This is a genomic window from Arthrobacter sp. TJ-270 (assembly GCF_058269075.1).
Window position 1 is genome coordinate 55,567 of sequence record NZ_JBZCNB010000008.1, and the last position, 57,671, is coordinate 113,237.

The window sequence follows — 57,671 nt, forward strand, 5'->3', positions numbered from 1 at the left end:
AGGTTGGTGCGGATTCCCGCCTCCGTGATGAGGCCCTGCGTGCCGGTGAGGTCGATGAGCGCGCGGGCATCGGGCACCACGTCGGTGCGCTGACGGTCCAGCTGGTTGGGCTGCTCGCCCAGTACGACGTCGAACACCGCCCGCGCAACCGGAACGAGGTCCGGATGGGCCACCCACGAGCCGTCGAAACCGTCACCGGCCTCCCGCGTCTTCTCCGTGTGGGCTCGTTCAAGTGCGACGGCGTTGACGGCCTCGTCGCGCCGGCTGGGGACGAAAGCGGCTGGGCCGCCGATGGCGTGTGCGCCGCGGCGGTGGCACGCACGTACCAGCTGCTCGGTGTAGGCGCGCATGAACGGTGCGGTCATGGTGACCATGGCGCGGTCAGGCAGGACGAACCGGGGGCCGCGCAGCCGGAAGTTCTTGATCATCGAGAAGATGTAGTCCCACCGGCCGGCGTTCAGGCCGGAGGAGTGCTCGCGGAGTTCGTAGAGGATTTCCTCCATTTCGAAGGCCGCGGTGATGGTCTCGATCAGCACGGTTGCGCGGATGGTCCCGCGCGGAATGCCGAGCAGTTGCTGGGCCCGGATGAACACGTCGTTCCACAGCCGGGCCTCAAGATGATTCTCGAGCTTGGGCAGGTAGAAGTAGGGTCCGCGGCCGGAGTCAATGAGCCGGTAGGCGTTGTGGAAGAGGTAGAGGCCGAAGTCGGCGATACCGCCCGAGATGGGTTCGCCGTCGATCAGAATGTGCTGCTCGGGCAGGTGCCACCCGCGGGGACGTACAACGACGGTCGGCAGCTTCTCCCCGAGGCGGTAGTCCTTGCCATCCTCGGTGGTGAAGTCGATCCGGCGCCGCAGGGCGTCGTGGAGGTTCAGCTGTCCGTTGATGACGTTGGACCAGGTGGGGGTCAGCGAGTCCTCGAGGTCTGCCAGCCACACGTTTGCGCCGGAGTTCAGGGCGTTGACCGTCATTTTGCGGTCCACGGGACCGGTGATTTCCACGCGGCGGTCCTCCAGGCCGGGAGCCGGGGGCGCGACCCGCCAGCCGTCGTCGTTCCTTATGTGTGCGGTGTGAGTAAGGAAGCGCGGGTCTTCGCCGCGGGCGATGCGGTTACGGGCTTCCCGCCGGCGCTGCAGCAGCTCCTGCCGGCGCGGCTCGGCGAACAAGTGGATTTCCCGGAGGAAGTCCAGCGCTTCGGAGGTGAGGATTTCGCTCTGCCGGGGAATCGGCAGGGCGGTGAGGGTGATGCCGTTGATGTTCATGGGAAAACTCCTTTAAGAGCTGCGTTGAGTTGGCAGGACACACCCCGAATGGGCGCCCATAAGGGGTGTGTCCTGCCGACTCACGGGAGAGAGCGAGGGGTTAGGAGAACTGCTGGGTCTCGGTGGAGCCAGCCAGGGCGAGTGTGCTGCCGGTCGGGTTGAGGGCACTGGCTACCTGGTCGAAGTAGCCGGTGCCGACCTCGCGCTGATGCCGGGTGGCGGTGTAGCCGCGGGATTCGGAGGCGAACTCTTTCTCCTGGAGCTCGACGTAGGCGCTCATGCCTTCCCGGGCGTAGCCGTGGGCGAGGTCGAACATCGAGTAGTGCAGGGCGTGGAACCCGGCCAGGGTGATGAACTGGAACGTGAAGCCCATGGCGCCGAGCTCTCGCTGGAACTTCGCGATAGTCGCGTCGTCGAGGTGCTTGCGCCAGTTGAACGACGGCGAGCAGTTATATGCGAGCATCTGGTCGGGGAACTCGTCCTTGACTGCTTCAGCGAAGCGCCGGGCCAGTTCGAGGTCGGGAGTGCCGGTCTCCATCCAGATCAGGTCCGCATAGGGGGCGTAGGCGTGAGCGCGGGCGATGCACGGCTCAATCCCGTTGCGTACCTCGTAGAACCCCTCGGGCGTGCGACCGCCGGTCAGGAAGGGCCGGTCCCGTTCGTCGACGTCGGAGGTAATCAGGGTGGCTGCCTCGGCGTCGGTCCGGGCCACGATCACCGATGGGACACCGGCGACGTCGGCCGCGAGCCTCGCCGCGTTCAGTGTCCGGACGTGCTGCTGCGTGGGGATGAGGACCTTGCCGCCGAGGTGTCCGCATTTCTTCTCGGACGCGAGCTGGTCCTCCCAATGAACCCCCGAGGCGCCGGCGGCAATCATCGACTTCATCAGTTCGAAGGCGTTCAGCGGCCCACCGAAACCAGCCTCCGCATCGGCGACGATGGGCACCAGCCAGTCTTCAACGGAACGCACGCCCTCAGCCCATTCGATCTGGTCCGCACGCCGCAATGCGTTGTTGATCCGCCGTACAACCTGTGGAACCGAGTTCGCCGGGTACAGCGACTGGTCGGGATAGGTCTGGCCGGACAGGTTGGCATCCGCGGCGACCTGCCAGCCGGACAGGTAGATGGCCTTCAGCCCGGCCTTCACCTGCTGCACGGCCTGGTTTCCGGTCAGGGCACCGAGGGCGTGCGTGTACTCACCGGACTGTGCCTGGGCGGTGAGCTGATTCCACAATTTCTCTGCTCCGCGACGGGCGAGCGTGTGCTCCTCCTGCACGCGGCCCCGAAGGCGAACGACGTCGGCGGCCGAGTAATCACGCTGGATCCCTTCCCAGCGCGGATCGGCTGACCACTCGAGCTCGAGCTCCCGAATGGCCTCGGCGCGTGCATCATTGTCGATCGGGTTGTGGGCGTCCTGCGTCATTGCTTTTCTCCTTCCGTGAGGCGACTTTGCCTCGGCGGTAAATGCTGATGAAATCAACAATTCGCCATCCTGCGCACTCGATCTAGAGCTAACCTCTGGAAAGAAACGCATTTCTTCGCGTATCGTCAAGAAATGACGACTTCGAGCTGGACTCGCACCCGGCCCCCGGAAGGTGAGCAAGCCCCCGAGGGTGAGGACGCCATCAGCCTGGGCCGCCGCCTGCGGCACCTGCGCAAGAGCCGGCGCATGACGCTGGAGGAGCTGGGCGCCGTCGTCGGGACCGCGCCGTCCCAGCTCTCGCTCATGGAGAACGGGAAGCGGGAGCCGCGGCTGGGCATGCTGCAATCGCTCGCAAAGGCGCTCGAGGTGAGCGTCGACCAGCTGCTGGGTGCTGAGCCGCCGAGCCGGCGCGCCGCGCTGGAGATTGCGCTGGAGCGGGCCCAACGCGGGCCGCTGTATGAATCACTGGGATTGCCGAAGGTCCGGACATCGGCGCGGCTGCCGATGGAGGCGCTCGAGGCCCTCGTCGGGCTGCAGGCGGAACTCGAGCGTCGGATGAATGAGCAGGTCGCCACCCCGGAGGAGGCCCGCCGCGCCAACGCCGAACTGCGCGGCATCATGCGCCGGCAGAACAACTACTTCCCCGATATCGAGGCCGAGGCGCAGAAGGTTCTGGAATCTGTCGGCCACACCAGCGGGCCACTCTCGCAGCATCTCATCGCCGACATCGCAGCCCATCTCGGATTCGCGCTGCACCACGTGAGCGACCTGCCGCACTCCACCCGCTCGGTGACGGACCTGAAGAACCGGCGCATCTACCTCACACAGTTCCAGCGCACCGACCATGACCCGCGGTCCGTGCTCCTCCAGGCATTGGGCCATTACGTTCTGAAACATGAGACCCCCGAGAACTACCGGGAGTTCCTCCGGCAACGCGTGGCAACCAACTACTTCGCGGCGGCGCTGCTGCTGCCCGAGAAGGCCACAGTGAAGTTCCTCCAGACGGCGAAAGCCGCCAAGGAAATAGCCGTCGAGGACATCCGGGACGCCTTCGCCGTCTCCTACGAAACCGCAGCCCACCGCTTCACCAACCTCGCAACCGAACACCTCGGCATCCCCACCCACTTCCAAAAGACCCACCAGAGCGGAATCATCTACAAGGCCTACGAGAACGACGGCGTAACGTTCCCGCAGGACCATACCGGCGCCATCGAGGGCCAGCCTTCGTGCCGGAAGTGGACCTCACGGGTGGTGTTCGACGTACCCGACAGGTTCTCGGCCTACAGCCAGTACACCGACACACCCAGCGGCACCTACTGGTGCACCGCTCGGACCGAGCGGGCAGCGGCCGGCGAGTTCTCCCTCAGCGTCGGGGTGCCCTACGCGCACGTGAAGTGGTTCAGGGGACGCGAAACCACCATCCGTGGTGAGTCCCGCTGCCCGGAGGAATCATGTTGCAAGCTGCCGCCGTCGTCGTTGGCGCAGGAATGGTACGGCTTTGCCTGGCCGAGCGCGCGGGCGCATTCGCATCTGCTGGCGGCCATGCCCCCGGGCGCCTTCCCCGGCGTGGACGAGACCGAGGTCTATTCCTTCCTCCAGACGCACTCGGGCTAGCGGTTGTACAGTGGAGCCACTCGAACAGGAGCCAGATGCTTTTTGCCAATGACACCGAAGAGGGATTGCGGAGCGCCGCCGCGCTCGTGAACACCGAGGACGGCGAACAGCTTTCCGACGTCGAAACCCTAGACCGCTTCGCCCGCGACTGGAACTGGACCGGCAACCTTACGCTTGATGATGCTGAGCTCGACGCCGTCCGCCGCCTTCGCCCGCGTCTGCGGGAGCTGTGGAGCGGGGATGAAGACTTCGTCGTGGAATCGGTGAACGCGCTGCTGCGTGAGTTCAACGCCCTGCCGCAGCTGGTCCGCCACGACTCCTGGGACTACCACATTCACGCGACCCCACGGGAGGCACCGCTGTCTGCCCGGATGGCGGTCGAGGCGGCAATGGCCTTCGTCGACCTGGTCCGCAGCAAGGAGTTGGGCCGGCTTCGGACCTGCGCATCGCCGGATTGCGAAAACGTGCTCGTGGACCTGTCGAAAAACCGGTCCCGTCGGTTCTGCGAATCGGGCTGCGGGAACCGGGCGGCCGTCGCGGCATACCGTGCGCGGCTGGCTGAGCGGGCGGAGTCGGCCTAGCATCATCCCCGCGAGTCGAACGCGAAGAAAGCCCCCGGTGTTTTGGACTGCACCGGGGGCTTCTGTCGTACTTACTTCACGAGAATGTTACGGAACCATCCAGGTGAATCCGCCCCAACCCTTGCCGATCTGGGCCTTGCCTGCGAAACCGCCGGTGCCGTTCCCCGAGTAGAGGAAGAGACGTCCTGCGGAGTCACGGGCCACCAGATCGGCGCTGCCGTCACCGTTGAAGTCGCCGGGGCCTACGAGAGTGAAGCCGTTCCACCCGGTACCGGCCTGGGTGCGAGTGCCGAAGCCACCCGTTCCGTTGCCAGGGTAAAGGAAGAGCTTCCCCGTGGAGTCGCGTCCGAGCAGGTCCCTGTTGCCGTCACCGTTGAAGTCGCCGGGGCCAACGATGGTGTAACCGTTCCACCCGGACCCGATCTGCGACCGCGTCTTGAAGCCACCGGTGCCGTTCCCCGGGTAGAGGTTCAGCGTTCCGTTACTGGCCCGGGCAATCAGGTCCACATTGCCGTCGCCGTCGAAGTCACCGGGTGTGACGATCCCGAGACCGCTCCAACCGTTACCGATCTGGGTGTCCCGCTGGAGGGCCCCGTTCCCGGTTCCCGCGTACAGCCAGAGCCGCCCCGCGCTGTCCCGAGCCACGACATCGGAAATGCTGTCGCCGTTGAAATCGCCGGGGATCAGGATCGCGTTCATGCTGTTCCAGCCCGTACCGATCACACGGCTGGCGAGGAAGCCGCCGGAACCGTTGCCGGGGTAGAGCAGCAGCTGTCCGGCGGAGTTGCGGACTACGACGTCAGGATTGCCGTCGCCGTCCATATCCTTGTTGACAGCGGACGCACCGACGACGGAGATCGGAACAATCTCGTCCTTCTCGCCCGTCGCGTTGTGGTGGTGGATGAAGAGCGCCGTCGCGTCGGTAACGTTCTCCTGACGGTTGACGTTGAGCGTTACTCCATCGGCCGAGACGAACGACGCGGATGCCGGCTCCCCACCCTCGAACCACAGGGCAGGTTCCGTGACGTTGAAGTTGATCCAGTCGGTGGTGTCCACGGGCCCGTTCGAGACACCATTCTCATCAACATTCAGCGCACTCGAGGTTGAGACGCGGTACTTGACTGGCGCCGAGGCACTCAGCGCCGCAGCGTCCATGCCCAGCTCGGCGACAGGAACCGGCAGGGTGATGACATTCGTGTCGAACGTGTTGGTGTCCACACTGCCGTCCACCCCGTTGGCGAAGTAGAGGTCGGTGTCGAAGACGGGGTTACCCGCATCGTCGATGGTCACCACTTCGAACAGGATCAGGTCCAGCGTCGGAGCCGCAGGCCCAAGGTCGCCGGCCCGCAGGGTCTGAACGATGTAGTCCACGGTGTCGTCGCCGTCGGTGTCGATATCAATCGATACACCGTTGTTGCCCCCGAGCTGCGCCCAGTTCTGCCACGTACTGATACCGAAGTTCAGGACGCCCACAGCCGGATCCCCGGCTGCATCGATAAGTGCCGGAACCGTTGAAGCGGCACCGACTGCACGCAGGTCGAACGAGTACAGGGACTCGAGCGCACGCTCGGCCGCCTTCGGGCTTTCAGCACCGAGAACGAGCGGAGAGATAATCGACTGGTAGGCAGATTCGCCCGGAACTCCCTGATCGAGTCCGCGACCGGACAGCGCGATGGTGCTCACCAGATCCGAGGGATCATCGAAGACAATCTCCGGACCGGCAGAGATGTCGGACGTGGGCTTCGGAGCCGAATAGACGGGAACACGGAGTTCCTGCCCGTCCGGACCAGCCAGCTGCACACGGCCGGAGACGTCAGCGAGGTACTGGCGCGGGATTCCGGCCTGGGTCGGTTCCGCAGCGGGATCGATGGTCTTGGCCAGCGCCGTCGGATCCTGGATGGTCAGGGTGACGTCCAGGACGGCGGGATTGTTGGCCGGAACCGTGATCACCGCGGGGGACACCGAGATGACAACGCCGGGCATGGTCGATGCCTCAAGGTAGCTGGTGTTGTAGGTGATTGGAGCATTCGACCTGTTCTGGACTGTGACCTGCTTGGTCACAGTCAGAGCTTCGGTCCCGAGCTCCAGCACGCCGAAGTTCACCGACGTGAGCGCGGGCTGCTCCGTCGCGTACGCCAGAACGGACGTATCCAGAGCCTGGATGGCGTCCACGCGGCCGGAACCAACACGGTTCGGTGCGTAGGGGATTCCGCCGTTGGTCAGCAGATCGTGCGTCGCGGTGTTCATGATGACGCTCTTGGCCTGGTACGGGTTGTACTCATTCCCGGAAAGGACCAGTGCGGCGATGCCGGCAACGTGCGGCGCTGCCATGGAGGTGCCGCTCTTCACGGAGGCACCGTCGCCGGACCCCACCTGGACCGAACCTATGGAGACTCCGGGAGCAGTGACGTCGGGCTTGACCACGCCGTTGGAGCCGTGGACACCCCGCGAGGAGAACCCGGCAAGGGTGTCCTGTGCGATCGAGGGGCCAGTGGCTGTTGCCTGGTAGGTGGCATCGAGACGGATCTGGAGAGTGCCCTGCTCCGCGGCAGGCTCAAGTGCCTCCGAGGACGCGCGGTTGAGCTGCACACCGGGGATGGTGCTGTTTCCGGCGATGCCCGACTCGAAGACATCGCGTGGTGAGCTCAGGACTACGCCTGCTCCACCTGCGGCCTCGACATTGTCGAACCTGGCGGTGGAACCGCAGGGGAAGGGAGCCTCGAGAATTTCCCACTCCAGCCAGACCCATTCCCCGTCGAAGGTGCCGGCCGGGAATGCCTCACAGCCGAAGGGGTCCAGGCCGGCCGGCGGCTTCACAACCGTTCCGGTCAACTGGGCTTCCGTCGCCTCGACGTAGTTGAAGTTCACGCTGTACTGACCAGCCGCGGTTCCCTCCTCGGGCGCCAGCACATCGACGCGGTCCAGAGTGACCTGGGAACCTACGCTGGCTGCAACGGTGAGTGCGGATTCGGCGCTGCCGGGGGAGCCGCCGATGTCGTAGACATCGCCGTCGTTACCGGAAGATACAACCGAGAGGACACCCTGCGCGGTCAGCGAATTGACGATGTCGTTTTCCGGGTCGTCGTACGCGGGGAAGGAGGATCCGAGCGACATGTTGACGATCTGCGCGCGATCGTCGAAGTTGCCGTCACGGTTGGGGTCGAGGACGTAGTCCAGTGCCTGCCCCACAACGAGGCTTGAACCTTCGCAACCGAAAACGCGGAGGGCAACGATGCCGGACTCGGGAGCAGATCCCGGGCCGATGCGCATCGCGTTGACGTCGTCCTCGCTCAACGTGCTGTAGTCACCTTCGAACGTGGTGCCGTCGGCGGTGACACCGTAACCGGAGGACGTGCCCGCAACGTGGGAACCGTGACCTTCGCAATCGAGGGGGTTCAGGTCCGGCTGGGGCGTTGAGCGCACCGGGTCGTCGGCGTTGTAGGCGTCTCCCACCAGGTCATAGCCGCCGCGGAACTTGGCCGGATCGTAGAGCGCAGGATCAGGTACGGTATCTGCCTTTGCCAGCTCGAACGCTTCGATGGTGCCCGGGCCGCCGAAGCCCGCATGGGTGTAGTCGAGCCCGGTATCCAACACGGCGATGGTGATTCCCTCACCGGTGTTTTCTCGGGCGTTCCACGCCTCCAGTGCGCGGGTGTCGATGACCGCGCCCTTGTTGCCGATGGTCTTCGGCACGATTCCGGTGATCTTGACGACATCCGGACGTGCAGCGAGTGCCCTGATTGCCTCAGCATCGCCCTGAATCGCGACGCCGGGGATAGTGTTCGTGGTGGTGTACAACTGCGAGGCAGAAGCTTGGGCCGCGACTTCAGCCGCCTTCGCCTGGATACCGGCGCGAATCTCCAAAACCCGCGCGGTCCTTTGGATCGGGGTGGTGAACCCATTACTGCGGACTGTGGCCGGCTGCGTCTGTTCGAAGGCTCCCTTGCCCGCGAACTGGACGAAGGCCGCCGTCGGGCCCGTTTTCTCGGCGATTTCCCGACTGACCTTGGCGTCGAATGCCGGTTGAAGTGCGATGCCTTCGGCAGTAGGGCTCCCGGAATCCGGCGCCTCCACTGCTGACGCTGGTGCCCACATGCTGGAGGCCAGGACGAGGCCGGTCAGCGACGCCAACACAGCCCTTCCTGATCCCCGGCGGTATGACTTGCTCATGCTTCTCCTTAAGAAGGAAGAGTCAAGGCCATACCGCTTGAGTCCATCGCTAGCCCCCCGCAGTACTGCTGGCTCGGCCTCAGACCGGTGTGAGTGAGATTCCCTGTGTAGCGACGGGTGGCCAGCAGCAATGTGAATCTCCCTTGAGCTTCACGGTTACAGCTTTATGCGTTCTATCTCACAAGTCAACGAATCCGGAGTAGTTAACGGAGCGGTTAATGCGGGCAAACAACTGAAACGAATGCAGCCGGGTGGTTCAAGGCCTCAAACCCCTGCTGCGCCGCCCTGCCAGACGGCGTCGAAGGGCGCGTTCGAGGAGACCCTGTTCCTGATCCCTTCGGTGACAAAAGCCTTCGCAGTCCGGGCCGCTTCGAGCGGTGCCGCACCCTTGGCCAGCTCCGCCGCGACCGCCGCTGCCAGCGTGCAACCCGCACCGCTGACCGCGACATCGCCCACCTTGGGCGCTCTGAGTACTTCCAGCGTCTCGCCGTCGTAGTAGACGTCGACGGCGTCGCTACCTTCCAGCCTCACGCCACCCTTTGCGAGCACGACGGCGCCACTTGCCTCATGGATGCGCCGGGCGGCGTCCTTGAGGTCCTCGACCGAACGAATCTCGATCCCCGAGAGTGACTCTGCCTCGAAATGATTCGGAGTGACGAACGTGGCCAGCGGGAGGATATTGGCCTTGAGCGCCTGGTCAGTGTCCAGCGCGGCGCCGGGCTCCTGGCCCTTGCAGATGAGGACCGGATCCAGCACCACGTTCAGCCACTTCTGGGACCCAAGTGCTCCCGCTACGGTGTCGATGGTCTGGGGCGTGCCGAGCATGCCGATCTTGACGGTGCCGATCGAGTAGCAGGACTGGATAGCCTCGAGCTGGTCCGCAATGACATTCGCGTCCACAGGGACGAACCGGTGGTTCCAGCTGTCCTTCGGATCGAACGAGACTATGCAGGTGAGCGCCGCGATGCCGTAGGTGCCCAGTTCCTGGAATGTCTTCAGATCCACCTGTGCACCGGCGCCGCCGGTAGCCTCGGATCCGGCGATGGTCAGGGTGATTTCTGGTGCTTCAGTAACCATTGCACCAGTGTGCCCGACGCCTCACGGCTTGCGCCAACGCCTGGCTGCCTACGCAAGCCGCGCGCCGTCGTCGTGCTGGAACTGCGGGGAGGGCCGATCCGCTGAAGCCGAGCGTGGGACAATTGATGGTCCCGGGACAGCCGGGTAACAGTGCTAATACAGCGAGCCTTCCGGGCTGCGCGAACCACTTCTATGAATGAGAACCATGACTCAACTGCAGGAACATGCCCGCGCCCGATACGCAACCCTGGGCAGCCCCATCTTTTCGATCATGCTGGCGGTGCTCGCCGTCGTCGTCATCCTCTCCAACATCGGTGCCTCGAAGGGAGTAGTCATCGGGCCGATCGTTGGCGATTTCAGTATCATCACCGACGGCGGATTCTTCCTCTTCCCACTCGCGTACATCCTTGGCGACGTAATCAGTGAGGTATACGGGTTCAAGGCTGCGCGGCTCGGGATTATTGTGACGTTTGTGCTCTCCGCCTTTGCGTCGCTGGCGTACGCCGTCATCATCGCGTTGCCCGGGTTCGACGACGAATTCGGCGTCGCAAAGCAGGAGGCACTGGAACTCGCGCTCGGCCCGGTTCCGCTGATCGTGTTCGCGTCACTGCTCGGGTTCCTAGTGGGCCAGCTGCTCAACTCGCTGGTTCTGGTGCGCATGAAGGCCCGGTTCGGGGAGCGGAGCATGGTGGCGCGTCTCGTTGCGTCGACTGGCGTGGGCCAGTTCGCTGACACGCTCATCTTTTGCGCCATCGCCGCGTCGGTCATCGGCATTACGGACTTCCCGACGTTCCTGAACTACCTCCTCTTTGGCTTCTTTTACAAGACGCTGGTGGAGGTACTCTTCCTGCCGATCACGACGGCGGCCATCCGCTGGGTGAAGCGCCGGGAGCCGAGCTACCGGGACGCGGCGTAGTAGCGCCCCAGCACCTCGGCCTTGAGATCGAAGTACGTCCCGTCCTCGATGGCGGCGCGGGCGTCGTCGACCATCCGGATCACGAAGCGTTCGTTGTGGATCGAGATGAGCGTCGCCGAAATCATCTCCTTCGCCTTGAATAGGTGGTGGATGTACGCCCGGGTGTAGTGGGTGCAGGTGTAGCAGTCGCAGCCCTCCATGAGCGGGGTGAAGTCACGCTTGAACCGGGCATTGGAGAGGTTCCACCGACCGTCCGGCGTGTAGAACGCAGAGTTTCGCGCAACGCGGGTGGGGGAGACACAGTCGAAGGTATCCGCCCCGTTCTCGATACCCGTGAACAGGTCGTCGGGTTCGGAGATACCAAGAAGATGGCGCGGCTTGTCCTCCGGCAGCTCATCGGCGCACCAGCCAAGGATGGTTCCGAGGTTCTCCTTCTCCAGCGCACCTCCCACACCAAACCCGTCAAAGTTCATCGCCCCGAGATCCTGCGAGGCCTTCCGTCGGAGGTCCTCGTATTGCGCGCCCTGAATTACGCCGAACAGCGCCTGATACGGCTTGTCGGCGCGCGAAATCGTCAGCCGCTCGTGCTCGGTGATGCATCGCTCGGCCCACAAACGGGTCCGCTCCAGTGACTCCTCCTGGTATCCGCGCGAATTCATCAGGGTGGTCAGCTCATCGAACGCGAACATGATGTCCGCCCCGAGCTGGTGCTGGACCTGCATCGAGATCTCCGGGGTGAACCGATGGCGGTCGCCGTTGAGGTGGGACACGAACCACACGCCGTCGTCGTCAATGTGGGCCAGGCGTTCCTTGCCCACCGCAACGCGGTCGTCGTCACCGGCGTGCTTGGACGCGGCAGCGGAGTCCATGGTGATGACCTTCTTGAACCCGGAACCCAGGCTCATCACCTGGAAGCCGCCGGAGTCAGTGAACGTGGGCCCGTCCCAGTTCATGAACTTCCCCAGGCCGCCGGCTTCGTCGAGGATGTCCGCCCCGGGCTGCAGGTAGAGGTGGTAGGCGTTCGCGAGGAGCGCCTGCGCGCCGGCGTCCTTCATGGACTCCGGCAGCACAGCCTTCACCGTGGCCTTGGTTCCGACGGCGATGAACGCCGGAGTCTGGATCTCGCCGTTGGGGGTGGTGATGGTCCCGGTCCGGCCGTGCAGGCCCTCGCCTGCCGTGGTGGTCTCGCTGAGGCGTTTACCAATGGAGAACGAAAAGTCTGATTGTGGCACCAGCCCATCTTCTCAGGAATCAGGCGCTGGCCCCTGCCTGGTACTCACGAACGCCGAGCAGGACCGGAGCTAGCCTTCGAGGCTCGAGGTCTCCAACGGCTTCGAGGAAGGATAATGCTGCCGGCGGAAGGCGTCCCAGCTGTCCCAGGCCGACCGTAACAGGTTCGCTCCCAGCTCGTAGGTGGTGATTATGGCGAGGCTGGACCGGTTCTGGAGCGACGGTTGATCGGCGACGATCACCAGTCCCTCACCGTGCTCTGCGTACTCGGACACTGTCAGGCCGAGCTGGTTTTCGGTGCGGAACCAGACAGTGCCGGTCAGTTCATGCCCGTTCGGGAGGCTGAGCGAGTAGGAGTCGCCGGGCTGCTGCAGCTGTTCGGCATGCAGTTTTTCGATGATGGACTCGCCATCGTCTGATTCACCCGAGAAGAACGCCGTGCGCCGGTTCGTTGAGGGGTGGCGTTCAAGGGCAAAGCGCAGCTGCTGGAGGAAGGTGATCCAGCCTTCGGTTATCTCGTCGGATTCGCCCTCCACCCGTTCAACCGTGACAACGCAGCCGTCGCTGACCGGTTCAATCTGGAAGGTGTCACCGCCGTCGACGGTCAGGAAGGTGTGGTCCGGCCCTTCAACCACCGACGGAGCGAAGTAGATGGAGCGGATTTCCTCGTCGAGGGTTTCGGCATCCCACCCGTGCCACTGCCGGATCAGCCGCGGTTCACGGAGCATGAGCCACAGCTGACGTGCGTCCGCGTTGATGTGAACGCGGAGCGGGTTTGGATCTGCAACCGGCACATCGCGGGCGGGGTGCTGTTCGGTGCTGGACTGTGTGAAGGGACCTGTCGAGTCACTCATGCGCGCCACTCTACTCCCGCCACTGCGAGCTAACCAGAGGTGGCTGTTCTTCCGTTGAGTGCCCGGATGGCGAGCAGTTCGTGGCCGATGCGCCGGTCAAGCGCTTCAGCACTCAGGGTCTCCGATCCGCCATGTGCCCGCAGATGCAGGAGTGCCGCCAGCCGTAACCCGCGCCAGTCCTTCTCTGCGGCAGGGTTATTGGTCGACCGCGCGATTTCCCGGTCATATAGGTTCGGCTCGTTGAGCTGGCGCTGGCGCACCGTTGCGGCCACCTTCGCCTTCAACGGGTCCGTTTCGGCCTCCTCGGCCGTTCGCAGAGCAGCGGAGTAGCCGGCGGCACGGGAGCCGTCGCCGTCGTTCTGGGTGAGGTGGACGGCCAGCGCCAGGCAGCCCTCGATGAGATTCCAGCGGCCGAAGTTCCCGTCGAACGGTTGGTCCGTGAGCAGATCACAAACCTTGAGCGCGCTCGCTGGGTCGGAGAGATCGACGTAGAGGGTCATCGCCAGGTCGCGAATGTCCTGCAGGCTGCTGCCGGACTTGAAGTTGACGCCGCGGATGAGTCGTTCGGCAAGCTCATGCACTCGCGGGCTTCCAGCGTGGATAGCAGCGACGTGGGCGATCAACGCTTCCGGCGATCCCTCGTCAGCGGCGATCTGGGCGAGTTCCTCAGGTACCTCGGCCTGAACCGTGGATCCGGTTGCAATACGCACCGTCTCACCGGATTCCAGCGTGGCCACGACAATGGCCGGGACACCGAAATCATCGTGTTCGACGACGGTGTCCACCACTTCGCTGGTGCGCTTGCCTCCCGGGAGGAGGAGCTTGCGGCCCGCGCTCACTGCCTCCGCGGCAAGCGGTTGTACCCGCGCGTCCACATCGCTGTCGATCATTGGAAAGTCCTGCCTCACTGCGTGTTGCCCCCGGGTCCGAAAACAAAACCGGTCTATAAGAACGGTAACGCCTCAGCGGCCCCAACCGGCGTAGGCGAGCGCCTGGCGCAGCAGACTGTCGCGGCCGCCGGAGAACTCAGAGCTGACTCCCGGGCTCAGGGCCTCTTCCGGCGTGAGCCAGGTCAACTCCAGTGCGTCCTGCCGCGGGTTGCATTCGCCGGTCACAGGAATGAGGTAGGCAAGTGCGACGGCGTGCTGCCGGTCGTCGGTCAGCCCGGTCTCCGAAGGAGAGGGGAAGTACTCGGCGATGGTGAACGGCACCGGGCACGGTGGCAACTGGGGGAGCGCGAAGGGACCGAGGTCCTTCTCAAGATGCCGCAGCAGGGCCGCACGGATGGTTTCGCGGTACATTACGCGTCCGGAGACGAAGGTGCGCACCATCTCGCCCTGGTCGCTGGCCTGCAGCAACAGCCCTACTTCGGTGACATACCCGAGCGAATCGCACCGGACCGGAATGGCCTCCACATAGACCATGGGCAATCGGCGGCGTGCCTCGTAGAGATCGTCCTCGTTGAGCCAGCCGGGGTTAGGGTCTGGGGTGCGCAGGTTCATACCCTCTGTTTTATAGCAGACGCAGGCCCGAGCAACTCTGACGCGCTGTACTTCGGCCATCGGCTGAATCGCCATCCGGCAGCAGTACCCTGAACGCATGGCCGTCGAACTGCCCGAGCTGCTGCTGCCCGATGCGCATCAATGGAGACTGTGGCTGGAGGAAAACCACGCGTCGTCCTCCGGGGTGTGGCTCGTCCTCCACAAGAAGGGCGGCACGGTGACAGCCCTGACCTACGCCGCGGCCCTGGACGAGGCGCTGTGCTTCGGCTGGATAGACGGCCAGGCCAAAAGGCGCGACGGCGAAAGCAGCTTCCAGCGCTTCACGCCTCGCGGCCAGCGCAGCATCTGGTCCCTTCGCAACGTCGGGCACATTGAGCGGCTGGAAGCGGAAGGCAGGATGCATGACGCAGGCCGCGCCGCCGTCGAGCAAGCGAGGGTGGATGGGCGGTGGGAGCGGGCCTACGCGGGGTCGGCGACAGCCGTCGTGCCTGAGGATCTTGCGGCCGCGATTGCAGCGAACCCGGACGCACAGGCAATGTTCGACGTGCTCACCGCACAGAACCGGTATGCGCTCATCTTCCGACTCAGCCAGTTGAAGACGCCGTCGGGACGGGAAAAGAGGATTGCCTCTTTCGCGGACATGCTCGCCCGTCATGAGGCGCCCTACCCGCAGAAGCGGAGGCCTTAACGGAAACAGGAGGTTCCGGGCGCAGGGCCTGGGACCTCCTGTTCTGGGGCTGTGTTTCAGGCGCGTCCCGTGTAACGGCCCTCCGTCTGCTCCGCGGGAACGTAGCCAAGGGAAACATACCGGCCGCCGATAACTCCGGCGGGCACAGTTCCGCTGCCCTCGGTGGTGACGTAGCTGCCGGCGGTTGCCGGGCGTGAATGCGTCGTGACGTAGGTGCCGCCCTGCGGTGCACGGTATTCGGCGGGTCGGCTTTCGGTTGTCTGGATAGGTCGGTTCGCGAGAAGTGTCATGTGATGTCCTTGTCGATATGGGTAGGTCTGTCTGGGCGCGTCAACCCAGGAAAAACTGTGAGTCGGGTGGCTGGACCCGGTAAGAAAGTCTTGCGGGGCAACGGCTAACTCAAGCCTGGAGGGCGACCGGTGTGGCGACGTTGCCGGCTGAAGGGGAGGAGCGCTGCGGTCCTGGATGACCGGGCGCCGCTGGAGGCGGCTGTGCGTCTCCCTGCGGGAAAATCGGATGCTGACTTTCCGGCCGTGTTCTCAACGCTAACAGTTATTTTGAGTCACTCATAATAACTGCCCAGTATCGTGGCGGAACTAACATGCGAAGCTGGTCGGGCTCAGGCCCGCCCGGTGCAGTGAACGCGCACAAAGCCCGCGCGAAAGACTGGTCGTTACGGTTGGGCAACCGCCCGACGGTCCAGAGACGCTGCCGGATGTGATCGCCTCCGGAGCCTGATCGCGACTGTGGCGATGACGATAATTGCCGCGGTAAGGCCGGCGAGAACCGCCGTCGTCGGTGATTCCGGTGCGCCGGCGGCGCGGCCCACTGCGATCCAGGCAAGGCCCCAACCGATGGCGGCTGCGACGGCAAGGCGGCCGTTGCCGGATAACGCGAGGAGTACGCCAATCGCCGCGACAATCATGAGCACGGTTCCCGTCCAAACTTCCGGGGCCAATCCGAAACCGCCAAAACTTCCCGCGACCAGTGCTGCCGCGATGTTTGCACAGACGGCCACACACACCCAGCCCAGGTAGAGGCCGAGCGTACCGTCGGTGACTATTCCGTCAACGGCGGAGGTGGGCTTTTCGGACGTGAAAATCGTGAAGCTGACGGCGAGCACTAGGAGCAGGGCGCAGATGACCGCCACGCTGCCCGTGAGTAAACCCGCTTGAACGGACAGGATCCAGGCCGCGTTCAACAGCATTGACGCGGCAACCCACCAGCCGAGGCGGCGCTGGCGGCGCGAGGACCGCTGCGACGGAAACCACTGATACACGGTGTAGGCCCCGAGGCCTGCGTAGAAGACACTCCAGATGCTGAATGCAGCGCCGGCCGGGGCCAGAAGTGTGGCGTCCGCGCTCAACGCTCCTCCGGCGGCTTCATCGATCGGAGTGCCGCCGAGGGCGCCCGAGCCGATAGCCGTGCCGATGATGCACAGGGCGAAGGCAACCGTCACGCCGATCTGCCGAAACCGGTCTGATTTCCATGTCATTATCTCCACGATAAAGACATAAGGGGGCTGGTGAAGTCCCCTACTTCCCACCTGAGGTGCTCGGTTCACCGATCAGATGGCGCGCACAAGCGTGAGACGCGAGTCCGACATCAGGCGGGACTGTTCGTTGCTCTCGCGCCGATCCAACTCCTCAGTGAGTTCTTCCCTGCGGAATTCAGTCTCCGGTTCTGGGGCTCCGCCCAAGTACTCCGCGTCCAGCTCACGATGTACTTTGCTGTTGAGCGCGTGCAGGGCGGAGTCATCCAGTTCGCTAAGATTCGCCGGGAACGACTCTGTGGGGTGGATTCTGCTGTTGTAACTCACGATTTTCAGTCCTTGTCTTTCGGCCTTGCGCCCTGTGCTCTTCGAGGCTGAGCATCGAGAAGAAGAAGGCATGAGGGTCGCGAGAACGCACCGGGTAATACCCGGAGAATTTTCAGGAGCCGGGCCAGCGAGGCGGATCAGGTTGGTGGGCAGCCACAGCTCGGCTGTGGCGCGCATGGCAACGGATCCTACTGGCTGAAGATTCGTTGAAGTACAGGGTCTAAGCGGACGGGAGGCCTTTGCGGTTGCTCATCGTGCGGTCAGACGGGACTTGTGAAGCGTTGATGCAAGAGGGGTAACTCGACTCCCCTCCTTCCACACGGTACAGCAAGAACTTGTACGTGGGTTCTGGGGGCGAGTCTCAGGACCGCACCGGGAGTACACACAGCTCGTTGCCCGACGGGTCGGTGTAGATGCGCCATGGCAGATCACCCCAGTCCGGCCGCAGCTCGCGGCCACCGCGCTCGGCGATGCCCGCCGCGACTTCATCGGGATCGTCTCCCTCCTCAAGACGGAGGTCGAGGTGCAGTCGGTTCTTCGCAGTGCCCTTTGGGGCCGGCTCAGGGCACAACTCAAGAAGGGGGCCTCGCAATGATGGATGGCGAAGAGTCGGGGTGGCCCCTGCCACATGCGTCCAGCCGGTCAACCATGACCAGAACTTCGCGTCGTGATCGGGGTCGGCTGAGTCGAGCGGAAGCGCGGCGATCGGTCCGGTGTCAACGTAAGCGGCCCGGTCCTCCATCACGCAGCACGGATTGCCCTCCGGATCGGCAAGTACCACCCAGGGGGTGTCACCCTGACCGATGTCGAGGTGTCGTGCGCCCAAGCCGAGCAGCCGGTCGACCTCTTCGGCCTGACGGGCGCCGCCCTGGAGATCGAGGTGCAACCGGGGCGCGGAGGATGGCGGCTCGGGGACACGCTGGAAGCATAGGTCGAGCACCGGTCCGCCCTCGATGGTGAGCCGGGTTTCGAAGCCATCAACGTCGTCTGTGAGCCGCTCACCTCCAATCACAGCCTCCCAAAACCGACCCAGCCGTTGCGGCTCGAGGGCGTCAAAGACGAGGTTCTCCAGGTACATGGACCACACCGTAGGCCGGTAGGTGTCGGCGTCTCAAGCCCTGACGACACCTACCTGCAGCGGCCTTACGGCATCAGGCGCCGTCGGGACCCGAGCAAGGCAGTACCTCAGGCGGGGGAAGATGACGGTGCTGCCTCGTGGCTTGACAGTGCCGGGTCGGGGAGAACGGGTGCTGTGATCAATTCACGGTCGTAGGTGACAAGCGCGTTGTTCTCGATGATTTGTTCCCGTGAGGTGACAAGGCCGCTGCGCTTGTCTCTGGTCAGACGGATGATTCTGTTGCGCCGGTACACACGCCCGTCGATCTCCTGAAAGTGGGCGCCCTCTTCGCGGATATGAAACTTCACCGACGGGACTCGTTCAGCGCGGAGTTCCCCACAGAGGTGCTCATCGGTGGTGCTCACCATAACCTGGTAGGCCTGGTCTGTATCGTTACGGACGCGGTAGTCGAGGTAGTTGTAGATGATCGATGTGCCCGTTCCGAAGGGGATCTGGCGGTTGAAGTCCGGGAACAGATCCACTTCGCCGTGATGGTGGTGTTCTACTATCGTCAGTTCGCTGTGCAGGACCATCCAGTGCAGCAGGTTGGTGAACTGGCACAGGCCTCCGCCGATGCCTGAGTCGGCTTTGCCATTGCTGATCACGAGGCCCTCGCGGTAACCCTTGGCCTCAGTGCATCTGCCCACCAGGTTCCAGAATGAGAAGGTTTCCCCCGGTTGGATGATGATGCCATTCACCAGCGGTGCGGCGATCCCCAGGCTGACAGCCTTGTTTTCCTGTAGATGGAGGTCTACGTTTCCCAACTTGCGGCGTATCAGCGAGTTATGGCGGTACACCACAGCCGGCAGAGGATTTTCCGACCGCTGCAACGCGAAGGTGGTCGGCGAAAGAAAGTCCCGCCACTTTCGGGTAAGAATCATCCGCTGAACGGAGATGCGGTAGGCCAGAGGCGAGAGCTCGCAGAGCAGTTTTCGTTTCATTTTTCCCCCAGTGAGTCGGCGTGATGAGGCCTGAAACGACGCGTGGCCGTCGTCACAGACATTGTTCCAAGCGCTCTGCAGGAAATGAAAATCTTCCTACCGCGAGAGCCGGCTCCGGAACAGCAGATACACGAAGTACGGTGCGCCGAGCAGGGCGGTCAGCAGGCCTGCCGGCAGTTGCGCCGGCGCGATCATCGTCCGGCCGATCAGGTCGCCCACACAGACCAGCAACGCACCGAGCAGCATGGCGGTGGGGATCGCGAGCCTGTGCCGCGCCCCCACCAGGGCCCGCGCGGCATGTGGCGCTACGAGCCCCACGAAACCGATGACACCGATCCCGGCCACAGAAGATCCGGTCAGCACCACCGCACAGACCAGCAGGATCAGACGCGTTCGCGGTACCGCAATGCCCAGCAGCTTCGGAGTGTCCTCATCGAGCGCCAGTAGATCCTGGGTTCGGTGCAGCGCTCCGATAATCGGCACCGTCAGCAGTAGTGCAACGGTCATCGGGATCAGGTGATCCATGGACCGCCCGTAGGTGGAGCCGGACAGCCAGGTCAGCGCCTTGGCTTCATTCCACGGGTCGGTCAGCACGATGAGCAGGGTGATTGCGGCCATCGCCGCCGCCGAGACTCCGATTCCCACGAGCACAAAGCGGTCGGTCTGCAACCCGCCACGAAACGCCAGACCGAAGACGACGGCGGCAGCCACCGCCGCGCCGATGCCCGCCGCTCCGGCAATGACCCAGAACCCGGCCAGCGGAACGAAGGTGATGACCGCGACTGCACCGATTCCCGCACCACCGGACACACCAATGATCGAGGGCTCGGCCAGCGGGTTGCGGCTCACCGCCTGGATTGCCGTTCCGGCCAGGGCCAGTGAGGCGCCGGCAAGCAGCGCCGCGGCAACACGCGGGAAGCGTGCGTCCATCACGCTGGACACCACCGGCCCGGCCTGACCGGATAGCCAGTTCGCCACGTCGCCGAGCAGCAGCTTCGTGTCGCCGAGAAGCAGTCCTGCAACCATTGCGGCGAGCAGCAGCACCGCAAGAACTCCAACGACGACGGCGCCGGCTCCGGGGCGTGTTCCCCGCAGGGACACTGAACGCGCCTCCCGCGTGGGACCTGAGGTCCGCATCCGGTGCGCGAGGATCACCAGGAAGACTGCGCCGAACATGGTGGTCACAACACCGGTCGGGACCTCTACCGCGCTTTGTGCCCCGACCAGGGCGCGCAGCAGGACGTCCGCTCCCAGTACGAGGAAGATGCCGGTCAGGGCGGACGCGAGGATCAGCGCGATGTGCCGGTGCAGCCCGGGAATCCTGGCTGCGGCCAATCGAACGACGGCGGGAGCGGCGAGACCGACGAAACCGATCGGCCCGGAGATGGTCACCGCCGCGGCCGACAGCAGGACGGCAAGCACAATGGCCAGCACCTGCGTGCCGCGGACGTTGATGCCCAGCACGCGGGCCTGATCGTCCCCGAGGGTGAGCATGTCCAGCGAGCGGGATTTCAACAGCAGGACGATCAGCACGAGCCCGATCAGCGGGGCAAGCACAACAAACTTGTCCATCCCGCTCTGCCCCAGGGAGCCGGCGCCCCAGGCGAACAACCCGCGGGTCTCCTGCGCGAAGAGGATGATGAGGGTCTGGGTCAGGGCGGCGAACGCCAGCGCGATCGCTGACCCCGCAAGAACAAGCCGCACGCTCCCGGACTGACCCGTTCCCGCCAGCGCGAGAACCAGGGCCGCGGCGCCTATCCCTCCGAGGAATGAAACTCCGACGGCGCCGAGCAGCGGAACCTGCAGCCCGAGCGCCGCAACCGCGACGATGGCCAAATGGGCGCCGGCGTTGACCGCGAGGGTGTCGGGGGAGGCCAGCGCGTTACGCGAGACGGACTGCATGATCACGCCCGCAACACCGAGTGCCACACCCACCAGTACCCCGGCTACCAGCCGCGGAACCCGGCTGGCGCCGACAATGGCTGCCGTCTCAGCGTCGTCGTTCCCCAGCAGCAGGCCAACAATGTCCGCCGCGTCGACCGCAGATGTGCCCTGGGTGATGTGCATCAGGGCGAGGAGAGCGGTGGCCGTGCCAAGGAGAAGGCCGAACACCGCGAGCCGGAACCCTGGCCTCGCGTCAGCTCCCTGTGCTGAGGCGGCGGCGCGAGTCAGGGTTTCCGGCGTCATGTTGCGTTCTACTTCTCAGTTACCGGGGCAACAGCGGAGACTGCGCTGTCTATGATTTGCTCCATCGAGGTGGGACCGCCGAACATCCAGATGGAGTCCGGGAAACGCTGGACATTATTGGCCTCGACGAACGGCAGCGACTTCCAGATGGCGTTGTCAGCGAGCTCGTCCTGGTAGGGGTCGCCGAAGCTGTCATTGGCGATGTACCAGAAGCGGGTGTCTTCAGGGAGCGCGGTGAGGCCTTCAACGTCGGTCTGCGCGAGGCCGTAGACGGGATCACCTTCCATCTCCCAGGCGTTCTCGAAGCCGAGTTCCGTGAGCACATCGGACACCAGTGACCCGGTAGCGAAAGGACGGACGGAGACGCTGCCGGCGTCGACGTAGGCGTCGGAGAAGGCAACCGGCGTTCCGGCGGCTCCCGCTTCCTCGATGGCCGCGCGTCCCTCTTCGACCTTGGCCTCGAAGTTTGTCTTCAGTTCGGCTGCCTTGTCTTCGGTTCCAGTGGCCTTGGCGATCAGGTCGAGGTTCTCGAACATCTGCCCGATGTTGTCGGACGAATCACCGCCCGGAACCACGATCACGGGGGCGGTCTTCTCGATCTGCTCGATGGCACCCTCAACCAGTTGGTCGGTGACGAGGACGAGGTCCGGTTCGAGGGAGACGAGGGTGTCGATGCTCGGTTCACCGCGGAGGCCGATATCGGTCACGCTGTCATCGAGCGGTGCTGAGCTCACCCAGGTGTTATAGCCCTCAATATCCGCAACGCCCACCGGCATGATGCCCAGCGACACAACGTTTTCGACGACGTTCCACTCGGTCCCGGCGATCCGTTCGGCAGGTCCGTCGAGCACAACCTCTTTGCCCCGGGCGTCCGTGATGGTGATGGACTCGCCGGTTGCGCCGGCCGTTTCTTCCGCGGTGCCTGCCGCTTCCTCGGTAGTGCCGCAGGCCGACAGCGTGAGCAGGGCTGCCACCGCGAGGGCAGCAAAAATCTTCGGTTGTTTCATCAGGGTCATTTCTGTGAGGGCGCGGGCGCGCAACTGGGGGAAAGGTGAATCAGGAAGCTTGAAGAACCGTTTCGGTGGAGTTACCGACGGCGTTGTGCCGCCCGACGGCACGGGTGTGGACGGTGCCTCCGGAGACCGTGACATCGACGCGCACTCCGTACGCGGCCGAAAGGTGTTCGGCGGTCAGCACCTCAACGGGAGAACCCTGCGCGCGGACAGCGCCGTCTTCGAGCAGCACCACGTGGTCGGCGATGGCCGCTGCCTGGTCCAAATCATGCAGCACGACGCCGACAGTCACCCCGTGATGGCTCGCCAGGTCGCGCACGACGTCGAGAATTTCCACCTGATACCGGAGGTCCAGATAGGTGGTGGGCTCATCGAGCAGCAGGACACCCGTGTCCTGCGCAAGGCAGCTCGCGAGCCAGACGCGCTGCAGTTGTCCACCGGACAGGGCCGCGACCGGGCGGTCCGAAAGTTCAGCCGTGCGTGTCAACTCCATCGCATGCGCCACGACGGCGGCCCCGTGCGCATCACTGCCGGTCCAGCGGCTGCGGTGCGGGTGACGGCCGAAGTCGACAACCTCACGCACGGTGATCCCGGCCGGCACCGGTCGGCTCTGGGCGAGGAGGGTAACCTTGCGGGCGAATTCCTTTGGGGAGAGCGCTAAGACGTCGGTGCCGTCGGAGGTAGTGACGCTTCCAGTGTCGGCCGTGTGCAGGCGGGCAATGGTCCTGAGCAGTGTCGACTTTCCGCTGCCGTTCGGGCCGATCAGTGCAGTGACGGTTCCGGGTTTGAGCAGGAAGGACACATCCCGAACCGCCGGCTGGCGCCCGTAGGAGATGCTGATGTCGGCAACGTCGAGCCCTACAGGTGAGGTGCAGGGCGCTGTGCGGAACACGGGTTCGGCGAGGGTCACTCCACTAAGGTAAGGCGAGCCTTAGTGAGTTGTAAAACATTACGCAAGAGAAGTGTGCCGTAAATCGAAAATGAAGGGGTCAGCGGGTGACCGCGTACCAGATCAGCAGCATAGTCACGAAGAATCCGGTCATGTAGTTCAGCCACAGGAACCGTCCCCAGCCGCGGTGGGCGAGTTCGGCGTCGTCGTCCTCCAGGGATGCGAACGGAACGATATTGATGACGTACGGCAGGACGAGGAACGATGCCAGCGGTCCCGGCCACGGGGTGAACAGCATGAGCGCACCACTGACCAGATAGGCGGCGATCGCGAACCGCACGGCCGCACGGCCGCCGATGACCGTTGCTATGGAGGCGATGCCGCCGGCACGGTCAGCCCCGACGTCCTGCACAGCACCGAACGCCTGGCTCGCCACACCCCACAGGAAGAACGATCCCAGTAGTGCCCAGAGCGCCGGCGTGAACTCGGCCTGCGCCAGCACCAGGCCGTAGACCGCAGGACTCACGAAGTGCGTGCTCGAGGTGACGGAGTCCAGGAACGGGCGCTCCTTGAACCGGAGTTTCGGGGCACTGTAGGCGATCACCGCGAAGACGCTGACGGCCAGCACCAGCCATGACAAGGGCCCGCCGAGCAGAACCAGTACCGCGAGGAACGGCACGTTCGTGGCGATCGCCGCACGGAGGGTGGCCGCGTGCATGGTCCGGTCGAGCACCGCACCCTCAACGCCGCCCTTCCGGGGGTTGCGGAGATCGGACTCATAGTCGAATACGTCGTTGATCCCGTACATGGCCAGGTTGTAGGGGATCAGGAAGTACACGGTGCCGATCACCCAGGCGAGGTCGATCTGCCCGGCGGTCAGCAGGTAGGCGGCCGCAAAGGGGAAGGCAGTGTTCACCCAGGACAGGGGCCGGGAGGACACCAGCAGCGTGCGAACGGTTTTCATGGGTGCCGCTTCCGTCGACGTTCGCCAAGGAGGATCCAGAGTGCCGGCAGCAGGAGAACCGCAGCTACCGGGTAAGCGAAATCCTCCAGCGGGGCCAGCCCCACCGTGACTCCGGAGATGAGGCCGGGCGCGTAGCTGAACAGGCCGGCGGTGATCATGATGTTGTCGAACACGGCAGTCAGTATCAGCACGACGACGGCGGCACCCCCCGCTGCCGCCAGCGCAACCTTGCGCCGGCGGCCCTCCAGCACGAGCGCGGCGGCAATCCCGAAGCCTAGCGCCGGGATGAGGAACCCGGCGTTGAGCGCCCAGTACGTCATGAGCGTTCCCCCGCATCGCCCGTGCGCTGCCGCAGGAGGTGCCGGCCCCGCACCTCGAGGGCGCGCCGGAACATCAGGAACAGGTTCATGACGAGGTAGCTGAGGAAGGTCAGGAAAACCACTTCCTCGAGCGGCAGTTCAGGAGCAAGCGTGATCCCGAGCATGATCTCCGTCTGCCCCCGGTAGAAGATGCCCAACCCGATTCCGGCGAGGTCCCAGGCAAGAAAGAACAGCACACCGGTGATCAGCACGGCAGCGGCACGGCCGGCGTCGTGCCAGAAAAACAGGCGCAGCCGCTGGTCAAGAAGCACCATGCAGCCCAGCGACGCCAGCAGGAAAAGCAAATAGGCAGCGCCCATCACGCAACCGTGTTTTCCCGGACCTTGTCCGGGCGCAACGGTACCGGCAGCGGTCCGGTGCTCACGTCCCGGCGCAGCCGTTTGATGACGAGTTCGGCGCTGATCAGGCACATCGGGATGCCGATGCCCGGGATAGTGGAGCCGCCCACGTAGTACAGGCCCTGGACTTTCTGGCTGACGTTACCCGCGCGGAAGAACGCGCTCTGCCGGAGGGTATGCGCGGGACCCAGCGAGGTACCTTTCCACGAGTGGTAGTCGCGTTCGAAGTCGGCGGGGCCGTAGCTGCGCCTCAGCACGATGCGGTCGGCGAGGTCCGGGATCCCTGCCCATTCGCTGAGCTGTTCGATGACGGCGTCCGCCACGCGCTCCATGCGCTCACCGCCGCTGCCGCCGAGGCTTGGGTCCGCGGGGATGGGGACCAGGACGAAGACGTTCTCGTGGCCCTCTGGCGCCACGGTGGGGTCGGTGGCGCTGGGCTTGCATACGTACATGGATGCGGGTGTGGGGATGAACGGAGTCCGGCCGAAGATCGCCCGGAAGTTTTCTTCCCAGTCGCCGGTGAACAGCAGGGTGTGGTGCCGGAGCTGGGGGAGTTCACCCCGGATACCCAGATAGAGCAGCAGGGCGCTCGGGCCGGCAGTGCTGCGGGACCAGTACCGTTCGGGGTAGGTCTGCAGGCGCGCTGGCAGCAGCGAAGTCTCGGTGTGGTGAAGATCGGCGGCGGAGACGACGACGTCGGCAGCCAGGCTGTGTTCGGTTCCGTCACCGGAACGGTAGCGAACGCCCCGCACCGCCGCGGGAGGCCTCCGCGAGGCCGTGGAGGTGGTGTCGATAGCCAGTACCTCGGCTCCCGTGGAGATGGTGACTCCGGCGTTCCGCGCGAGCCGTTCCAGAGATTCCACAAGCCGGGTGAAACCGCCCATGGGGTAGAGCACCCCGTCGTCGAGGTCCAGGTGGCTCATGAGGTGGTACATGCTCGGCGCGGTGAAGGGGGAGGTTCCCAGGAACACGGCCGGATACTCGAGGATCTGCTGCAGCCTCGGGTCGGAGACGTAGCGCCGTGCGTAGCTGTGCAGCGGTTCCAGCAGCAGGCGGCCAAGGCGCGGCAGGCGTGCCAGGATGTCCGGCGTCAGCAGCGAGGCGAAAGACTCGAAGGTGGAGTAGAGGAATCGGCGGGTGGCCATGGTGTACGTCTCGGCCGCGGAATCGAGGTAAGCCTCCAGCTTCGCGCCCGCACCGGGTTCCAGCCGCTCGAAGAGTTCCACCACCCGGCGTCGTTCAGCGGGAACGTCCACCGGTTCGCTGAAGCCCTCGGACAGCAGCCGGTAGCCCGGGTCGAGTTTCACCAGGTCCAGTTGTTCGTCGGCGGAGGTTCCGAGCAGTTGGAAGAAATGGTCGATCACCTCCGGCATCAGGTACCACGAGGGTCCGGCGTCGAATGTGAAGCCGTCTTCGCTCCAGGAGTGGGCGCGCCCGCCCACGGCATCCTGCTTCTCAAGCACGGTGACGTGGTGACCCTCGGTGGCCAGCAACGCGGCGGTCGCCAGACCGCTGATACCGCCTCCGATGACGACGACGGTGCGCCCGGACGGAATGGGTGCCTTCACTGTGCCTCCACTTGGGACGGGTCGGGGCTGGCGGGGGCGAGTCCCCGCCTACCGGTGAGGACAGCGGCCGCGATCCGCATCTTCACGGTGTTGGGAACGCTTATCCGGGTCCGGATCAGCTCGGATGCCGGGGTCGCGCGGATCCTCGCAGCAAGCTCGGCGAAGAGCTCCTGGGCGAGGGCGACGGCCCTGCGGCTGGACGCCGGCAGGCGGTGGAGCACAGCGCGGGACTCGTGCAGGTCCTTCTCAATGTCCTCGAGCAGTATCCTCTTGTGCGTCTCATCGAAGTTGGCGGGGGACACGTCCGGAAAGTAACTGCGGCCCAACGAGGTGAAGTCTTCGGCGAGGTCACGGAGGAAGTTGACCTTCTGGAAGGCGGCGCCTAGGTGGCGTGCCCCTTGTTCGAGCCGCTCCGTTTCCTCCTTGCTGACGTTCTGCCCGTACAGGAAGCACTTCAGGCACATCAGGCCCACTACCTCCGCGGAGCCGTAGACGTACCGCGCGAAAGACTCGGGTGTGTGTTCCACCTGGTCGAGGTCGGCGCGCATCGAAGCGAAGAACGGCCTGGTCAGATCAGTACCGATACCGGTGCGGCGGGCGGTGTCTGCGAAGGCATGAACAACCAGGTTGGTGCTGTACCCGAGGGCCATGGCACGCTCGGTCTCGCGCTCGAACTCATCGAGCTGCTGCCGGGTTTCGTCGGGTGCCAGGCCCGCGGCGTAGGTGACGCCGTCGACAATCTCATCCGCGACGCGCACCAGTGCGTAGACAGCCTCGACCTGGCGTCGCACACCGCCCTCGAAGAGACGCGACGCCAGCCCAAACGAGGTGGAGTAGGAGTGCAGCACCACCGCGGAGGATTTCAACGCTGCGTTCGTATAGTCGGCGAGCGCGTCGCGGTCCCGGCTCACGCGCGTACCCGCTCGGTCACGACGTCGGAAAGGGGCGTCAGGCCGTCGCGGAGGGCCTGCGGTACAGAGGGGTCGAGCAGCGACTGCAGGGACCGCTCGACAAGGTCGGTGACGAGCTGCATGGACCGGTCCCGGGCGCCGCATTCAATCAGCAGCTCCCGGACCTCCCCTGCGCCTGAGGCTGTCAGGTCCCGGTTAGCCAGGAGCTCGGCGATCCGCGGCCACTGCGGCTGATCAGCGGCGTGGGAGATCAGTGCGGTTCGCTTGCCCTCCCGGAGGTCCCCCCAGCCGACTTTGCCGGTCCGGCTTTCATCGCCGAAGACGCCGATCAGGTCATCGGCCACCTGGTAGGCCGTTCCGAGGCAGCGGCCAAACTCTCCGAGCGCCTTCACCAGCAGGTCCTCAGCGCCTGCAAGAACGGCTCCGGCCTGCAGCGGCGCTTCGAAGGAATAGACGGCCGTCTTCAACCGTGCCATGTCGAGCACTTCGTTGACGGGTTGGGGAGTGGGGTCGAGGGGAGCAAGCACATCAAGTAGTTCGCCGGCGGCGGAGGCAAAGACGGCTTCGTCGAGAAGATCGCCCAATCGCTGGCGGGTAGCGAGGTCGGCGTCCACCTCGCCCAGAATCCGGTATGCGTTGGACAGCGCGAGATCACCGGCGATCACTCCGACTGACAGGCCTGCGTGCTCGGCACGCTCCGGGCTGTTTCCCTTCGCAGCAGCGCGGTTGCGGTAGGCGCCGGAGACGTTCGGGACGCCGCGGCGGGCGAAATCCCGGTCCACGACGTCGTCGTGCACAATCAGCGCGGTGTGGAGGAGTTCGAACGACGCCGCGACGGTGGCCGCCGTCGTGCGGTCGGTGCCGCCGAGCAGCCCGTAAACGGTCATGACGAGGCGGGGACGGAAGCGCTTCCCGCCCGCCGTGGAGGCTTCAAGGTGCTCCCACATGGTGCGGTAGTCGGGGTGCATCGCTTCCGCCCGGTTCTTGGACCGGGAGAAGAAGGACGTGAGGACATCGTTCACCAGCTGGTTGTCGATGGAACCAGCCAGTGTGGTCTCCTTGTCCATAGGTAAAGTAAACACGCGCAACTCATAGGAGGGAAATGAACCGGATGCCAGAGCTGGTTGTCCTGGCGGCCGACGACGGAACGCCTGTCGGCACGGAGGACAAAGCTACGGTTCACTCCACCTCGACGCCGCTTCACCTGGCCTTTTCGGCGCATGTCTATGACGACGCCGGCCGCATTCTCATCACGCGCCGTGCACTGTCCAAGCGCACGTGGCCCGGGGTCTGGACCAATTCTTTCTGCGGGCATCCGGGACCGGGCGAGGCTACCGAGGACGCCGTGGTGCGCCGGGCCGGGCGCGAGCTAGGGCTTCGGCTGGAGCTGGTGGAACTTCGGCTGCCGGACTTCCGTTACCGGGCCGTGGACGCTTCCGGTGTGGTGGAGAACGAGATCTGCCCCGTCTACACCGCGAGGGCGGCTTCTCCGGTGGCTCCGCGCGAGGACGAAGTGATGGAGTGGCAGTGGGCCGACCCGCTGCAGCTCAGCACGGCAGTCGCCGCGGCTCCGTGGGCCTTCAGTCCGTGGCTGACCCTGCAGTTGCCCCTGCTCTACCCGGACCGGTTCCCCTCACCCGCGTAGCAGGAAATCAGGACAGCAACGCCCGACGACGGCGCTCCCGGCGTGCGCTGATTGTCCGCCTCCAGCGCTGCCACGGAGGCGCCTGGCGCCAGTGCAGCGCGAGGGTGTGGAACGCCCGTTGAACACGCAGGCGCCCGGCCGCGCCTCCGGCCAGCGCACGGGCCGAAATGCCGACCCGGAGCGAGGGGTCATAGGCTGTGCGCTGGGTGGGATCGAGCGCGAAGCCGAGGTCGATGTCGTCGTGCACGTTCGGGTCATAGCGGTGGATCCGGTCTCGGACCTTCGCCCACTCCGCGCGCGGGAAGGCGCAGTTGGAACCGAACGGCGGCCAGTGGGCCATCGCCAGACCCATGGAGACGAAGTAGGCCTGCATGTAGACGAGTCCGGCGAATTTCGCGCGGATGGGGCCGGCATCGTAAAAGTCACCGGGGCCGGTGAGGACGGCCAGATCGGGTTCGCGGGTGAAACGGTCGGCGATGCGCTGAATCCAGTCGGACGGCGGGATGGAGTCGGCGTCGCACCGGACAATGATGTCACCCCGGGCGGCATCGTAGCCGGTTGAGGCGGCGGCGGCGATCCCGGGGGCCGCTTCCGCGATCACCCTTGCTCCCCACCTCGTTGCGATGTCTGCGCTGTTGTCAGTGGAGTTGTTGTCGACCACGATGACCTCCAGCGGAGCCGCAGTCTGTTCGGAGAGTGCTTCGAGGCAGCGCGCCAGGGGACCGGCGTCGTCCTTGCAGGGAATCACCACGGACAGGGACGGCATGCCCCCGATCGTAGCTGGATTCGGCCAGTAGGCTTGGATTTCATGATCACCGACCTTATCCGCAGGCCCACCACGCCTGCCGAGGTCGCCGCGGACGGCGTACGGGCCGTCGCCGTACTCAGCACAGTTGCCATGATGATCTGGTGGAGTCCGGTCGACGTGGCGGTGTTCTTCCTGGCACTCGGCGGACTCACCCTGTCCCGCTACGCGCGTCCCCACCCCGTATTCGACACCGTTTACGGGTGCGCGCTGCTTTTCGCGTGCTGGAGCAGCGTTCTGAACCTGTACGACGTTGTTCCCTGGTGGGACCTGCTGGTGCACTGCCTTTGCACGGGGCCAGTGGCTGGAATGACATACGTCCTGGCAGCGCATGTGCGGCTGCTGCCCGCGGCAGGGCACTCACGACGGGATCGGGTGGGTGTAGTGCTTCAGGTGGTGCTCCTCGGCATGGCCCTCAGTGTCCTGTGGGAGTTCGCAGAGTGGGCCGGTAACGCGTGGGTGGATGATGACATCTACGTCACCTATACGGACACTTTGGGCGACCTCGCTGTCGCGACCCTGGGGTCATTGGCCGCGGGTATCCTTCTCGCTTGGCTTACGCGGCCCCGTGCGCGGTGGCGGTCCTGACGGCTACCCGGGAAGCAGCCTCGAGTATCATCCATGCCTGGAGCTGGGTAGATAGATCCACCGGTCCCTCGCCGACTGATTCCCCGGGCACAGAAGGAAAGACCAGGACAGGACGACGGCGCTCGCCGGCCTCCCGCTCACCGCGACCCTCCCACAGGGCGTGCGCCATCGTCGTTATCAGCCTGTGTGCGGTGCCGCGCGTAGGTTCCGGGAGCGCGGGTGTTGCGGCAGCGAGTGCGAGGTAGCGGACGAGGATCCCGGTGAAGAGTCCGCCGTCGCCGCCGCCGTGCGTGCGCAGCTCACCGCTCGGATGCACAAGGTGGTTCGCCACCGCGGTGACGAGCTCCTCCGCACGCGAAAGGCTTCGTGAATCACCGAGGGTCAGGAGAGCCCCGAGGGCGGGGCCCTGGTTGTACGTGTAGATGTCGGTAACAACGCGCCCGCCGGGTATGCGGATGCCGTCAAGCAGGAGGCCGGTTTCCGGGTCCTGGAGGCGGTCGAAGAGCCAGTCAATCAGGCGGGCCGCTTCCTCAAGGCGCCCGATGCGGGCGAAGTACAGGGCCGCTGGACCAGTGGCTGCCGTGTTCTTGAAGCTGCGGGACGTGTTCCAGAACATGCCTCCGCCAAGGTCCGGAGTCTGCGCCGAAGCCAGGACCGGTGTCAGCGTGGAAAGTGGCCTGGTGCCCGCGATGTCGGCTGAGCGTGAGGCTGCGAGGGCAAGCCAGGCCATGTCGTCGTAGTAGGCGTTGGCCCAGCGGCCGCCGTTGCGGAGGCGGATCGTGCGCAGGAGCCGGCGGGCGCGCATTCGGTGCGCGGCGCCGTCGTCGTTGGCGCCTTCCCGATCCGCGGCGTCGAGCAGGCAATCGAGGTAGTGTGCCTGCCACCAGTAGTGCCACGGCTCCCCGGTCCGGGCGGGGAAGCTGACCCTCGCGAGATGCGTTCCGGGCAGGCCGAACAGTCGGTGGCCGAACGCAGTAGGTATAGAAGCAGCAGCGCTAGCGGCTGCGGCTGCTGCGGTACCTGCGTCGGCTGGTTCTCCGGCGGGCTCAGTGGTGGGCATAAAGCCACCCTAAACCGCGCCGGCGTCGTGTGGTTTGAGCACAATGCACAGTGGCGCAGCGGATGGATGTTGCAGTGCTCTGCATCACAGTAGGCTCGCAGGAGAGCGTGCTCGTCGCATTACGCTTCGGTTCAACCCTCGACGCAAAGGAGATGTCATGGACTGTGCAGGAACGGTGGCCCTGGTGACCGGTGGAGCGTCCGGGCTCGGCCGGGCAACGGCACAGCGACTGCATGAGGACGGCGCGGCGGTGGTAATTCTTGACCTGCCGCAGTCGGAAGGGGCCGGCTTCGCGGACTCCCTGGGAGAGCGGGCGCGCTTCGTGCCGGCTGACGTGACCAGCGAGGAGCAGGTCCAGGCAGCGGTTGATGCGGCGTCCGAACTTGGCCCGCTGCGGATCGTTGTGAACTGTGCAGGAGTGGCGACGCCCGGCAAGGTGCTGGGCCGTGACGGCGTACTGCCGCTGGAGCAGTTCAGCAAGGTCATCAACATCAACCTGATCGGTACGTTCAACGTGCTGCGGCTCGCGGCTGCGGCGATGGCGGCCATGGACCCGGTGCAGACCGAGACCGGAACGCCGGAGCGCGGCGTCATCATCAACACGGCATCGGTTGCTGCATTCGACGGGCAGATCGGGCAGCCCGCCTACTCCGCCTCGAAGGGCGCCGTCGCAGCGATGACCCTGCCGATTGCGCGTGAGCTTGCGCGCTCCTTCATCCGGGTCATGACAATCGCCCCCGGCATTTTCGAGACGCCCATGATGGCCGGTTTACCCCAGGAAGCGCAGGACTCGCTTGGGAAGCAGGTGCCGCACCCGTCCAGACTCGGTAAGGCCTCCGAATACGCGTCGCTCGCTGCACACATTGTGGAGAACCAGATGCTCAACGGTGAAACGATCCGCCTCGACGGTGCCATCCGTATGGCCCCGAAATAGATCGTTCTCACTACTCATACCCCTGGCGAAAGGACAGCTCAATGGAGAGCGGCCTCCCCTCCGCGGACTTCTACGGATTCGAGTCCCTGCTCAGCGACGCCGAACGGGCGAAGCTTCAGGACGTTCGCGACTTCCTCGCCAAGGAAGTGGCTCCCTACGCGACCGACTGGTGGAATCGGGCTGAATTCCCGCTTGAGGTGCTGCCGAAACTCGCCGCCCTCAACCTCAGCACTCCGGTCCAGCAGGGGTACAGCCACCTGTTCAGCGGCATGGTCATCGCTGAGCTCACCCGTGCCGACACGTCGCTGGCGACCTTCTTCATGGTGCACCACGACCTCTTCGTCGAGGCCCTGCACGAGTTTGGAACCGAGGAACAGAAGGCGCGGCTGCTGCGCGACGCCATGAATCTCACCACCACCGGCGCGTTTGCCCTCACCGAGCCTGAGCATGGGTCCGATGTAGCTGGAGGCATGGCAACCACCGCAACCCGCGACGGCGACACCTGGGTCCTCAACGGCACAAAGCGCTGGATCGGAAACGGAACGTTCTGTGACTACATGCTGCTGTGGGCGCGTGACACAGCGGACGGCTCGGTGCGCGGCTTCATCCTGGATGCCACACTTCCCGGTGTGACCCGGACGGCAATCGAGAACAAGATCGCGCTGCGGACCGTGCAGAACGCGGACATCCTGCTGGACAATGTCCGGGTGCCCGAAGCCGACCGATTCGCCGGAATCAGCAGTTTCAATGACACCAAGCGCCTGTTGCGGGGCTCCCGCATCCTGGTGGGCTGGCAGGCGGTCGGACAGCAGCTCGCTGCGTTCGATGCGGCGCGGGCGTACGCCGTGGAGCGCCACCAGTTCGGCCGTCCGCTCGCGAGTTTTCAGCTCATCCAGGAACAGCTGGTCCGTATGCTCGGCAACACCACTGCCAGCCTTGGAATGATGACGCGGGTGGCCCAGCTGCAGCAGGACGAAGACCGCGGACTGCACGGCGCGCACAACGACCTCAAGCACGGTGGGGCCGACATGGCGCAGGCAGCACTCGCCAAGTCCTACACCTCGGCGCGGATGCGGGAAACCGTGGCGTTGGGCAGATCGATCTTCGGCGGCAACGGCATCGTGACCGACTACCGGATGGCGAAGATCTTCGCGGATGCCGAGGCCATCTACACCTATGAGGGTTCCTTTGAAATCAACACCCTCATTGTCGGCCGGGCCGTTACGGGAGTTTCAGCGATCCTCTAGCGCGCCGTTGCGGCCCGCTACGCCCCTTGTGCAATCCGATCTCATAGGAGGTGAAGGCGATCAGGGTCACTACGATCAGCGGCAGGACGAACCACGCCATGACAGCGGTGAACCCTTCGAGCGCGTCGTGGGCGGTGGCAGCCAAAAGAACATAGCCGGTGTAGGCCAGATACAGGGCCACGAACAGGCCGCCCTCCCATCGGGCGACTGCGAACCCGGTGAACGCGATGGGCAGCAGGGCCAGGGCCGCGGCCAGCATCACCGGGATGTCGAAGGCCACCGCAGCGGCCGAGACCGGGATGCCGCCCGAAGCGATCAGCGCGGGCAGGCCGAGTACCACTCCGATGTTGAAGATGTTGCTGCCGATCACGTTGCCCACGGCCAGATCGCGTTCGCCTCGGCGCACCGCGATGATCGAGGTCGCCAGCTCGGGCAGCGAGGTCCCGACGGCCACCACGGTCAAGCCCACGACGAGGCTGCTCACCCCCAGGGTGGTGGCAATGTTCACCGCGCCTTCGACGAGCAGCGTGGCGCCGGCGACCAGCAGGCCCACCCCGAGCACCACCAGCAGAACGGATTTTCCGACAGAAGCCGGAGGCGGCTCCTCATCTACGCCGGCGGTATCTACGCCGGCGGTGTCAGCACCGGGCGGGTTCCCGATCGTTCCCGCTGCATGGACAGTCTCGCTGGTGTCACGGCGGCTGATGACCACGGTCAGCACCGTATGTGCCATCACCGCGCAGAACAGAATCAACCCGTCAATCGAACTGATCCGCCCATCGAGGCACACGAGCAGTAGCCCGACCGACAGAATCACCATCAGGGGCAGATCGAAGCGCACCAGCCGCTGCTTGACCGCCAGGGGGATGACAAGGGCGGAGAGTCCGAGTATGAGCAGGATGTTGACGATATTGCTGCCGACCACGTTGCCCACTGCCAATCCGGGCTCGTCGCGCAGAACAGCGCCGATGGTGACCGCGAGTTCCGGGGCCGAGGTGGCGGCCGAAACCACCGTCAGTCCCACCACCAAAGAGGAAATGCCCACTCGCCGAGCCAGGGCTGACGCCCCTCGCACCAGGAATTCCCCGCCCAGTACCAGCAGCGCCAGCCCGACGAGGATCCTTCCCGTGTCCAAGAGGTCCATGAGCACGAGTGTACGGACCACACATTGAAGGGCCCGTTCATCCACGCACAGCCGCTGTGATCCGTCACACGGCTGCGCGCGGAATGTTGCGGCGGGGTCTCGGGGTTCCACCGAGAGAGACCATAGTGCCGATGAGAGGAAACAGCAGTGAAAGCAGCGTTCTATTCAGAGTATGGTGACCCGGGAGTCCTCCAGTATGGCGATCAGCCGGAGCCCAAGGTCGGTCCGGACACGGTCCTCATCGAGGTGAAGGCAACATCGGTCAATCCTGTCGACTGGAAGGTCATGGCCGGCTACCTGGACGGCGCGATTGCCGCGCACTTCCCGGTCATTCCGGGCTGGGATGTTGCCGGTGTCGTCATTCAGCCGGGGCCCGCGGTCCCCGAGTTCTCTGCCGGTGACGAGGTGATGGGTTACGTGCGGATGGACACCGTGGGCCAGGGCACTTTCGCGGAGCGGGTCTCCGCCCCGGTGCGTACGCTATCGCGCAAGCCCTCCAACCTTTCCTGGGCTGAGGCGGCGACGGTTCCCTTGACCGGCCTTACCGCGCTACAGACCCTGGACGCGCTGGACGTGACTGAAGGCGATACCGTGCTGATCCACAACGGTGCCGGTGGCGTGGGAACCTTCGGCATCCAGATTGCACGCGCCCGTGGGGCCCGCGTGATCGCTACCGCATCCGAGCGGAACCATGACTTCCTCAGGGAACTCGGCGCCGAACCCGTCGCCTACGGTGAGGGCGTCGCCGACCGTGTCCGCGAGATCGCCCCGGACGGTGTCAGCGCCGTCGCCGACTTCGTAGGAGGCGAGGACTGGCAGGCGTCCCTCGACGTGCTGACGCAGCCGGGGCGCGTGGCCTCGATTGCCGATGCGGCAGTGAAGGAGCACGGCGGGCAGTACATCTTTGTGCGGCCGGTCGCAGAGGATCTGTCCACCCTCGCGGACCTTATCGAAGCAGGCAAGGTGAAGCCCGTACTCGCCGAAACCTACCCGCTGGAGAAGGCTGCCGATGCGTTCTCAGCGAACATGGACGGCCACACGCGCGGGAAGATCGCGATTACGGTCGGCTCCGACTAACGAGTCAGGCCGAGTCAGCGGGAATGGCTGCACGCTCGAAGAGAGCCCGTCATTCCTGCTGGCCCCTGCGTTCGGTACCAGGGTCCTCGGGCAGGTCGTCCTCGTCCTCGTAGTATTCGTCGTCGTCCTCATCTGCCAGGTTGATCGGGGGCAGGTTAGCCGTCTGGCGTCGGCGCAACGCCCGGCGGTACGAATGATCGACGCGGTGGCGGCGCGAACCGGCAGTGATAAGCACAATGAATACGGCCAGCGCCGTCGCGGCGGCGGTCGGCAGAGATGCCGGCTGTCCGAACACCCGCTCGACCATGACCCAGGCCATGCCCCATACCAGCGCCAGCGCGACGGCGATGCGGCCGCGGTCCGTCGAGCAGACGACGCTTCCGACAATGACGACGATGCCGAGGCCAACGAGCGCCCAGACGAACTCATCCTCCGTGAGCAAGGAGAAACCGTTCAGGGACAGGGCCGCGGCGGTGTGGCTCAACGCCGTGAACCCGGTCCAGCCAAGGAATAGCCCGATAGGCACGTCGACGAGCGCTCCCTCCAGGCGCGTGGCCGCCGACCACCGGTTCAGCCAGCGCAAGGACACCATAAGCAGGATCAGCAGGACACCGTGCAGCACCACACTGGCGGCGTGGAGTTCCGCCTGAATCACCAGGGCCAGCGCGAGGTTCAGCGGCAGCGTGGCCATCACCACCCAACCAAGGCGGCGATGCCTGGGGCTGTGCGCCTGGCTCGGCAGCCACTGATGGACCAAGTACCCCACCATGCCGAGTCCGATCAGGACCCAGATGTACAACGCGAAGGAGTTGGGGGAGACCAGTGTGAGGTCCGGCGCAAGCAGGTCTGCGGTCCAGATCCCGGGACCTTCGCCGAGGAGTCCGGCCGCGTAGGCTGTTGCCGCAAGTGCGCCGATGACAGTAAGGGTGACCAGGATCTGCCGAACCAGGTCGGCCTTCCAGGAGCGGACGTTTCTGGCAGCACCTCGGGATGCGGTCGCTGTCCAGGCGGCAGTTCGTTTTCCTGAATCGACGGCCCACGTGGAGGCGGCGGCAGACGCTGCCCTCAGCTTCTCCGCACGTGCTGCCCTCAGCTTCTCTCTGTGGGCTTCCTCCCTCGATCCCGCATCAGTTGAGGCCGAATGAGGGCTTCCGTCGAGGCCGGATCCGGAATCTGCAGGTCCGGGAGGCGATTGTCCGGGCGCCTCGGTCGGTGCGGACTGGGCGGCCGACGTCGTTCTTCCATGGGTTTCCTCGCCGGAAGAAACCGCCGCCTTGGGCCTGGCCGCCCTCAGCCGTTCAAGGACGCTGCTCGTCTCGGTCGGTGGATTCGGAGGGGAGGCTTCGGTGCTCTTCCGGGGTGGCTCGTGCGGGGGTTGGGGCAGCCGGTGGTTGGACGGAGTCGGCATGCTCATGTGTCTTTCGGACCTCCCGGCGCTGTTTCAGCGCAAAGAACGCTGCAATGATCAGTCCCACCAGAGTACCCACCCCCATTCCCAGGAGTGCACTGGCCCACATCGGGAACCCCGTTGTGACGTCCGAAACATAGCCGAGACCCACCAGCCAGCATGACCACAGCACCCCTCCCAACGCCGCGAAAGCCAGGAAGGGACGGAGGGGTAGCCCGGCAATCCCGGCGGCGGCGACCCCGGCGGTCCGCCCACCCGGAAGAAAACGCAGCGCAACCAGACCTGCGTAAGTGGGGGATTTTCCCGCCTTCTCGACGGCGCTCCGGATTCCATGGTGAACTTTGCGGCCCCAGCGGAAGCGGTCCAGCCAGTGGGTGAGTCTCTTACGGAAAAGCAGGTACAGCGCCATGTCTCCCAACAGACTGCCGGTGGCGGCGACCAGGAGGGACACGGGAAGCAGCACCGAACCTTCGGAGGCCAGCGAGCCGGAGGCGATGACCAGAAACTCGGACGGCATGATGGGCGCGAAAACGTCAGCCACCACAACCAGCAGCGTGAGTGGGTGGATCATCAGGGACCACTCCGAGAGCGTTGACAGGTCCACCTGCACCAATTTACAGCGCAACACCCTTCATGACTTGCCCCTCGAGGGGGCATCAGGCGAGCGTGGAGAGTTCCAGGCCGCTCGTGAACGACGCCGGCCGGGACGACAGCGGATCCACGAACTCAATGTGCCGGGCCAGGAGCTGCAGCGGCGTTGAGTAGTCGTCCTCTTGCTGGGGCTGCAGGACGGGGTAGAACGGATCATTCAGAATGCCGAGGCCAAGGCCCGCCATGTGGAGCCGCAACTGGTGCGTCTTGCCGGTGTGTGGCTGGAGCCGGTAACGGCCCACCCCGTTCCGTTCTTCGAGAAGCTGCACGCGCGTCTCGGCGTTCGGCTCACCGGGTATCTCCTGCGCCAGAAGATAGTCCCGGGACTTCACGATGCGGCTATGGACAGTCCGCGGATGCGAGTCGAGCTCCAGCGACGGGTCGATGGGGGCAGCGGCCTCGTACTCCTTGCGGATGCGGCGGTTCTCGAAGAGCAACTGGTAGGCGCCGCGCGTAGCGGGATTGGTCGAGAACATGAGAATCCCGGCGGTCATGCGGTCCAGGCGGTGCATGGGAATCAGGTCCGGCAGGTCGAGCTGGACGCGTAACCGCACGAGCGCCGACTCCGCGACGTACATTCCGCCCGGCGTGGTGGGCAGGAAGTGGGGCTTGTCCACCACCAGGAGGTTCCCGTCCTGGTGCAGGATACTCAGCTCGACAGGAAGACGCTTCTCCACGGGCAGCTCGCGGTAGTACCAGATGAAGGTGTGTGCGGTCAGGGGAGTCCGGCGGGTCAGCCGCTCGCCACCGAGCGCAACCACCTCACCGCGGTCGAAGCGCTCGGCGATTCCGTCCGGGTCCACATGGTTCCACCGGTCGAGGATGTACTCCAACGCAGTGCTCCACGGGCCCTCCGAGGGGAGCCGAAGCCGCGTGGCGTTGACACCGTTGCGGACCGGGAGCGGGGATTGCATCACCTATCAAGGGTAGCGAAGAACGCACTGCAGCCTGCATTACCAGTCCGCGCCCACGGTCAGCACCCGGCGACCCGGTAGAGCGCGGCCGTCCCCTCACTGTCCACGCGTTCGAACCCGTTCTCACGCGTCAGGTCCTGCAGCCCCGGCGCCACTTCTGTTTCTCCCCGGTGCACCGAGCTGATCCCGAAGTCGAGCACATAGCGCACCCCCGTTTCCTCGACGGCAGGGCAGACCTCGGGGTTGGTGGTGAGATCGTCCAGGGATTCGTAGATGATCTTGCCGGAAGGCAGGGCAGGGAGGGTTCCATAAGGCAGCAGCGTGGGAATCCCGGTGTAGGAGTAGGAAAGCGATGCCCCGGTCAGCGGAACCCCCACAACGGCTGAACCCTCCTCTACAGCGTCCGGCAGCCGCTCGATCAGTGCGAGTTCATCGGCGGTCAGCAGGTCCGAGTTGTCCGTGAACCGGTATTTCGAGGCGGCTTCTGCCACTCCGCGCTGCACCGCGCCCAGCGGCGCCAACGCCACACCCAGAAGAACCAGCACGACGGCGGCAGCCGTCACCTGCCTGCCGCTCCGGTTACGGCGGAAGGAACGCACTTTCGGGTGCCGGGCTACGGCGTCGATGAGTGCCACCGCTCCGATCGACGCGATGATGATCCCGGCGACCGGCAACATGGCGCTGATCCGGAAGTAGTCGTTGTACCAAACGCCGGCCACGAGCCACCGCAGGTCAGGCGCCTCTTTCCAGTTCCCGATCACAAACAGCATCGCAGCCAGCGCGTACAGGGCCAGCGTCCAGCGGTGCCGCTTCCGTCGGATGACCACGACCGCACCGACCAACATCAGGACGGCTGCGAGGAAGGCGGGGGGTCGGTAGAGCGGGGACTGCAGCATCACCTCCAGCAGGGCGAAGCCCGCGTTGCCGAGCTCATCCCAGTTATCGGAGCTGGTGCGGGCGGGCCGAAGCAGCATCCATGCGGACGCGAGGACCAGCAGGTAAACACCAGTGGGAACAAGCGTGCGCCACGCTGGTCCGCCGCCTCTGCGAAGGCTGCCGTACGCGGACGCCAGAACGACCGGAAGGCTGAGACCCATTGCGCCGACCAGTGATGACGGGTGTGCCAGCGCCAGTCCCGGGAGCAGGCCGAGCAGCAGCAGGAGGTTCGCGGCCGTCGTCGTACGCAGTGGTGCACCGACGCGCATCAGCTGCACCACCAGGCCGAGCACCGCGGGCAGCATGGCGACGGAGAGCATGAACGGGTAAACCACGCCGAACTCGTACAGGAGGTACGGGAAGCTGCTGTAGGCGCCGGACAGCACGGCGGCGCTGAACAGGGCCCTGCGGCGCTCGCCGGTTACGCGGGTGACGAGGAAGAGGCAGCCGACGCACCAGATCGTCAGGACAATCGTGAGGTTCACCACGTTGATGGCCGCCGGTATGGACAACCCGGAGGACATCAGAACTACGGAAACGAGCGCATGCCAGCCAGCCGGGTAGAAGACGGGGGCCCGCGTACCCAGATACCCAAGGTCAGGGGAGGACGCGTTGCCGCTCTCGGCGATGTAACGGATGGCGTTGAGGTGGAAGATGTTGTCGTGTGACTGGGCGATGTTTTCCGGATTCCCGAAGATCCACAGGGTGATCAGGCCGATGGGGACCGCGGCCACCGCCCACGCGAGCAGGTTCGGCCGCAACGGCCCGCCGGGATCGGTGGCTAAGGCGTCGCCGAAGCGTCGACGGACCAGCCAGAGCACCACACCGACGGCGGCTGTCACACCGATCAGCGGGACAAGCGACCAGCGAACGCCCGCCAGCACTGCGGTTTCCGAGGCGACGACGACGGCGCTCACACTGAGCGGGCCGGCCAGGGCAAGCAGGGTGAGACGACGCAGCCCGAACAGCGCGCCCCAGAGCAGGCCGGGGCCGACCAGCACCAGCAGCGCAATGAGGAACCCGGGGAGCGTGCTGACCCAGCTCATGGTCTCCCTCGGTCGGTAATTCGGATGGCGCGGGCGGTAGGGACGGTTGGACGGGTGCGGGCGGGCTTCAGGATCACGCGGAAACGCCTGCGGGCTGGCAGTGCGGGCAGTGGTAAAGCACCCGCTGCTCGAGTTCGTTGTCGCCGAGCTCGCTGCGGACCACCCGCGCTCCACACCGGAGACAACCCCGGTCGCTTCTTCCGTACACCCACAGCGGGTCACGCAGCATCGAACCGGTAGTGACCCGGTTGGACCGCTCCTTGTTCACGTCAAGCAGCCGGTGCGCGAGCTCCACCATGCGGGGAAGGTTCTTCACCTCACCCACCGGGGTGAGCGGATGCTCACCAGCCAGGAAACACAGTTCGCACCGGTAAACATTACCAATGCCTGCGAGGTTCCGCTGATCAAGCAGTGCCAGGCCGATTGGTCGATCCGGGTCGGCGCGCAATCGACGCAGCGCTTCTTCAGGGTCCCAGTCAGGTCCGAGTAGATCGGGTCCCAGGTACCCGACGGCGTCGTTCTCCTGATCCTGCGGAATGACACGGAGGAAGCCGAGCTCAAAGCCCACAACCGTGGACGTTTCGGTTTCCAGGATGCAGCGTGCCTTGAAGGCCGGGCGCCGCCACTTTCCACCCTTGGCATAGACGTGCCAGAGGCCCTCCATCTTCAGGTGCGAGTGGATGCTCCACTCGTCCTCTACACGGATGAGGAGGTGCTTGCCGCGAGCGACGACGTCGCGCACCGTACGCCCGGTGTAGTTCACCGTGGCAAAGCGCGGTACCCGGATGTCGCAGCGGGTGAGCTCCTTGCCGTGCAGTGCCCGGTTGAGGTCGCGCGCGGCGCGCCAGACGGTATCTCCCTCAGGCACGGATCCTCAATCCGCGCGGCGTGCTGTAGAAGCCGGCGTCGGCAAGCGCCCGGCCGGCTGCGGAATCGAGCGCCGACTCACCGTTGATCTTCTCGACGGCCATCTTGTCCGCCGCCCCCTGGCGGATTACGGCCACCAGCGCAGTTGCCGCAGCTGTCATCGAATCTGTTTCCCCGGTGTAGGTCAGCATCGTTTTTCCGCCGCGTTCAACGTACAGCGCGAGCTGCCCGTCGACGAGCACCACCAGGGCACCTGCTTTTCGCCCGGGCCGGTGCCCGCCGTCGTGCTGGGGCCAGCCCAGGGCCGCGCCGAAGGGATTCGCCGGGTCCGTGGCGGCGAGCGCGACGGCGGTGGGCTTCTTCGCGACGGCGGCGTCCGGACGTGCGTCGGCGCTGAACGAGCGGAGACGGTCGACGGTGGCCGGCACCGCGAATTGCGCGGCGCCGAGGTGCTCGATGAAGTATCCTCGGCGGCAGCGCCCCATTTCCTCCAGCCGGGACAGCATCTTGTACATGAGCCCGAACCCGCCGGGGATGCCTTCGCTGGCAACGGAGCCGCGGGTAAGGACGCCGTAACGGTCCATGAGTAGCTCCGCGGTGGCATGCGCCTGGATGGTGGTGTCAGCCTCGACCGCGGGAAGCAGCGACCACCGGCCGGCCACCTGGGGAGGAGTGCTGCGCTGGTAGCCGGAGCCGCCGTCGTTCCCGGCCGACATCCCGGACGCGCGCGGGTTGCTTCCGGTCAGCGACGGCGCCCTGCCGAGCCTTCCCATCCGCGCCGTCCGTGCCCGCGGTGTGGGGGCGCGCTGCTTGTGGGCCGTTTTCCCGCCGGCGAGCAGGGACCGCACGGGGGTGAACGTATCATTGCCGATTCGGCCGGCCCAGACCAGGTCCCACAGTGCGGCAGTCACCGCTGGGTCGCCGGGTTGATCGCCGTTGGCAAGTCCCTGAACGAGCTGACGGAAGAAGTACGCGCCACCGCCGGCGAGCAGTTCCAGGAGTTCCTGCTGCAGGGCCGTGGGCTCGAACTCGGGATCAGGCCGCAGGGTCAGCGGTGCGTTCTCGGCGAGGTGGAGCGAGATCCAGCCGTCGTTGCCCGGCAGCGATCCCGCGCCGGACCACACAACCTCGCCGGTCGCGGCAAGCTCATCGAGCATCGCGGGACTGTAGTTCGACACCCGTGAGCGCAGGATCAGCGGCTCCCAGGCCGACGCCGGAATAGGCACCCCGGACAGCTGGTCGATGACCGTGGCCACGCCGTCGAGCCCGCGAAGCCCCGAACCGACGTGCTGCCACGCGGGCAGGAACCGCCCATACGCTGCCGGGTCCACCGGCTCCACCTCGTGCCGCAGCGCAGCGAGCGAACGACGCCGTAGCCGCCGGAGGACCTCGGAGTCGCACCATTCGCTCGACGCAGCCTCGTGCCCGGGGGCGGACTCGGTCGGCCGGAACTCGCCTTCCACCACGCGCCCGTCAGCGGACAATCGCTGCAGGGCAGTGACGACGACGGCGACGCCCAGTCCCAGCCGGGCAGCGGCTTCGGCTGCGGTGAAGGGGCCATGGGTGCGGGCGTAGCGGCCTACGAGGTCACCCAGCGGGTCCGGGACGGGTTCAATGAAGGCCAGGGGAACGCCCATGGGCAGCGGCACTCCGAGTGCATCGCGCAGCCGGGCGGCATCTTCCACCGCGGCGATGCGTTCGGCGCCGGCGACGTTGACCCGCAGCGCCCGGTTGGCTCTGACGAGCGCGTCAATGTGGGTGGCAGCTTCTTCGGGCTCTTCGGACCGTTCGGCGATCTCGGCGGTCGTGAGCGGTCCGAGGAGACGCAGCAGATCGGCGACGCCTTCGATCCCCCGCGCCTTCCTGTCTGGAGCGAGGCGTTGCAGTTCCTTTTCGGTGTCGGTGATGACGCCGGCGTCGAGCAGTTCCCGCAGTTCCGCGCGCCCGAGCAGCTCGTTAAGGAGCGTGGGGTCGAGGGAGAGCGCGGCGGCGCGGCGCTCCGCCAGCGGGGAATCACCTTCGTAAAGGAAGGATGCGACGTAGCCGAACAGCATGGTGCGCGCGAACGGAGAGGGTTGTGCCGTGGTGGTCTCGACGATCCGCAGTTCACGGCGGTCGATCTGCCCGGCGATGTCCTTCAACGCGGGAAGATCGTAGACGTCCTGCAGGCACTCGCGGACCGTCTCGAGGATGATCGGGAATGTAGGGAACTTGCGCGCCACATCCAACAGCTGGGCGGAGCGTTGCCGTTGCTGCCAGAGCGGGCTGCGCCTGGACGGGTTCTGGCGCGGCAGCAGCAGCGCGCGCGCCGCGCACTCGCGGAACCGGGAAGCGAAGAGCGCCGAGCCGCCCACCTGCGCAGTGACGATGCCGTCCAGTTCCTCTGCATCGAACAGGAACAGATCCGCTCCGGGCGGCTCGTCTTCCATCAGGGGCACCCGCAGCACGATGCCGTCGTCGGAGGCCATGGCGGAGCCGTCCATCCCGTACCGCTGCTCCAGCCGGGCGCCGACGGCGAGCGCCCACGGTGCGTGCACCGGCATGCCGAACGGGCTGTGGAGGACAACCCGCCAGTCCCCGAGCTCGTCGTGGAAGCGCTCGACTACCAGCGTGCGGTCGCTCGGCACGACTTCCGTGGACTGCTGCTGTTCCCGGAGGTAGGCCAGGAGGTTGCCGGCCGCCCACTCGTCCAGGCCGCTCGCGCGGCACCGGGCGACGGCGTCGTCATCCGACGCACTGGAAAGCTCCCGGACGAACTTCCCGAGTGCCCGGCCGAGATCCACCGGACGGCCGAGCGAATCACCTTTCCAGAACGGAAGCTTGCCGGGCTGCCCGAAGGCGGGGGAGACCAGCACCCGGTCGTGGGTGATGTCCTCGATACGCCAGCTGGTTGCCCCCAGAGCAAAGACGTCCCCCACCCGGGACTCGTAGACCATCTCCTCGTCGAGCTCGCCAACCCGCCGGCCGCCGCGGTTCGAACCCGCATCTTCCGATCCGACGAGGTAGACGCCGAACAGTCCGCGGTCGGGGATGGTGCCGCCGGAGGTGACAGCCAGGCGTTGGGCGCCCGGCCTCCCCGTGATGGTCCCTTCAACCCGGTCCCAGATGATGCGGGGCCTCAGTTCAGCGAACTCGTCCGACGGATACCGGCCGGCGAGGAGGTCGAGGGTAGCTTCGAAGGCGGAGCGAGGCAGGGTCGCGAAGGGCGCCGACTTACGGACGACGTCGAACCATTCCTCGACGTCAATGGTGCCCAGGGCGGCGGCTGCAACGGTCTGCTGGGCGAGGATGTCCAGCGGGTTGGTGGGAATGTAAAGGGGCTCGATCCGCCCCGCCAGCATCCGCTCGACAGTGACTGCGGTGTTCACGAGGTCTCCGCGGTGCTTCGGGAAGAGCACGCCTTCGGAAATTTCACCCACCTGGTGCCCCGCACGGCCCACGCGCTGAAGCCCGCTGGCCACCGAGTGCGGGGATTCGACCTGGATCACGAGGTCCACGGCGCCCATGTCGATGCCCAGCTCCAACGACGACGTCGCCACCACGCAGCGCAGGCGGCCGGACTTCAGGTCATCCTCGATGAGCGCGCGTTGGTCCTTTGACACGGAACCGTGGTGCGCCCTCGCGAGCAGCGGCTCCGCGCCGTCGGTTTGACCGGCCTGGGCCATCAACTCGGCCGGGGTGCGCTTCGGCTCCGCTTTTTCGGTCGGAGGCGCGTCACTCGGCGAATCCCAGAACGTGGCCGCTTCGAGGCGCTCGGCGTGGATCTCGTTCAGGCGGGCGGTCAGTCGTTCAGCCAGTCGCCGGGAGTTGGCGAACACGATCGTGGACCGCTTGGTCTCGATCAGGTCGACGATCTTTTCCTCCACATGAGGCCAGATGCTCGGCGAGGGGCTGGGGCCGCCGTCGTCGTCATTGGTGGGGGCGCCGCCGAGTTCCGTCATGTCCTCCACAGGGACGGTGACCGTCAGGTCCCACGACTTCTTCGAGGGCGGGGACACGATTTCCACGGGCGCATCGCCGGCGAGGAAACGGGCGACCGTCTCCTTCGGTTCAACCGTCGCCGACAGGCCGATGCGCTGCACGGGCCTGTCGAGCATTGCATCAAGACGCGCGAGGGAAAGGGCGAGGTGCGCGCCGCGCTTTGTGCCGGCGACGGCGTGGACCTCATCGACGATGACCGTGTCCAGGTTCATCAGGGTTTCCCTCGCCCGGGACGTGAGCATGAGGAAGAGCGATTCAGGTGTGGTGATCAGGATGTCCGGCGGACGCGTCAGCAGGGCGCGCCGCTCGGCCTGCGGAGTGTCGCCGGAGCGCACGCCCACCGTGACGGACGGTGCCGGCAGTTCGAGCCTCTTGGCGGTCTGCGTGATGCCGATGAGCGGAGCGCGCAGGTTCCGCTCCACGTCGACGCCGAGTGCTTTCAGCGGCGAGATGTACAGGACACGGGTTGACCGTTTGCCCTCGACCGGCCGTGCAATGAAGCTGTCCAGCGCCCACAGGAACGCGGCGAGGGTTTTGCCTGAGCCCGTTGGTGCGACAACGAGTGCGTGAGAACCGGCGGATACGGCGTTCCACGCGCCCTCCTGGGCGGGGGTGGGTGCGGAGAAAGCGCCCTCGAACCACTGGCGGGTGGCGGGCGTGAATTTCTCAAGCACCGATGTCATCGATTCATCATCTCCTACCCCTCCGACATTTTGTCAGGTGGGTGAGGAGCGCGGCGGTGAGGAGTGCGGCGGCGCGGTGCGCCGCTAGGGTGCCAACGGCTTGGTGGGGGCCACCGTCATCAGCACGATGTCCTCGGAGGCGCACGCGGTGCCTGCCTGGTCGACGATCAGCGCAGCGGTGTCATTCGGCGGGTACACGAGCAGACCCACGGTCTCCGTCAGCCGGCACTCCGCTCCGTAGTTTTCGGCGTTGGTCTGCTTCACGGGTGCTATAGCGGACTCGCCCGGTGCCAGAGTCACCTCAGTGGACTCACCCGGATCCCGGTCGGCGGGCGCGCCCACCTGGTTGCCCGCAGCGTCGACGTAGGAAACCCCGGGGTAGCCGGTGATCTCGCACTCCTCGTCGGCCAGGTTGGTGAAGATGATCTGCCGGTAGACGCTTCCCGCTGCTCCGCCGCCCATTTCCGTTTCGAGGACAGCGCTGAGCATGTCGGCGGTGCACACGCCCTCCGCGGGCGCCGCCGTCGGGCTGGCTGTCTCCGACGGGGCCGGCTCACTGCTCTCAGGGGGTTCCGCCGATGCCTCGGCCGATGCTGATTCGGATTCGGTGGGTTCGGGCGTCGGCTCGGCTTCCGCTGTCGTCGGCTCGACACTGGCCGACGATGCCGGCGGTGTCCCCTCCTCGGCCGGATCGCTGGGAGCGCACCCGGTAAGGGCGAGCGTTCCAACGGCGACGGAGGCAGCGAGCAGGCGGGCAGCGTATGCGCGGGGAGTCATAGGACCACCCTTATGGGCAAGGATCCCTGCGTCAATCAGCCTCGACGGCACGGGGGCTGATTGACGCAGGGATCGTTACTTCCTACGCCTTGGCCTTGCGCGTGCGCAGGAGGGCCACGACGCCGGCGATCAGGCCAAGAAGGCCTGCCCCCAGTCCCACGTAGCCGGCTGCCGCTGCGCCCGATGTGTCACTGCTGGCGGACGCGCTCTCCAGGCCGGTGGCCTCAGCGGCGGTTCCGGGTTCGGTAGCCTCGTCCTCTGCATGACCGTGCTCGTCCGCCCCGGTCAGCGTGATGGTCGGTGCGGGAGCATCGAGGCTGTGCGGGTCCTCACCCTCGGCGGGAATCTCCGCCCAATCGGTTTCGCCCTTCTCGCAGGTCTGGAGGACGGGGAACGCGATGGTTTCGCCCTCGCTCTCCGGAAGCTGAACGGAGATGTCGAATTGCTGCAGGTAGCCGTCCTCCACAGGAGTGTCGGCCGTGTACACGATCTGTCCGATGCGCTCGGTGACACTGCTGCCGTTGTCCAGGGTCAGTGGCTCATCGAGTGTTTCCGTGACCTTTTCCACTGTCCAGCCGGGCACGATCTCCGGCTTTGCGTCCACCAGTGGTTTCGGTAGCGAAATGGTGAGCTTGTTGGTGGCTGATCCGTCGCAACCGTGGGAAAAGCCAACGGTGAGCAGGGCGTACGCCCCGGCTGCCGTTGTATTGGGAGTAATGGTGACGTGTGCGGCGGCGCCCGCGGCGCCGAGGCCCATCAGACCCGTCGTTGCTGCAGCGGCGATCAGGGTATGGCGAAGTGAACTCTTCATGGTGTTACCTCTCAAGGTGCTGCCCAGGGGACAGCTGAAGTGTGGAAGTGACGCAACCGGGAGCAGAAGCGTCTGTGGTGATCAGTGAGAGGTACGCAGGGGCGGGCCGCGCAGCGGTCTGATGTGCAGCAGCGGCTCGAGGTAGTTGCGGGCGGGAGCCTCGGGAAGAAGCGGCAGGTTGGCCAGCGGCGGATAGATGACAGGCTGCGGCAGCGCGACGAGAGGCCGCAGCCACTGCGCAGCCAGTTCCAGCGCCGCTTCCCCGTGATACAGCATCAATGCGGTGACGACGACGGCGGCAGCATGGGCCCCCAACATCAGCGGACTGTCAAACATCGAAAAGGCGTGCGCGTGCTCCAGTCCGCCCTTCGGCGCGCAGTGCACCTGCTGCGGACCAAAGTGGCCGCGCGGGGCAGGGACGCACGCCGCCGTCGTCGTAAGAGTTGTGAACGCTTCATGCAGGAGCACCTGGCCGGCACCCAGGATGCCAAGGACGGGGGGGAGCGAGAGTTTTCCCCGCGAAAGGATGGTGACAGCAAGCAGCGTGGTGACGGCCAGCGTGCCGAGGATCAGGGGGCTGGGAAGCGCCGCCCCACCGGCGAGGTGTGCGCCTGCGGCGAGGAAGAAGACGACGACGGCGGTCGCTGCGGCGCGCATCATGCGCAGGTGTGTGCCGGCCATCAGTTCCCCCCTCCCGGGACTTCCTACCTCTTTCTACTTCACGTAGAAGTGGTGTTGCAGTCCTACTCTATTCGCTGCCGCCGACGGTTTGGCTCGGTCGTATGCCTACTCGTGATGATAGGGGCGGTGCCCCGCGATTTCCTGGGACCGGTAGAGCTGTTCGGCCAGAATGAGCCGGACCAGTTGGTGCGGGAAGACAAGCGGCGAGAGGGACCAGACAAAGTCTGCTCGCTGATGCACTTCAGTGTTGACGCCGTAGGCGCCTCCAATGATCAGCGTGATGTTGCGGGAGCTGTCGAGAGATTGTTGAAGCCGGGCAGCGAGCGTCGGAGAGTCGACGGCCTTGCCACGCTCATCGAGGAGGATGACATAGTCAGTGGCGCCCTTCCCCCTGAGCCGTTCGAGGAGGCGTGTCGATTCCTCATCCCGTGCGGCGTCGCCCTCGCGAGCGGAATGAGGGATGAGCTGCCAGGTGAGGTCGAAGGGCTTTTTGAGCCGCTTCTCGTAACGGGCGATGCCCTCAGCCACCCAGGACTCATGTTTCCGGCCGACAGCCAGCGCGCGTAATGCCATAGGACAACGCTAGCGCCGGCGCGGGGTGCCCGAATCGAAGCTTTTCCCAAGGTCCGGCGCGCAGAATTAAAGCACCACTCTCAGTACAAGTGTGAACGTGCACCCTCGAACAGCAGGTCCATCGCCTGTTGCCGCATACCGGCTCTCCGGAGCCTACATATCGCTCATCAACCGCGACTTTGAGGTTGTTTGACGAACCAAGGGGACCCGAGATGGACATATTCGAAAGCCTGGAATCAAACGTTCGTTCCTATTGCCGGAGCTGGGACACTGTCTTCTCCCATGGGGAGGGAAGCCATTTACGCACCGAGGACGGGGGCGAGTATGTGGATTTCTTCTCCGGGGCTGGAGCCCTGAACTACGGCCACAATAATCCTGCTCTGCTCGCGCCGCTCATTCAGTACCTGCAGTCCGGCGCGATTGTGCACTCACTCGATATGAAGACTCCTGCCAAGCGGAGGTTCCTGGAAGTCTTCCGAGACCTCATACTCACTCCGCGCAGGCTGGACTACAAGGTGATGTTCACGGGCCCGACGGGCACCAACGCCGTGGAAGCCGCCCTGAAACTTGCGCGCAAGAACACAGGCAGGCACCACGTCCTCAGCTTCACCAACGCATTTCATGGGATGACGCTCGGCTCCCTGTCCGTAACGGGTAACTCCATGAAGCGTGGGGGCGCCGGCATCCCGTTGAACAACACCTCGAGCATCCCGTATGACGGGTATCTTCCCGACCAGGCGGACGACCTCATCTGGTTGCGCCGGGCCCTGGAGGACAGTGGTTCGGGCGTGGACAAGCCGGCTGCCGTCATCGTCGAGACCGTCCAGGGCGAGGGCGGACTAAGAGCAGCACGAGCAACGTGGCTCAAGAGCCTGTCGGAACTATGCCACGCGCACGGTGTCCTGTTAATCGTCGACGACGTGCAGGCTGGTTGCGGACGAACCGGGTCCTTCTTCAGCTTCGAACCTGCCGGCATCACCCCCGACATCGTCTGTCTATCGAAAAGCATCTCCGGCTTCGGGCTCCCCATGGCGCTGACATTATTCAGGCCGGAGCTGGACATCTGGCACCCGGGAGAGCACAACGGAACCTTCCGCGGCCACAACCCAGCCTTTGTCACCGGAGCAGCGGCGCTCGAAGAATATTGGGCCGACGGAAGACTTCAGGAGGAGATAGCCACTCGTACAGGAGAACTGCATGAGCGGCTCGGGGGCATCGCGGCCCGCACCGAGGGGGCAAAGGTCCGCGGGCGCGGAATGGTCGCCGGTATCTTCTACCCAGACCCGGAAACGGCGCGGAAGGTTTCCGCCGAGGCCTTCAACGCGGGTCTGCTCGTGGAAACCTCCGGTCCGCAGAGTGAAGTTGTCAAGGTAATGCCGCCATTGACCATCACTGCCGAGGACCTCTCGCGCGGACTGGATATCCTCGCGGAAGCGGCAATGTCGGTGACCGGTGACTCGATTGCCAAAGCTGATCTCCGATGACTACGGACATCGATCTGTCGGCTCCGATCAGCACGCCGGACGATCCCGGGGAGCCTCTCTGTCCTCCGTACGTGGGGCCGTCAAGGTATCTCCCTCCGCACGGCAGCCTGATCGTGCAGAAGTTCGGTGGTTCGTCAGTTAAGGATGCCGCCTGCATCCTCAACGCAGCTCAGCGGCTTGCAGGCGCGCACCTGGCTGGCTACAAGGTGGTGGGCGTCGTTTCCGCAATGGGCGACACCACGGATGAGTTGCTGGAACTGGCTCATAGTGTGTCTCAACATCCGCAGCAGCGGCATCTGGATGCGCTGCTTACTACGGGTGAGCTTGTCCCGATGACACTGCTGGCCATTGCTCTTGCTGACCTGGGGGTTAAGGCGCGCACCTTCACGGGGGAACAGGCCGGCCTGATCACGGACCATGTCTATGGACATGCGCACATCGTTGACGTCAAACCGCACCGCGTCCGAGCCTGCGTTGAACAGGGAGGGATCGCCATCGTGGCGGGCTTTCAGGGGCGCATCCGCAAGAAGAAGAGGAAGCTCACCACCCTCGGAAGGGGAGGATCGGACCTGACTGCTGTTGCGCTCGCCGCGGCACTGGAAGCAAGCCTCTGTGAGATCTACACCGACGTCGACGGCGTCCACACGGCTGATCCGCGGATTGTGCCGACTGCCCGCAAGATCGACGTTCTCTCCAGCGAGGAGATGCTCGAATTCGCAGCCTCGGGCGCCAAAATCCTGCACCTAAGGTGTGTTGAGTACGCTCGCCGGTTCGATGTTCCCATTCACGTGCGGTCATCGTTCACGCAAGCCGCCGGCACTCTCGTCCTACCCTGCCTCGACGGCCACCGCGACACGTCCGCAAGGGAACGGCCCGTCATTTCCACCGTAACAAGCAACAATTCGGCTGCCACCGTGACGCTTACGGAGGTGCCGGCCAAGCCTGACGTTACCGCGCGGATTTTTGAGGACTTGGCTAAATCGGGGCTGGTCGTCAATACGATCACTCAATCTCTCCATACGGCGAACCACTCCAGCTCGGACGTTGTGTTCATAATTCCGGGCGCCGACGTGCCCGCAGCGCTCGCGACGCTCACCGCGATGAAGGCAACGGTCGGTTTCCGGCGCGTGCTGATTCAGGATCATATGGGCGAGATCACGGTTTCCGGGCTCGGGCTGCGTTCCTCCTCGGACGTGCTTTATGCGTTTCTGAGAGTTCTCTCAGATGCCGGCATCCCGGTCCAGCTCGTGGAGACATCGGAGCTGTCTCTCTCAGCAGTTATCCCGGCCGATCGGCTTGAGGACGCGGTGAGCAAGGTTGAAGCGGCATTCGGGCTCGGGAAGGCGCACGCACAATTGTCTGCGGCATACGGGCAGGTTGCCCAGACAGGAGAGACACGTGGGCTCAAGCACCCCTGAACCGACAACACGGCGCCAGCCGACGATCCACGGTCAACAGTCCGCGATTGACCGGTGGAGGACAGGCTCCAAACGACGCCCGGTCCTGCCACCCCTTCCACCAAGTCCGGACGGACAAGCCGGGCATGCGCGGTTGGATACTCTCTTCGAAGCCCGATGCGACCAGATCACCAGGACACTGGGCGAATCACACCTGGCAGTCGACGCCGGCGAGATGACCCTGACATACGGAGACCTCGACCGGGCCGCCAACAGGCTCGGGCGGTACCTACTCGCGCATGGAGTTGCCCCCGGGTCCCGAGTAGCGCTGATGTTCGACGCTCCATGGCGCACCTACGCGGCAATGCTTGCAATCCTCAAAGTCCACGCCACCTATGTTCCGCTCGACCCGGGTTTCCCTCCTGACCGGCTGAAGTACATCATCGATGACGCTGGTGTGACGATGACCCTGACGTTGTCCCACCTCGCTGAGTTGCTACCGCAGGACAGCCCGCTCGTTTGCCTGGACCTGGAAGACTCGCAGATCGAGGAACAAGAACCCTCGCGTCTGACCGGGAATCACTCGGTGGGCGACCTAGATGATCTGGCATACATCATCTATACGTCTGGATCAACGGGCCGTCCCAAAGGCGTCGAGATTCAACACGCGAGCATCTGCAACTTCGTGCAGGTCGCTTCCAACGTCTATGGCCTGCAGAATGATGATCGCGTCTACCAGGGGATGACTATCGCCTTCGATTTCTCCGTCGAGGAAATCTGGGTGCCGTGGATGGTGGGGGCCACACTGGTGCCCAAGCCGCAAGGGGCGAGCCTCCTAGGGGTCGACCTGGCGGCATTCATCCGTGAGAATTCCATCACCGCGGTGTGCTGTGTGCCAACTCTGCTGGCCACAATCGACGAGGATCTGCCCAATCTAAGGTTCCTGCTCGTTTCGGGCGAGGCCTGCCCACGTGACCTCATAGTGCGCTGGCACAAACCAGGCAGGCGCTTCCTCAACGTGTATGGACCCACGGAAGCCACGGTGACCGCCACCCTGGCTATTGCGGATCCGGACAGGCCCGTAACTCTTGGCAAACCCCTGCCTACCTATTCCGCTGTGATCCTTGAGCCCGAGAGTCCGCAGGAGGTCCCGCAAGGCCAGATCGGAGAGATTGCACTGGCAGGGATCGGACTTGCCCGTGGCTATGTCAACCGGGCAGATCTCACCGAGCGGGCCTTCATCCCGGACTTCCTCAGCCTGAGCGACAACCCGTCAGGACGCATCTATCGCACCGGTGATCTGGGCAGGATCAATGACGAGGGCCAGATCGAATATCTCGGTCGGATCGATACCCAGGTCAAGGTTCGGGGCTATCGCATCGAACTTTCTGAGATCGAATCGGTTCTGCTGCAGTTCCAGGGCATCGCGCAAGCGGTCGTCAGCACCTACGCACCCGAGCCGGGCTACGTGGAGCTCGCAGCCCACTACAGTCTGCGTCGTGACACACCGACGGTGGATGAAGCGGATCTGCGGGAGTTTCTGCGGGAGCGCCTTCCGGGGTATATGGTCCCGGCATACGTGGACCGGCTTGACGTAATCCCGATGCTGCCAAGCGGCAAAGCGGACCGGAAGAGCCTTCCGGTGCCTAAGGGAGAGCGCACCGTAACGGGAAAAAACAACTATGTGGCGCCTGCAACTGACATGGAGAAGGCCCTCGCCGAATCGCTCGCCGAGGTTCTTCATGTCGAGAAGGTGTCCGTTGATGACCATTTCTTCAACGACCTCGGTGCCAACTCCCTTCTGTTGGCACACTTCTGCGCGCGCCTGCGCCGCAATGCGTTGTTGCCCCCTGTGTCCATGCGCGAGATTTACCTGAACCCGACGATCACCGCTTTAGCCGACACGATGGGCGACGAGCCGGCGGAGTCTGCAGACGGTTCGCCCTACGATGACACCCCGGTGGCCACAGCGACCACCGCCCAGTACGTCATCTGCGGGATCGTGCAGGCGCTCTGTTTTGTGGGGGTCACCTTCGCAGCATCTTTCATCCTGCTCAGGGGGTACCTATATGCGTCCGCCGGTGAAACGCCTATTGATGTGCTGGTGCGCTCTACGGTCTACAGCATCGGGATTCTCATTGTCCTGTCTCTCCTGCCCATCGCCACGAAATGGCTCTTGGTGGGACGGTGGACCGTCCAGGAGATCCCCGTCTGGTCACTGCGCTACCTTCGGTTCTGGGTCGTCAAGACCCTGATCCGGGCCAACCCCATGGTGATGTTCATCGGCACACCCGTCTACGTCGTCTACCTGCGGGCACTAGGTGCGAAAGTCGGGCGGAACGTCGCAATCTTCGCCGGCTCCGTGCCGGCATGCCCCGATCTTCTGAGTATCGGTGAAGGAACAGTCATCAGGAAGGACTCGGCTTTCGCCTGCTACCGCGCTTACCGCGGGAAAATCCAAACTGGTCCGGTGACCATAGGGGCAAACGCCGTCGTTGGGGAAGCGTCAATCCTGGATATCGGGTCGTCCGTCGGAGACTCGGCGCAACTCGGGCACGCATCTTCCCTCCATGCTTCCCAGGCGATCCCGCCGGGCGAATCCTGGTGCGGTTCCCCGGCCCGCCCAGGCGGCAGCGACTTCCGGCTCGTGAACCCGGTGCGCTGCAGCACCAGGCGGCGGGTTACATACAGTATTTTCACGGTGATCAACCGTGTGCTGCTCATCGGTCCGATCGGGCTCGGCGCCATATCGTTGTTGCTGCCGGCATACCTGGACACCGGCCACCTGAACCACTCAAACTCGCTCTTCTATCTGGAAGCCCTCGGCATATCCTTCATCCTCTTCTTCGGGGCCGTCATCACCGGACTTGTCGTCGTGTCCACGCTTCCGCGCCTGCTCAACCTCGCACTGAAACCGGGCAAGGTGTATCCCCTGTACAGCTTGCCGTACGTTCTGCACGGCATGATCGCGGGATTGACGAATCTTCGCTTCTACATGGAGCTCACTGGAGACAGTTCCCTCATAGTGCATTACCTGCGGCTGATCGGGTACAAGCAACCCGACCTGGTTCAGACAGGCTCGAACTTCGGGGTTGCCCTCAAACACGAGAATCCCTTCACCGTCACCATCGGCAGCGGCACGATGGTCGCCGACGGACTCTCGATCATGAATGCGGACTTTTCGAGCAGCTCTTTCAGGGTCTCTCCGACGACGATCGCGGCACGCAGCTTCTTCGGCAACAACATCGTCTATCCCCCTGGCGCAAGTACCGGCGAAAACTGCCTGCTCGCGACAAAGGTCATGGTGCCTATCGACGGCCCGGAGAAACAAGGTATCGGATTGCTCGGCTCCCCGCCTTTCGAGATTCCCCGCTCGGTGCAGCGCGACAGCGAGTTCAAAAGGATCGAACCGGCGCAGTTCAAAACCCGGCTCGGCGCCAAGAACCGCCACAATGGCGTGACCATCGCGATCTTCCTGATGACCCGGTGGATCCTCACGTATGTAACGCTGCTGGTGGGCTCTTTCGCCGTCGCGTTACACAACATCTTCGACGTCCTGGTCGTAACAGCGGCCTTCATCGGGCTGCTCATATTCACCACTGTGTATTTTATTCTCATCGAGCGGGCATCACTGTTGTTCCGACGTCTGGAACCGCTGTTCTGCTCCATCTATGACCAGCGCTTTTGGCGTCATGAACGATTCTGGAAGCTCAGCGCCATCACCTATCTTGATCTGTTCAACGGGACACCGTTCAAGAACCTCATCTGGAAGCTCCTTGGCGTGCGCGTTGGTAAACGACTGTTCGACGACGGGTGCTCCATCCCCGAGAAGACAATCGTCTCGATTGGCGATGACTGCACCCTGAACACGCTGAGTACGCTCCAATGCCACTCAATGGAAGACGGCGCCTTCAAAGTCGAAGGCATCGATATCGGTGATGGGTGCACAATCGGGGTGAACGCCTTTGTCCATTACGGGGTGACACTGAAAGATTCTGCAGTACTTGAGGCGGACACCTTCCTGATGAAAGGCCAGACAGTTCCCGCGGGGACGGTGTACGGCGGGAATCCGGGGCACGAGCTACGCGTTCAGGCAGCGACCAACGCTTAAACAATGGGTTCCCCTCCTCGCTCAACGAGAAGGGGAACCCGTTACTGCAGTTCAGCGGATGAAAATCCGCGCGTGGCGGTGACGGTGGGATTTGAACCCACGTTGGCTTTTACACCAAACAACATTTCGAGTGTTGCACCTTCGGCCGCTCGGACACGTCACCAACGGTGCCACTTTACCGGCTGAGGTGCTCCACTCCCAAAATGAGCGGAACTACAGGCCTACGACGTCGTTCCTGCGCGGATCGGGGCGATCGCCCGAGACCATGCCCTTGGCGATTTTGATAGCGGCGACCACTCGGGGAGTGTCCAGAGACCAGTACTCGGCCGTGTCGCCGTCGACCTTGATGAGGGCAATTGACGGGTCATTCTTTCCGTCAAACCAGGGCTTCACGGATGCGCTCCACAGCTCATCGATCTTGGCACGGTCTTTTGTCAGCGTGGCCGTGCCGGCGATCGAGACATATCCCTTGCCGCTGCTGATGGACACGTTCACCTGAGGGTTGGCTCGGATCTCGTCCGCCTTCGGGGAGGGGTCGTCCGTGAAGAACCACAGGTCGCCGTCGAAGTCGGTGTCCTGCACCGCAAGCGGTCGGCTGACGAGCTGACCGTGAGCGTTTACCGTCGTCAGGATGGCGATGTCCGCATCCTTCACGATCTTGACCAGTTCCTTCATGCCGTCCTGCTGCGAGTTCATTGCTGCTCCTTCGTGATGAGTTGTGTGATGAGTTGGCGGCTGATTCGTTGAGGAGGAGTGATCTTTCGGTTTCGGCGGAGCGCTTCGATGGAGGCGTCCCAGCCTGCCCCACCCGCCGGTGACGGAGTTTGCCCCACGGGCAGGTGTGAACACCGTTCCCGGGTGCGGAGCTACGCGGCCACGGCGAAGGGCAACGAGGTTCATCACTGGGCCTACGCACAGGTCATACAACCGCGGAAGCAGGGCGTGCACGGGTATGAGGGTTCGCTGCACTGCTCCCACAATGGTGACTGCCCGCGGAGTTTTGACACTGCGAAGAATCGCCTGCGCCACCCGCTCGGGATGGACCACCGGCGGCAGGGGGTGGACGTGATGCCCGGTGTAGTTCGCGGCGTGCTGATAAACGGGCGTATCGATTGTGGCGGGGAGCACCAGGCAGACGTGGATGCCGCGGGCCTTGCGCAATTCCTGACGGAGTACGCGGACAAAGCCGTGCAGCCCAAACTTGCCCGCCACATATGCGGATACGTACGGAGAGGTGATTCTCGAATAGACGGATCCGATGAAGATCAGGGTTCCGGTGCCCTGTTGCCGCATCTGCGGGAGCGCCTGCCTGGCAGTGTTGGCAGCGCCTACAAGGTTGGTGTCGATGACGTTCCTGAACACCTCCGACGGAGTGGCCTCGAAAGTTCCATAGGCGAACACCGAGGC

At 64.8% G+C, this 57,671-nt stretch carries 48 protein-coding genes and 1 tRNA gene (2 of these 49 only partly in view); 12 read left to right on the forward strand and 37 right to left on the reverse strand.

Translation table 11 applies throughout. The annotated features are described in order from the left end of the window. Together aceB and aceA are read right to left on the reverse strand one after the other, a co-directional pair. Window positions 1–1,262 carry the 5' portion of a malate synthase A gene (aceB, locus tag AC4D2M_RS14170; RefSeq protein ID WP_490892533.1) on the reverse strand. 355 nt of this gene lie to the left of the window's left edge, so the window shows 1,262 of its 1,617 coding nt (coding positions 1–1,262); it begins with the start codon at window positions 1,260–1,262; its stop codon lies beyond the left edge, outside the window. A gap of 100 nt (window positions 1,263–1,362) precedes the next feature. Further along, the gene (gene aceA, locus AC4D2M_RS14175; RefSeq protein WP_490892534.1) at window positions 1,363–2,685 is read right to left on the reverse strand and encodes an isocitrate lyase; all 1,323 of its coding nucleotides are present in this window, start codon (window positions 2,683–2,685) and stop codon (window positions 1,363–1,365) included. A gap of 132 nt (window positions 2,686–2,817) precedes the next feature. Here aceA and AC4D2M_RS14180 point away from each other — a divergent pair, with 132 nt between their 5' ends. Both AC4D2M_RS14180 and AC4D2M_RS14185 read left to right on the forward strand, forming a co-directional pair. Next, window positions 2,818–4,299: a helix-turn-helix domain-containing protein gene (locus AC4D2M_RS14180; RefSeq protein ID WP_490892535.1), complete on the forward strand. Its 1,482-nt coding sequence runs from the start codon at window positions 2,818–2,820 to the stop codon at window positions 4,297–4,299. A 35-nt stretch (window positions 4,300–4,334) separates the two neighbouring features. Then, window positions 4,335–4,880, forward strand: coding sequence for a CGNR zinc finger domain-containing protein (locus AC4D2M_RS14185; protein WP_490892536.1), 546 nt, complete (start codon window positions 4,335–4,337; stop codon window positions 4,878–4,880). Between the two features lie 87 nt (window positions 4,881–4,967). Here the strand turns inward: AC4D2M_RS14185 and AC4D2M_RS14190 are convergent, their stop codons facing one another. Both AC4D2M_RS14190 and AC4D2M_RS14195 read right to left on the reverse strand, forming a co-directional pair. Further along, on the reverse strand, window positions 4,968–9,050 hold the full coding sequence (locus tag AC4D2M_RS14190) for a S8 family serine peptidase (RefSeq protein WP_490892537.1): 4,083 nt from the start codon (window positions 9,048–9,050) through the stop codon (window positions 4,968–4,970). Between the two features lie 264 nt (window positions 9,051–9,314). Then, on the reverse strand, window positions 9,315–10,127 hold the full coding sequence (locus AC4D2M_RS14195) for a hydroxymethylpyrimidine/phosphomethylpyrimidine kinase (RefSeq protein ID WP_490892538.1): 813 nt from the start codon (window positions 10,125–10,127) through the stop codon (window positions 9,315–9,317). A gap of 205 nt (window positions 10,128–10,332) precedes the next feature. Between AC4D2M_RS14195 and AC4D2M_RS14200 the strand changes: the two genes are divergently transcribed. Then, window positions 10,333–11,043 (forward strand): queuosine precursor transporter, encoded by a 711-nt coding sequence (locus AC4D2M_RS14200; protein WP_490892539.1) that lies wholly within the window; start codon window positions 10,333–10,335, stop codon window positions 11,041–11,043. Here AC4D2M_RS14200 and tgt read toward each other — a convergent pair. The 4 genes from tgt to AC4D2M_RS14220 form a co-directional block, all read right to left on the reverse strand. After that, window positions 11,025–12,278, reverse strand: coding sequence for a tRNA guanosine(34) transglycosylase Tgt (gene tgt, locus AC4D2M_RS14205; protein WP_490892626.1), 1,254 nt, complete (start codon window positions 12,276–12,278; stop codon window positions 11,025–11,027). The genes AC4D2M_RS14200 and tgt overlap by 19 nt on opposite strands. Before the next feature lie 66 nt (window positions 12,279–12,344). Continuing rightward, window positions 12,345–13,127: an SRPBCC domain-containing protein gene (locus tag AC4D2M_RS14210; RefSeq protein WP_490892540.1), complete on the reverse strand. Its 783-nt coding sequence runs from the start codon at window positions 13,125–13,127 to the stop codon at window positions 12,345–12,347. 29 nt (window positions 13,128–13,156) lie between these two features. After that, window positions 13,157–14,017 (reverse strand): DUF6707 family protein, encoded by an 861-nt coding sequence (locus tag AC4D2M_RS14215; RefSeq protein ID WP_490892541.1) that lies wholly within the window; start codon window positions 14,015–14,017, stop codon window positions 13,157–13,159. A 72-nt stretch (window positions 14,018–14,089) separates the two neighbouring features. Then, window positions 14,090–14,629, reverse strand: coding sequence for an NUDIX hydrolase family protein (locus tag AC4D2M_RS14220; RefSeq protein ID WP_490892542.1), 540 nt, complete (start codon window positions 14,627–14,629; stop codon window positions 14,090–14,092). A 97-nt stretch (window positions 14,630–14,726) separates the two neighbouring features. Between AC4D2M_RS14220 and AC4D2M_RS14225 the strand changes: the two genes are divergently transcribed. Continuing rightward, a complete protein-coding gene (locus tag AC4D2M_RS14225) occupies window positions 14,727–15,317 on the forward strand; it encodes a YdeI/OmpD-associated family protein (protein ID WP_490892543.1) in 591 nt (196 codons plus the stop codon). 56 nt (window positions 15,318–15,373) lie between these two features. On the opposite strand, the gene AC4D2M_RS14230 is transcribed toward AC4D2M_RS14225, so the two are convergent. The 14 genes from AC4D2M_RS14230 to AC4D2M_RS14295 all read right to left on the reverse strand — a co-directional run bounded on the left by AC4D2M_RS14230 (window position 15,374) and on the right by AC4D2M_RS14295 (window position 28,511). After that, window positions 15,374–15,607, reverse strand: a complete 234-nt coding sequence (locus AC4D2M_RS14230; RefSeq protein WP_490892544.1) for a hypothetical protein — start codon at window positions 15,605–15,607, stop codon at window positions 15,374–15,376. A gap of 383 nt (window positions 15,608–15,990) precedes the next feature. Next, window positions 15,991–16,812, reverse strand: coding sequence for a TspO-related membrane protein (locus AC4D2M_RS14235; protein ID WP_490892545.1), 822 nt, complete (start codon window positions 16,810–16,812; stop codon window positions 15,991–15,993). A 72-nt stretch (window positions 16,813–16,884) separates the two neighbouring features. After that, on the reverse strand, window positions 16,885–17,136 hold the full coding sequence (locus tag AC4D2M_RS14240) for a hypothetical protein (protein WP_490892546.1): 252 nt from the start codon (window positions 17,134–17,136) through the stop codon (window positions 16,885–16,887). Between the two features lie 361 nt (window positions 17,137–17,497). Continuing rightward, window positions 17,498–18,214, reverse strand: a complete 717-nt coding sequence (locus tag AC4D2M_RS14245) for a VOC family protein (RefSeq protein WP_490892547.1) — start codon at window positions 18,212–18,214, stop codon at window positions 17,498–17,500. A 107-nt stretch (window positions 18,215–18,321) separates the two neighbouring features. Continuing rightward, window positions 18,322–19,194: a VanW family protein gene (locus AC4D2M_RS14250; RefSeq protein WP_490892548.1), complete on the reverse strand. Its 873-nt coding sequence runs from the start codon at window positions 19,192–19,194 to the stop codon at window positions 18,322–18,324. Window positions 19,195–19,290: 96 nt separating this feature from the next. After that, complete coding sequence (locus AC4D2M_RS14255; RefSeq protein ID WP_490892549.1) at window positions 19,291–21,381, reverse strand: iron ABC transporter permease; 2,091 nt, start codon at window positions 21,379–21,381, stop codon at window positions 19,291–19,293. Window positions 21,382–21,389: 8 nt separating this feature from the next. Beyond that, the gene (locus AC4D2M_RS14260; protein WP_490892550.1) at window positions 21,390–22,388 is read right to left on the reverse strand and encodes an iron-siderophore ABC transporter substrate-binding protein; all 999 of its coding nucleotides are present in this window, start codon (window positions 22,386–22,388) and stop codon (window positions 21,390–21,392) included. A gap of 49 nt (window positions 22,389–22,437) precedes the next feature. Continuing rightward, window positions 22,438–23,304, reverse strand: coding sequence for an ABC transporter ATP-binding protein (locus AC4D2M_RS14265; RefSeq protein WP_490892551.1), 867 nt, complete (start codon window positions 23,302–23,304; stop codon window positions 22,438–22,440). A gap of 79 nt (window positions 23,305–23,383) precedes the next feature. Then, entirely contained in the window at window positions 23,384–24,247 is an 864-nt protein-coding gene (locus tag AC4D2M_RS14270) for a prenyltransferase (protein WP_490892552.1), read from the reverse strand. Continuing rightward, a complete protein-coding gene (locus AC4D2M_RS14275; protein WP_490892553.1) occupies window positions 24,244–24,567 on the reverse strand; it encodes a lycopene cyclase domain-containing protein in 324 nt (107 codons plus the stop codon). Before AC4D2M_RS14275 ends, AC4D2M_RS14270 begins: the two co-directional genes overlap by 4 nt. Then, the gene (locus AC4D2M_RS14280; RefSeq protein ID WP_490892554.1) at window positions 24,564–24,926 is read right to left on the reverse strand and encodes a lycopene cyclase domain-containing protein; all 363 of its coding nucleotides are present in this window, start codon (window positions 24,924–24,926) and stop codon (window positions 24,564–24,566) included. The genes AC4D2M_RS14275 and AC4D2M_RS14280 overlap by 4 nt, the downstream gene beginning before the upstream one ends. Next, the gene (crtI, locus tag AC4D2M_RS14285; protein WP_490892555.1) at window positions 24,926–26,533 is read right to left on the reverse strand and encodes a phytoene desaturase family protein; all 1,608 of its coding nucleotides are present in this window, start codon (window positions 26,531–26,533) and stop codon (window positions 24,926–24,928) included. The genes AC4D2M_RS14280 and crtI overlap by 1 nt, the downstream gene beginning before the upstream one ends. Continuing rightward, on the reverse strand, window positions 26,530–27,444 hold the full coding sequence (locus AC4D2M_RS14290) for a phytoene/squalene synthase family protein (RefSeq protein WP_490892556.1): 915 nt from the start codon (window positions 27,442–27,444) through the stop codon (window positions 26,530–26,532). The genes crtI and AC4D2M_RS14290 overlap by 4 nt, the downstream gene beginning before the upstream one ends. Continuing rightward, a complete protein-coding gene (locus AC4D2M_RS14295) occupies window positions 27,441–28,511 on the reverse strand; it encodes a polyprenyl synthetase family protein (protein ID WP_490892557.1) in 1,071 nt (356 codons plus the stop codon). Before AC4D2M_RS14295 ends, AC4D2M_RS14290 begins: the two co-directional genes overlap by 4 nt. Window positions 28,512–28,546: 35 nt before the next feature. Between AC4D2M_RS14295 and idi the strand changes: the two genes are divergently transcribed. Beyond that, window positions 28,547–29,089 (forward strand): isopentenyl-diphosphate Delta-isomerase, encoded by a 543-nt coding sequence (idi, locus tag AC4D2M_RS14300; RefSeq protein WP_490892558.1) that lies wholly within the window; start codon window positions 28,547–28,549, stop codon window positions 29,087–29,089. A gap of 7 nt (window positions 29,090–29,096) precedes the next feature. On the opposite strand, the gene AC4D2M_RS14305 is transcribed toward idi, so the two are convergent. Further along, complete coding sequence (locus AC4D2M_RS14305; protein WP_490892559.1) at window positions 29,097–29,855, reverse strand: glycosyltransferase family 2 protein; 759 nt, start codon at window positions 29,853–29,855, stop codon at window positions 29,097–29,099. Window positions 29,856–29,897: 42 nt separating this feature from the next. On the opposite strand from AC4D2M_RS14305, the gene AC4D2M_RS14310 reads away from it, so the two are divergent. Next, complete coding sequence (locus AC4D2M_RS14310; protein ID WP_490892560.1) at window positions 29,898–30,482, forward strand: DUF2238 domain-containing protein; 585 nt, start codon at window positions 29,898–29,900, stop codon at window positions 30,480–30,482. Here the strand turns inward: AC4D2M_RS14310 and AC4D2M_RS14315 are convergent. Continuing rightward, the gene (locus AC4D2M_RS14315) at window positions 30,451–31,542 is read right to left on the reverse strand and encodes a glycoside hydrolase family 76 protein (protein WP_490892561.1); all 1,092 of its coding nucleotides are present in this window, start codon (window positions 31,540–31,542) and stop codon (window positions 30,451–30,453) included. The genes AC4D2M_RS14310 and AC4D2M_RS14315 overlap by 32 nt on opposite strands. Window positions 31,543–31,699: 157 nt before the next feature. On the opposite strand from AC4D2M_RS14315, the gene AC4D2M_RS14320 reads away from it, so the two are divergent. Together AC4D2M_RS14320 and AC4D2M_RS14325 are read left to right on the forward strand one after the other, a co-directional pair. Continuing rightward, a complete protein-coding gene (locus AC4D2M_RS14320) occupies window positions 31,700–32,476 on the forward strand; it encodes a 3-hydroxyacyl-CoA dehydrogenase (protein ID WP_490892562.1) in 777 nt (258 codons plus the stop codon). Between the two features lie 41 nt (window positions 32,477–32,517). Continuing rightward, window positions 32,518–33,723: an acyl-CoA dehydrogenase family protein gene (locus tag AC4D2M_RS14325; RefSeq protein WP_490892563.1), complete on the forward strand. Its 1,206-nt coding sequence runs from the start codon at window positions 32,518–32,520 to the stop codon at window positions 33,721–33,723. Here AC4D2M_RS14325 and AC4D2M_RS14330 read toward each other — a convergent pair. Continuing rightward, on the reverse strand, window positions 33,698–34,867 hold the full coding sequence (locus AC4D2M_RS14330) for a calcium/sodium antiporter (RefSeq protein WP_490892564.1): 1,170 nt from the start codon (window positions 34,865–34,867) through the stop codon (window positions 33,698–33,700). The genes AC4D2M_RS14325 and AC4D2M_RS14330 overlap by 26 nt on opposite strands. Window positions 34,868–35,014: 147 nt before the next feature. On the opposite strand from AC4D2M_RS14330, the gene AC4D2M_RS14335 reads away from it, so the two are divergent. Next, complete coding sequence (locus AC4D2M_RS14335) at window positions 35,015–35,944, forward strand: NADP-dependent oxidoreductase (RefSeq protein ID WP_490892565.1); 930 nt, start codon at window positions 35,015–35,017, stop codon at window positions 35,942–35,944. A 49-nt stretch (window positions 35,945–35,993) separates the two neighbouring features. Here AC4D2M_RS14335 and AC4D2M_RS14340 read toward each other — a convergent pair whose 3' ends face one another. The 10 genes from AC4D2M_RS14340 to AC4D2M_RS14385 form a co-directional block, all read right to left on the reverse strand. After that, window positions 35,994–37,352: a TspO-related membrane protein gene (locus tag AC4D2M_RS14340; RefSeq protein WP_490892566.1), complete on the reverse strand. Its 1,359-nt coding sequence runs from the start codon at window positions 37,350–37,352 to the stop codon at window positions 35,994–35,996. Continuing rightward, window positions 37,243–37,956, reverse strand: coding sequence for a DedA family protein (locus tag AC4D2M_RS14345; protein WP_490892567.1), 714 nt, complete (start codon window positions 37,954–37,956; stop codon window positions 37,243–37,245). Before AC4D2M_RS14345 ends, AC4D2M_RS14340 begins: the two co-directional genes overlap by 110 nt. A 52-nt stretch (window positions 37,957–38,008) precedes the next feature. Beyond that, window positions 38,009–38,917 (reverse strand): RluA family pseudouridine synthase, encoded by a 909-nt coding sequence (locus AC4D2M_RS14350; protein WP_490892627.1) that lies wholly within the window; start codon window positions 38,915–38,917, stop codon window positions 38,009–38,011. A gap of 59 nt (window positions 38,918–38,976) precedes the next feature. After that, entirely contained in the window at window positions 38,977–40,899 is a 1,923-nt protein-coding gene (locus AC4D2M_RS14355) for a DUF6541 family protein (protein ID WP_490892568.1), read from the reverse strand. Window positions 40,900–40,972: 73 nt separating this feature from the next. Then, complete coding sequence (locus AC4D2M_RS14360; protein WP_490892569.1) at window positions 40,973–41,767, reverse strand: Fpg/Nei family DNA glycosylase; 795 nt, start codon at window positions 41,765–41,767, stop codon at window positions 40,973–40,975. After that, window positions 41,760–46,430: an ATP-dependent helicase gene (locus tag AC4D2M_RS14365; protein ID WP_490892570.1), complete on the reverse strand. Its 4,671-nt coding sequence runs from the start codon at window positions 46,428–46,430 to the stop codon at window positions 41,760–41,762. The genes AC4D2M_RS14360 and AC4D2M_RS14365 overlap by 8 nt, the downstream gene beginning before the upstream one ends. A gap of 84 nt (window positions 46,431–46,514) precedes the next feature. Next, window positions 46,515–47,207, reverse strand: a complete 693-nt coding sequence (locus tag AC4D2M_RS14370) for a DUF4232 domain-containing protein (protein WP_490892571.1) — start codon at window positions 47,205–47,207, stop codon at window positions 46,515–46,517. Between the two features lie 82 nt (window positions 47,208–47,289). Then, entirely contained in the window at window positions 47,290–48,018 is a 729-nt protein-coding gene (locus AC4D2M_RS14375; RefSeq protein WP_490892572.1) for a YcnI family copper-binding membrane protein, read from the reverse strand. An 81-nt stretch (window positions 48,019–48,099) separates the two neighbouring features. Then, entirely contained in the window at window positions 48,100–48,699 is a 600-nt protein-coding gene (locus tag AC4D2M_RS14380; RefSeq protein ID WP_490892573.1) for a hypothetical protein, read from the reverse strand. Window positions 48,700–48,804: 105 nt separating this feature from the next. Then, a complete protein-coding gene (locus tag AC4D2M_RS14385) occupies window positions 48,805–49,272 on the reverse strand; it encodes a 23S rRNA (pseudouridine(1915)-N(3))-methyltransferase RlmH (RefSeq protein ID WP_490892574.1) in 468 nt (155 codons plus the stop codon). 212 nt (window positions 49,273–49,484) lie between these two features. Here AC4D2M_RS14385 and ectB point away from each other — a divergent pair, with 212 nt between their 5' ends. The 3 genes from ectB to AC4D2M_RS14400 all read left to right on the forward strand — a co-directional run bounded on the left by ectB (window position 49,485) and on the right by AC4D2M_RS14400 (window position 56,264). Further along, window positions 49,485–50,756, forward strand: coding sequence for a diaminobutyrate--2-oxoglutarate transaminase (ectB, locus tag AC4D2M_RS14390; protein WP_490892575.1), 1,272 nt, complete (start codon window positions 49,485–49,487; stop codon window positions 50,754–50,756). Next, window positions 50,753–52,174 carry an aspartate kinase gene (locus AC4D2M_RS14395; RefSeq protein WP_490892576.1) on the forward strand — a complete coding sequence of 474 codons (1,422 nt, stop codon included), beginning with the start codon at window positions 50,753–50,755 and terminating at the stop codon, window positions 52,172–52,174. The genes ectB and AC4D2M_RS14395 overlap by 4 nt, the downstream gene beginning before the upstream one ends. Before the next feature lie 133 nt (window positions 52,175–52,307). Beyond that, window positions 52,308–56,264 carry a Pls/PosA family non-ribosomal peptide synthetase gene (locus AC4D2M_RS14400; protein WP_490892577.1) on the forward strand — a complete coding sequence of 1,319 codons (3,957 nt, stop codon included), beginning with the start codon at window positions 52,308–52,310 and terminating at the stop codon, window positions 56,262–56,264. 73 nt (window positions 56,265–56,337) lie between these two features. On the opposite strand, the gene AC4D2M_RS14405 is transcribed toward AC4D2M_RS14400, so the two are convergent. Both AC4D2M_RS14405 and AC4D2M_RS14410 read right to left on the reverse strand, forming a co-directional pair. Continuing rightward, a tRNA-Ser gene (locus AC4D2M_RS14405) sits at window positions 56,338–56,427 on the reverse strand. 50 nt (window positions 56,428–56,477) lie between these two features. Then, window positions 56,478–57,671, reverse strand: partial view of an SDR family NAD(P)-dependent oxidoreductase gene (locus tag AC4D2M_RS14410; RefSeq protein ID WP_490892578.1) — the 3' portion only. The gene runs 273 nt beyond the window's last position; 1,194 of the gene's 1,467 nt are visible here — the last part of the coding sequence; its start codon lies beyond the right edge, outside the window; the stop codon is at window positions 56,478–56,480.

Bases quoted from the DNA above. Each gene is read 5' to 3' on its own strand.
- aceA (WP_490892534.1), bottom strand. From the start codon at position 2,685: ATGACGCAGGACGCCCACAACCCGATCGACAATGATGCACGCGCCGAG.
- AC4D2M_RS14180 (WP_490892535.1), top strand. From the start codon at position 2,818: ATGACGACTTCGAGCTGGACTCGCACCCGGCCCCCGGAAGGTGAGCAA.
- AC4D2M_RS14185 (WP_490892536.1), top strand. From the start codon at position 4,335: ATGCTTTTTGCCAATGACACCGAAGAGGGATTGCGGAGCGCCGCCGCG.
- AC4D2M_RS14190 (WP_490892537.1), bottom strand. From the start codon at position 9,050: ATGAGCAAGTCATACCGCCGGGGATCAGGAAGGGCTGTGTTGGCGTCG.
- AC4D2M_RS14195 (WP_490892538.1), bottom strand. From the start codon at position 10,127: ATGGTTACTGAAGCACCAGAAATCACCCTGACCATCGCCGGATCCGAG.
- AC4D2M_RS14200 (WP_490892539.1), top strand. From the start codon at position 10,333: ATGACTCAACTGCAGGAACATGCCCGCGCCCGATACGCAACCCTGGGC.
- AC4D2M_RS14210 (WP_490892540.1), bottom strand. From the start codon at position 13,127: ATGAGTGACTCGACAGGTCCCTTCACACAGTCCAGCACCGAACAGCAC.
- AC4D2M_RS14215 (WP_490892541.1), bottom strand. From the start codon at position 14,017: ATGATCGACAGCGATGTGGACGCGCGGGTACAACCGCTTGCCGCGGAG.
- AC4D2M_RS14220 (WP_490892542.1), bottom strand. From the start codon at position 14,629: ATGAACCTGCGCACCCCAGACCCTAACCCCGGCTGGCTCAACGAGGAC.
- AC4D2M_RS14225 (WP_490892543.1), top strand. From the start codon at position 14,727: ATGGCCGTCGAACTGCCCGAGCTGCTGCTGCCCGATGCGCATCAATGG.
- AC4D2M_RS14230 (WP_490892544.1), bottom strand. From the start codon at position 15,607: ATGACACTTCTCGCGAACCGACCTATCCAGACAACCGAAAGCCGACCC.
- AC4D2M_RS14235 (WP_490892545.1), bottom strand. From the start codon at position 16,812: ATGACATGGAAATCAGACCGGTTTCGGCAGATCGGCGTGACGGTTGCC.
- AC4D2M_RS14245 (WP_490892547.1), bottom strand. From the start codon at position 18,214: ATGTACCTGGAGAACCTCGTCTTTGACGCCCTCGAGCCGCAACGGCTG.
- AC4D2M_RS14250 (WP_490892548.1), bottom strand. From the start codon at position 19,194: ATGAAACGAAAACTGCTCTGCGAGCTCTCGCCTCTGGCCTACCGCATC.
- AC4D2M_RS14255 (WP_490892549.1), bottom strand. From the start codon at position 21,381: ATGACGCCGGAAACCCTGACTCGCGCCGCCGCCTCAGCACAGGGAGCT.
- AC4D2M_RS14260 (WP_490892550.1), bottom strand. From the start codon at position 22,388: ATGAAACAACCGAAGATTTTTGCTGCCCTCGCGGTGGCAGCCCTGCTC.
- AC4D2M_RS14270 (WP_490892552.1), bottom strand. From the start codon at position 24,247: ATGAAAACCGTTCGCACGCTGCTGGTGTCCTCCCGGCCCCTGTCCTGG.
- AC4D2M_RS14275 (WP_490892553.1), bottom strand. From the start codon at position 24,567: ATGACGTACTGGGCGCTCAACGCCGGGTTCCTCATCCCGGCGCTAGGC.
- AC4D2M_RS14280 (WP_490892554.1), bottom strand. From the start codon at position 24,926: ATGGGCGCTGCCTATTTGCTTTTCCTGCTGGCGTCGCTGGGCTGCATG.
- AC4D2M_RS14295 (WP_490892557.1), bottom strand. From the start codon at position 28,511: ATGGACAAGGAGACCACACTGGCTGGTTCCATCGACAACCAGCTGGTG.
- idi (WP_490892558.1), top strand. From the start codon at position 28,547: ATGAACCGGATGCCAGAGCTGGTTGTCCTGGCGGCCGACGACGGAACG.
- AC4D2M_RS14305 (WP_490892559.1), bottom strand. From the start codon at position 29,855: ATGCCGTCCCTGTCCGTGGTGATTCCCTGCAAGGACGACGCCGGTCCC.
- AC4D2M_RS14310 (WP_490892560.1), top strand. From the start codon at position 29,898: ATGATCACCGACCTTATCCGCAGGCCCACCACGCCTGCCGAGGTCGCC.
- AC4D2M_RS14315 (WP_490892561.1), bottom strand. From the start codon at position 31,542: ATGCCCACCACTGAGCCCGCCGGAGAACCAGCCGACGCAGGTACCGCA.
- AC4D2M_RS14320 (WP_490892562.1), top strand. From the start codon at position 31,700: ATGGACTGTGCAGGAACGGTGGCCCTGGTGACCGGTGGAGCGTCCGGG.
- AC4D2M_RS14325 (WP_490892563.1), top strand. From the start codon at position 32,518: ATGGAGAGCGGCCTCCCCTCCGCGGACTTCTACGGATTCGAGTCCCTG.
- AC4D2M_RS14330 (WP_490892564.1), bottom strand. From the start codon at position 34,867: ATGGACCTCTTGGACACGGGAAGGATCCTCGTCGGGCTGGCGCTGCTG.
- AC4D2M_RS14340 (WP_490892566.1), bottom strand. From the start codon at position 37,352: ATGCCGACTCCGTCCAACCACCGGCTGCCCCAACCCCCGCACGAGCCA.
- AC4D2M_RS14350 (WP_490892627.1), bottom strand. From the start codon at position 38,917: ATGCAATCCCCGCTCCCGGTCCGCAACGGTGTCAACGCCACGCGGCTT.
- AC4D2M_RS14355 (WP_490892568.1), bottom strand. From the start codon at position 40,899: ATGAGCTGGGTCAGCACGCTCCCCGGGTTCCTCATTGCGCTGCTGGTG.
- AC4D2M_RS14365 (WP_490892570.1), bottom strand. From the start codon at position 46,430: ATGACATCGGTGCTTGAGAAATTCACGCCCGCCACCCGCCAGTGGTTC.
- AC4D2M_RS14370 (WP_490892571.1), bottom strand. From the start codon at position 47,207: ATGACTCCCCGCGCATACGCTGCCCGCCTGCTCGCTGCCTCCGTCGCC.
- AC4D2M_RS14375 (WP_490892572.1), bottom strand. From the start codon at position 48,018: ATGAAGAGTTCACTTCGCCATACCCTGATCGCCGCTGCAGCAACGACG.
- AC4D2M_RS14380 (WP_490892573.1), bottom strand. From the start codon at position 48,699: ATGGCCGGCACACACCTGCGCATGATGCGCGCCGCAGCGACCGCCGTC.
- AC4D2M_RS14385 (WP_490892574.1), bottom strand. From the start codon at position 49,272: ATGGCATTACGCGCGCTGGCTGTCGGCCGGAAACATGAGTCCTGGGTG.
- ectB (WP_490892575.1), top strand. From the start codon at position 49,485: ATGGACATATTCGAAAGCCTGGAATCAAACGTTCGTTCCTATTGCCGG.
- AC4D2M_RS14395 (WP_490892576.1), top strand. From the start codon at position 50,753: ATGACTACGGACATCGATCTGTCGGCTCCGATCAGCACGCCGGACGAT.